This is a genomic window from Nonomuraea sp. NPDC050328 (genome assembly GCF_044459405.1).
GTDB lineage: Bacteria > Actinomycetota > Actinomycetes > Streptosporangiales > Streptosporangiaceae > Nonomuraea.
The window spans coordinates 163,860-220,033 of sequence record NZ_JBITIW010000002.1 but is presented as its reverse complement, the minus strand read 5'-3'; the positions used below and the strand labels follow the sequence as shown (position 1 = coordinate 220,033).

The window sequence follows — 56,174 nt, the reverse complement described above, 5'->3', positions numbered from 1 at the left end:
TCAGCTCGCTCCTGACCGAGTCGATGAAGGCCAGGGTCTTCTGGTCGGTGGCGGGCAGCTTGTCCTTGACGGCGGCCAGCACTTTGGCGTTGGTGGGCAGACCCCGGTCGCTGAGCACGATGGCGGCCGCGTCGGGGTCGTTGAGCATGAACTCGATGAACTTCTGCGCCTCGGCCGAGCGCTCGGTCTTGGCGGACATGGCGTAGTGCATGGCCGGCTGCAGGAACATGCCGGAGGTCGCCGCGCCCTCGGCCTTGGGCAGGCGCAGCAGGTCGAGCTCCTGGCCTGAGCCCTTGTGCAGGGCGCCGAGCTGGTTGCTCCACCACAGGCCGAAGGCTCCGGCGTTGGTGGCCAGCAGGGCCTGGTCGACCTTGGTGCCGACCTCGGCCATCTTGGCGGGGTCGGGGGCGGCCTTGGTGTCGACGAGCTGCTGGATCGTGGCCCACCAGGCCTTCACCGTCTCGGGGGTCAGGCCGATCTTGCCGTTGTCGTAGAACTTCTCGCCGCGCTGGGCGGCGAAGATCTGCAGGAAGGCGGGGTTGAAGTTGTACTCGGTGCCCCAGACCGCGCCGCCGCTCTTGGCGGTGATCTCCTTGGCCAGGCCGGCGTACTCGTCCCAGGTCCAGGCCTTGTCGTCGGGCAGCTTCTGGCCCTGCTTCTCGACGGCGGCCTTGTTGACGACCAGGGCGAAGGTGTTGACGCCGGTCGGGATGGCGTACTGCTTGCCGTCCACCTGGCCGGCGGTGAGCACCTGCTGGTCGAGGTCGGCGGTGTTCACCTTGCCGGTGAGGTCGGCGAGCGCGCCGCGGCCGGCGTACTCGGCCAGGCCGCGGATCTCGATGGTCATCACGTCGGGCGCGTCGCTCGCGGCCACCTTGGTGGCGAGCTTCTCGTAGTAGCTGTCCCAGTCGGAGAAGTCGCCCTCGACGTCGATGGTGGGGTTCTTCTCCTCGAACTTGGCGATGGCCTGCTCGGTCAGCTTCTGCCGGGCGTCGCTGCCCCAGTAGGAGAAGGTGAGCTTCGTCTTGCCGTCGCCGCCGGCCGCCGAGCCGCCGTCGCCGCCGCCGCACGCGGTGGCCAGGACCGCGGTGGCGACCAGGGCGAGCGTTAACCTGCTGCGCTTCATGGGGGGTACCTCCTTGGGAAGGGTTATTTGAGGCCGGTGGTCGCCATACCGCGGATGAGGTACTTCTGGCCGGCCAGGAAGAAGCCGAAGATGGGGCCGAGGGAGACGATCGACATGGCGAACATCGGCCCCCACGAGGACTCGCCGCTGGCGTCGAGGAACTGGCGCAGCGCCACCGTCGCGGTGAGGTTGTCGGACTTGGTGAGGTAGAGGTTCTGGCTGAAGAAGTCGTTCCAGGTCCAGATGAAGGTGAAGATCCCGGTGGTGGCGAGGGCGGGCATGCTGAGCGGGATGATCACCCGGAAGAAGGTGCGCCAGTAGCCCGCGCCGTCGATCGCGGCCGCCTCGTCCAGCTCCCTGGGCAGGGTGCGGATGAACTGCACCATCAGGAAGATGAAGAAGGCGTCGGTGGCCAGGAGCTTGGGCACGATGAGCGGCCAGATCGTGTTGATCCACTCGGCCTTGGCGAACATGATGTACTGCGGCACGACCGTCACGTGGTGCGGGAGCATGATCGAGCCGAGCATGATCGCGAACCACAGCTTCTTGAGCGGGAACTCCAGCCGCGCGAAGGCGTAGGCGGCCATCGAGCAGGCGACCAGGTTGGCCACCACCGACAGCCCGGTGATCACCGCGGAGTTCCACAGGTAGTAGCCGAAGGAGTGCTTGAGCGCGCTCCAGCCCTCGGTGTAGTTGTCCAGCGTCACCGACGACGGCACCAGCCCCGGCTCCCGGAAGATCAGCTCCTCGGGCTTGAAGGAGCTGGAGATCATCCACAGCAGCGGGTAGAGCATGACCAGGCCGAAGCCGATGAGCAGCAGGTGCTTGGCGCCCCGGCCGACCCGCCGCCGGTAGAGCAGGGGCACCCGGTCGCCGCGGTTACTTGGTGTCGCCATAGAAGACCCAATACTTCGACATGAGGAAGTTGACGCCGGTGAGCCCGGCGATGATCAGCAGCAGGACCCACGCCATGGCGGCCGCGTAGCCCATCTCGAAACTCTTGAAGCCCTTGAGGTAGAGGTAGAGCGTGTAGAAGAGGGTCGAGTCGACCGGCCCGCCCGTGCCGTTGCTGACGATGAACGACTGGGTGAAGGACTGGAAGGACTTGATCACCTCCAGCACCAGGTTGAAAAAGATGATCGGGGTCAGCAGCGGCAGCGTGATCGAGCGGAACTGGGTGAGCCTGGAGGCCCCGTCCACCGCCGCCGCCTCGTAGTAGCTCTGCGGGATCTGCCGCAGGCCGGCCAGGAAGATGACCATCGGCGCGCCGAAGGTCCACACGTGCAGCAGGATCAGCGTGCCCAGCGCGGTGTCGGGGTCGGTGACCCAGCCGGGGCCCTGGATGCCGAAGAGCGCCAGGATCGAGTTGACCAGGCCGTCCGTGCCGAAGATCTTCCGCCACAGGATGGAGATGGCCACGCTCCCGCCCAGCAGCGAGGGCAGGTAGTAGATGGAGCGGTAGATCGGCAGGCCGCGCAGGCCCCGGTCCAGCAGGAGGGCCAGGGCCAGCGCGAAGGCCAGTTGCAGGGGCACCGAGACGACCACGTAGACCGTCGTCACCTGCAGTGAGGTGAGGAAGCGGTCGTCCTCGGCGAACATCTTGGCGTAGTTGTCCCAGCCGACCCAGCTCGCCTCCTCCAGGAGGCTGTAGTCGGTGAAGGACAGGTACAGCGAGGCGAGGATCGGGCCGATCGTGATGACGGCCAGCCCGAGGAACCACGGGGCGAGGAAGACGTAGGCCGTGCGGGCCTCGCGGCGCTTCCACGCCTGCCTCTTTTCCCGGCGGTGCGCCGGGGCGGGGGCGCGACCGGGCTCGGGGGGCGCGATCACGGCGACTGAGTCGGACATAGCGGTGCTCATCCCTCTGGCTGCGCCTCGCGGCGGCACGGGATTGGATGGCGCTTTCCTATAGCGCCCGGGAAAGTTACGTCAACCCTTTGCAGGTGTTACCTTGCTGTTACCGATATATCGTCACCACTGTTTATGCAGATCAGATCGTTAACCGCAGGTTTCGACGAACCGAGGAATCTTCCAAATGTGGCGTGGTTGCTACAAGCGGTTGCAGTCCTCGAAGGCATAGGTCGTGGCCGAGACGTGCTCCTCGCCGGGCCGCAGCACCGCCGAGGGGTAGTCCGGGCGGTTGGGCGAGTCGGGGAAGCGCTGGGTCTCCAGGCACAGGCCGGCCTGCCTGCCGTACGGCGTGGCGATCCCGTCGAGCAGGTGGCCGGTGTAGAACTGCACGCCGGGCTCGGTGGTCGTCACGGTCATCGCCCGGCCCGACACCGGCTCGGCCACCCGCATCCGGCCGCCGGGGCGCAGCACGTAGCAGTGGTCGTAGGCGCCGTCCAGGCGCGCGGCCACCGTGGTCGGCTCGGTGAAGTCGAACGGGGTCCCGGCCACCGGCGCCGGCGGCCCGGCCAGCGGGATCTTGCCCTCGTCGACCGGGAGGTAGTGGTCGGCGTCGATGGTGACGACGTGGCCGCGCACGTCGCCGCCACCGGCCAGGTTGAAGTACGAGTGGTTGGTCAGGTTCAGGACCGTCGGCGCGTCGGTGGTGGCGTGGTAGCCGATGCCCAGCGCGGCGCCGTCGAGGCGGTAGGTGACCGTGACGGCCAGCGTGCCCGGGTAGCCCTCCTCGCCGTCCTTGCTCAGGTAGCTCAGCCGCAGCGCCCGCTCGCCGTCCGGCTCCGCGCGCCAGACGCGCTTGTCGAAGCCGCGCTCGCCGCCGTGCAGGCTGTGCCCGTTGTTGTTCCTGGCCAGCCGGTACGGCACGCCGTCCAGGGTGAAGCGGCCGTGCGCGATGCGGTTGCCGTAGCGGCCGACCACGGCGCCGAAGTAGCGGCTGCGTTCGAGGTAGTCCTCGACGGTGGGCAGCCCCAGCACCACCTCGGTCCCGTCGGCCAGCCGGATCGACTGCACGACGGCGCCGAGGGTCAGGATCGCCACCTGCAGCCGGCCGCTGGTCAGCACGTGCCGGTGGACCGCCTCGCCGGCGGGGGTCTCGCCAAGTCTCACGGGGTTCTCGCTCTCATTGGGGGTGCGTTCGGATCGCAGGGTAACGCAATCGGTTGCAGAGCTTCCTAGGCGATCTGGCGACCGGTTGCCGTCTTGCAGCGTGGACGGTTCCTGCATTTATCCAGCTCAGTCCGGTCAGCCAAATTGCCCTCTTGACGATTCCGGAAGTTGCCGACACTGTTTCGTGCAACTGGTTGCAGTCTCAGAGGCCGCTCGTGACTGCCGGCTCGTGACTGCCGGAAGGAAAGACCACCCGTGAGTAGAACGCTTGTCACCGGGAGCGCCGGGCGCCTCGGCCGCAGCGTCGTGACCGCCTTCGCCGCGGCCGGGCACGAGGTGATCGGCGTGGACAGCGCGCCGGGCACCCCGCCGGAGGCGGCCGGCCACCTGCCCGCCGACCTGACCGACCTCGGCGAGACCTACCAGGTGCTGGCCCGCTACCGCCCGGACGCGATCGTGCACCTGGCCGCCATCGCCACCCCGTTCAGCCGCAGCGACGCGGTGACGTTCCGCACCAACACCCAGCTCGCCTACAACCTCTGCGACGCCGCGACCGCGCTCGGCGTGCCGAAGCTGATCGTGGCCAGCAGCCCCACGGTGATCGGGTACGGCTCGCCCGGCGGCTGGAGCCCCGCCTACCTGCCGATCGACGAGGAGCACCCGCTCCAGCCGTGGAACGCCTACAGCCTGTCCAAGGCGGTGGCCGAGCAGACGATGCGCACCTTCGCACGCACCAGCCCGACCCGGATGGCGGCCGTGCGGCCCTGCTTCGTGATCGCGCCGGAGGAGTGGGAGGGCGCGCCCACCCAGTCCGGGCACACCGTGCGCGAGCGGCTCGACCGGCCGGAGATCGCCGGGGTGTCGCTGTTCAACTACGTGGACGCCCGCGACGCCGCCGACCTGCTGATCACCCTGCTCGACCGGTTACCGGAGCTGCCCAACGGCGAGGTGTTCTTCGCCGGGGCGGCCGACGCGCTGGCCCGCGACCCGCTCGGCGAGGTGCTGCCACGCGTCATCCCCTCGACCGCGGGGTTCGCCGCCGGGCTCACCGGCTCGGCCCCCGCCTTCTCCTCCGCCAAGGCCGAGCGTCTGCTCGGCTGGCACGCCAAGCGAAGCTGGCGTACCGAACTGTCCCAGGAGTGTGTGTGATGGACCTCAGCGGCGTGTTGTTCTTCCCGGTCACCCCCTTCACCGCCGAAGGCGCGCCGGCCGAGGGGGTGCTGGCCGAGCACCTCGAGCGTGGCGTGGCGCACGGGCCTGGCGCGGTCTTCGCCGCCTGCGGCACCGGCGAGTTCTCCGCGTTGTCGCAGGCCGAGCACGCGCTGGTCACCCGGGTCGCGGTGGCCGCGACCGCGGGCCGGGCGCCGGTGTTCTCCGGGGCCGGGGGTCCGCTGGGCGCCGCGCTCGCCCAGGCGCGGGCGGCCCGCGAGGCCGGGGCGGACGGCCTGTTGCTGATGCCGCCCTACCTCGCCCAGGGCAGCAAGGCCGGGTTCCTGGCGTACGTGACGGCGGTCGCCGCCGAGCTGCCGGTGATCGTCTACCAGCGCGGCTCGGTCGTGCTCGACCCGGCCGACGTGGTGGAGCTGGCCCGCGTCCCCGGCGTCGTCGGCCTCAAGGACGGGTTGGGCGACATCGACCGCTTCCAGCGCACCGTCCTGGCCGTGCGCCGCGAGATCGGGACCGGCTTCACCTTCTTCAACGGGCTGCCGACCGCCGAGCTGACCATGCCCGCCTACCGCGGCCTGGGCGTCTCGCTCTACTCCTCGGCCGTCTTCGCCTTCGCCCCCGAGATCGCGCTGGCCTACTACGCCGGGGACGAGCGGCTGCTCACCGAGTTCTACGCGCCTCTGGTCGAGCTGCGCAGCAAGGCGCCCGGGTATGCGGTGGCGCTGGTCAAGGCCGGGCTGCGGCTGCGCGGCCTGGACGCCGGGCCGGTGCGCGCGCCGCTGACCGACCTCACGCCCGAGCACGAGGCCGAGCTCGACGCCCTGCTCAAGCACGGGCTGTCGCTGGTCCAGGCATGATCACCGATCTCAGGACCACCCTGCGGTCGGTGCCGCTGACCCGGCCGTGGGGCGCCGACGTGCCCGCCAACCACGTCGTCCGCGTCGAGGTCGAGCTGGCCGACGGCCGGATCGGCACCGGCGCGGCATGGACCCCGCAGATCGGCGCCCACGCGGTGCGGGCACTGCTCGACCACGACATCCGCGACGCCGCCCTCGGCCTGCCCGCCCATCCCGAGCTGGTCTGGGACCGGCTGTCGGCCCACCTCAGCGAGGCCGGGCGGGGCGGCCTGGCGACCATCGCGCTGGCCGGGCTCGACCTGGCGCTCTGGGACCTGCGCGGCCCGCTCACCGAGGTGCTGGGCGAGCGGCGGCCCGAGATCCCCGTGTACGGCAGCGGCGTCAACCTGCACTACTCGCTGGACGAGCTGGTCGCCCAGGCCGAGCGGTGGAAGGGGCTGCCCGCGGTCAAGATCAAGGTGGGCCGGCCCACGCTGGCCGAGGACGTCGAGCGGGTCGCGGCGGTGCGGTCGGTGATCGGACCGGACACCGCGCTCATGGTCGACGCCAACCAGCGCTGGGACCGCTTCCGCGCCCGGCGGGCGATCGAGGCGCTGGCCGAGTTCGACCTGTTCTGGGTGGAGGAGCCGCTGCCCGCCGACGACGTGGCCGGGCTGGCCGAGCTGCGGCGGCGGACCGGCGTGCCGCTCGCCTGCGGGGAGAACGTCTACTCGGTGCACGGCTTCCGTGACCTGCTGGCCGCGGGGGCGTGTGACGTGGTCCAGCCGAATGTGGTGCGGGTTGGCGGGATCACCCCCTTCCTTCGGATCTGCACGGTGGCCGATGCTTTTGGGGTGCCGGTCTATCCACACCTGCTGACCGAAATTTCGGGACAACTGGCGTTGACCTTGCGGCAGCCCGCCATGGTCGAGCACGTCGAGGACGCCGCCCTCGCCGACCTGGGCCTGCTGGCCGAGCCGTACCCGGTGGAGATCTCCGGCGGCCGGCTCCGCGCCACCGGCCACCCGACGAGGTGGGCGCGGTGAAGGTCGTCGTCGCCGGCGCGCACGGGTACGGCCGCCACCACCTGGACACCGTCGACCGGCTGCCCGGCGTCGAGCTGGCCGGCATCTGCGACCTGCGGCCCGCCGAGGGCTTCGCGGTGCCGCAGTCGCCCGATCTGGCCGGGCTGGTCCGGAGCACCGGCGCGGACATCGCGATCATCGCCACCCCCATCCACACCCACGCCGACCTCGCCGTCGCCGCCCTGCGCGCCGGGGCGCACGTGCTGCTGGAGAAGCCGCCCGCGCCCTCGGTGGCCGAGTTCGAGCGCATCGCCGAAGCCGTGCGGGCGACCGGGCTGGCCTGCCAGGTGGGCTTCCAGTCCCTCGGCTCGGCGGCGATCCCCGCCGCGCGCACCGCCGTGGGCGACATCCGCGCCATCGGCGTCGCCGGGGCCTGGGAGCGGGTGAAGGGCTACTACACCCGCGCGCGCTGGGCCGGCAAGCGCCGCCTCGACGGCGTCGACGTGATGGACGGGGCGCTCACCAACCCGTTCGCGCACGCCACCGCCACCGCCCTGGCGCTGGCCGGCGGCTCCCCCGTCGACCGGGTCGAGGTCGAGCTCTACCGGGCCAACGCCATCGAGGCCGACGACACCTCCAGCGCGCGGCTCCACCTGCGCGACGGCACCCTCGTCACGGTCACCGTCTCCCTCTGCTCCAACCGGCGGCACGAGCCCTACCTGCTCGTCCACGGCTCGGCGGGCACCGCGCGGCTGTTCTACACCACCGACGAGCTGGAGCTGGCCGACGGCACCCGGCTCGGCTTCGACCGCACCGGCCTGCTGGCCAACCTCGTCGCGCACGTCAGCGACGGTGCCGACCTGCTCGTCCCGCTCGCCGCCACCGAGGGCTTCACCCGTTTCCTCGACGCCGTACGGCTGGCGCCCGACCCGGTGCCGATCCCCAGCCGGACGCTCGACGGGCGGCGGATCGTCCCCGGCGTGGCAGACCTGGCCATGCGGAGCGCGCAGGAGCTCAAGACGCTCTCCGAACTCGGCTTCCCGGCCGCGCCCGCCGTCGAGACGGACCGCTGGCCCGAGGTCCGGGTGGGGGAAGCGGTCTACGCGCTGCGTGGCGATCTGCCCGCCGAGGCGGCCCCGCGGCCCTTCCTCCACCCGGTCAAGACCCTCGGCGGCGTCGTGGTCACCGAGGTCCAGCCCGCCGACCACGTCCACCACCTGGGCGCCTCGGTCGCGGTGTCGGACGTGGCCGGGATCAACTTCTGGGGCGGCAGCACCTTCGTCCCCGGCCAGGGGCCCACGCTCCTGCCCAACCACGGCCGCCAGCAGCGCCGGGCCCTGCGCCCGGTCGAGGACGGCTGGCACGACCGCCTCGACTGGCTCGGCCCGGACGGCACGCTCCTGCTCACCGAGGAGCGCACGCTGCTGGCCCGGCGGGACTCGCCGTCCGCCTCGGCGTGGGTGCTCGACCTCGGCTTCACCCTGCGCGGCGGGCCGCTGGAGATCCAGAGCTCGGCGACCAAGGGCCGGCCCGGTGCCGGGTACGGCGGCTTCTTCTGGCGGGCGCCGCGCGAGTCGCCGGGCCTCGACGCCTTCACCGCCACCGAACGCGGTGAGGCGGCGGTGCACGGGAGCACCGAACCGTGGCTGGCGCTGGCGTCCGACGCGTGGAGCCTGCTGTTCGTCCAGCGCGGCGAGATCGACCCGTGGTTCGTGCGCGTGGCCGAGTACCCCGGCGTGGGACCGGCGCTGGCCTGGGACAAGCCGCGCACGCTGGACGGGGAGCTGACCCGCTCCCTCACGGTCGTCATCGCCGACGGCCGGCTTTCGCCGAGCGTGGCCCGCGACCTGGCGGCGGCCCTGGACGCCTGACGACGCGCCCGGTCCCGTCCGGGCGCGTTACCCTCGCTGCCATGGTGAAGTCAGCCGAGCGCACGATCCGCATCCTGGAGGCGCTGTCGTCGAGCCCCGACCGGCTGACCCTCGGCGACCTGCAACGGCTCACCGGGTTCCCGCGCAGCAGCCTGCACGCGCTGCTGCGCACGCTGGCGGAGCTGGGGTGGATCGAGAGCGACGGCTCGGCCTTCGGGATCGGGCCGCACGCGCTGCTGACCGGGACCGCCTACCTGGACAGGGATCCGGCTCTGCCGTACGCGCAGGGGGTGCTGGAGGATCTGCGCGAGGAGACCGGGCACACCGCGCACTTCGCCCGGCTGGCCGGGGGGCACGTGCTCTACCTGGCCACCCGCGAGTCCCGTACGGCGCAGCGGGTCATCCCGCGGGTCGGCCGGCGGCTGCCCGCGCACGCCACCGCGCTCGGGCAGGCCGTGCTGGCGCAGCTCACCGACGGTGAGGTGCTCGGGGTGCTGCCCGCGCCGCTGCCGGCGCTCACCGCGCACACCCTCACCGAGCCGGCCGCGTTGCTGGCCGAGCTCGGCCGGGTGCGGAGCCGGGGGTGGGCCTACGAGCGGGAGCAGGGAACCTTGGGCGTGGCCTGCGTCGCGGTGGCGGTGGACTACCGCATCCCCGCCACCGACGCGCTCAGCCTTTCGATGCCCGCCGACGTCTCTGACCTGGAAAAGGCCGCGGAGGCGGTGGCCCGGCACGCTCGTGCCCTCGCCGCGACGCTGCGCCGCGAGGGCATCCGCTGAGCGGCTAGCGCTCCAGTCGGCCGTCCACCCGGCGCGGGACGCCGAGCGGGTTGGCCTCGCGCAGTTCCTCGGGCAGGAGCTCCTCCGGCCAGTCCTGGTAGGAGGCCGGCACCAGCCAGCGGTCGATCGCGCTCGCCCCGACCGAGGTGTGCGCGGGCGAGGTCGACGCCGGCCAGGGGCCGCCGTGGTGCATGGCCCAGCTCACCGCGACCCCGGTCGGCCAGCCGTTCCAGATGAGCCGCCCCGCCGTACGCCCGAGCACCTCGGCCACCGGGCCCGCCTCTGCGGGGTCTCCGGCGTGCACGGTCGCGGTGAGCGAGCCGTCCAGCCGGGCCAGTACGGCAGGCAGCTCGTCCACCGCGCGGTAGGTGACGATCACCGACGAGGGACCGAAGCACTCCTCGGCCACCTCCGGCAGCCGCGCGGCGAACCCGTCGAGGTCGACGGTGTGCACCCGCGGCGCGACCGCCCACGCCCCCTCACCCTGCTGCCCCTCGGCCAGAACGGGCAGCTCGGAGCGGCCCTTGAGGTAGCCGTCGCGGATGCGCTCGGACAACATCGGCGTCCCCGTGGAGCCGGCGACCGCGTCGGCGATCTCCTCGACCAGCCCCGAGCCCTCCGGCACGAACACGAGCCCGGGGTTGGTGCAGAACTGGCCGGTGCCCAGGGTGAGCGAGCCCGCGAAGCCCTGCGCGAGCCCGTCACGCCGGGCGGAGGGCAGGATGACGACCGGGTTGACGCTGCCCAGCTCGCCGAAGAACGGCACCGGCGTCTCGCGCTCGGCGATCAGGGCCTGGATCGCCTTGCCGCCGGGGATCGAACCGGTGAAGCCGACCGCGGCCACCCGCTCGTCCTGGACCAGCCACCTGCCCTCCTCCAGCCCGTGCACCAGCCCGAGCAGGGCGGGGTCCGGCAGCGCGGTCCGGATGATCTCCGCGCTGAGCTCGGAGGTGAGCGGGTGGGCGGGGTGCGCCTTCACCACGACCGGGCAGCCGGCGGCCAGCGCGGAGGCGGTGTCGCCCCCGGCCACGGAGAAGGCGAACGGGAAGTTGGAGGCGGCGAAGACGGCCGCCACGCCCGGCAGGGGGCGGAGCATGCGGCGCAGGTCGGGCTTGGGACCGTCGGCGTGCTCGATCGTCGCCTGGAGGTAGGCGCCGTCGCGCAGCACCTCGGCGAAGAAGCGGAACTGCCCGGCGGCGCGGGCGATCTCGCCGCGCAGCCGGGTCTCGCCGAGGGCCGTCTCCTGGTCGGCGAGCGGCCACAGGTCCTCAGCCCGGTCGGTCAGGGCGGCGCCGATGGCGTCCAGGACCTCGGCGCGCCGGCTCGCGGGGGTGGCGCGCCAGCGCGCACCCGCCTCGGCCGCCGCGGCGAGGGCCGCGTCCACGCCTTCCCGGCCGCTTTCTGGCACGGGGTCGCCGAAGCGCTCGCCGGTGCGGGGGTTGTACGCGTAGATCATCGTTCGTCGCCCTTCCGGTGCAATATCACACCGCACAATCTATCGGCCTGCCGTTGATTCTCCCACTTCATTCACACTCATGACCAGATCCACATATGTGAACGCCTCAGAGCACCTGGGCCAGCCAGGCTTCGTGAGCGCCGCCGAACGGGCCCTTGCGGGCGGACACCGCCTCCATCAGCCAGGCCGCACTGCGCTCGGCCGCCTCGATCACCTCGGGCGGGTAGCCGAAGGTGACCTGGTGCTCGGCGAACTCGTCGGCGTCGTCCAGGAACACCTCGCCCGTCGCCCGGCGGATCACGTCGAGGTCGAGGTCGACCATGGTCACCATGTCCTCCGACCAGACCGGCACCGTGCTCACGTCCACGTACACCTCGGTGCTGTGGCCGGGCTCGTTGAACAACGCCACCCAGCCCTCCTCGCGCGGCAGGAGCATGACGAACGCCTTGTCCCACGTCACCGGCGGGCCGTCGCCCTTCGCGCCCAGCGTGCCCGCCTCGCAGCCGACCCACACCCCATGCTCGTCCTCGCCCAGGAGGCGGGCGGGGTGATGCCAGTGCAGGGAACCGTCGTATTTGGTGAAGACCACTCTCATGAGCCATGACGCTAGCGCCTCCCCACCGGCGATTCCCCCGGCATTCCCACCGGCAGTCCTCCCGCTGCTTCCGGGTCAGGAAGGCCGCAGGGGACGGCCTCCCGTCTCCACCAGGCCGCTCTCGTAGGCGGCGATCACGAGCTGCGCCCGGTCGCGCGCCTCCAGCTTGGCCAGCAGGCGGCCGATGTGCGTCTTGACCGTCGCCAGGCTCACGTGCAGGAACCCGGCGATCTCGGTGTTGGACAGGCCCCGGCCCACCAGCACCAGCACCTCCCGTTCCCGCTCGGTCACCCCCGCCAGCACCCGCCGCCCGCCGCCGCCGCGGACGAACTCCTCGATCAGCCGCCGCGTCACCGTGGGAGCCAGCAACGCCTCCCCCGCCGCGACCACCTTGATCGCGGCGAGCAGGTCGGCGGGCGGGGTGTCCTTCAGTAGGAACCCCGAAGCCCCGGCCCGCAACGCGGCGTAGACGTAGTCGTCGAGGTCGAACATGGTCACGACGAGCACCCTGGCCCGCCCGCCGATCCGCCGGGTGGCCTCGATGCCGTCCATCTCCGGCATCCGGACATCCATCAGCACCACATCGGGGCGCGTCCGCTCGACCACCTCGATCGCCTCGGCCCCCGTGCCCGCCTCGCCGACCACCTCCAGCCCGGGCTCGGAGTCGACCAGCACCCGGAAGCTGCCCCGCAGCAGGGCCTGGTCGTCGGCCACCACCACCCGGATCACGCGCACCCACCGAAGCCGTTGAACAGGAAGGTCGCCCGGGTCATGCCGGCTCCGGGAAGGTGGCAAGAACCTGGAAGCCGCCCTCGGGCCGCGGCCCGGCGGTGAAGACCCCGCCGTAGGTGAGGGTCCGCTCGCGCATCCCGATCAATCCGTGCCCCTCCCGGAAACCGTCCATTTCGACCACTCCGTGCCCCTCACGGAAACCGTCCATCCCGACCACTCCGTGCCCCTCCCGGAAGGCGTCCCCATCCAGCGAGCCGTCGTCGGTCACCTCGACCCGCACCACCCCGGCCGACGCCGAGACCGTCACCCGGCACGAGCAGGGCCCCGCATGCTTGATCACGTTCGTCAGCGACTCCTGGACGATCCGGTAGACCGCCAGCTCCATCCCCTCCGGCAGCCGTAACCCCTCCCCCACCGCCAGCTCGACCGGCACCCCCGCCAGCCGGGCCCGTTCGGCGAGCTGCGGCAGGCCGGTCAGCCCGGGCAGCGGATCACGGTCGGCCTCCACCCGGAGCACCCCCACCAGCCGCCGCATCTCCCCCAACGCCCCGCGCGAGGCGGTCTCGATGACCCGCAACGCGTCCCGCGCCTCCTCCGGCCGCGAGTCGACGACGTGGTTGGCCACCCCGGCCTTGACCGTGATCAGCCCCAGCGTGTGCGTCACCACGTCGTGCAGCTCGCGGGCCAGCCGCAGCCGCTCCTCGGCCACCGCCACCGCCGCGAGGTTCTCGGCGTCGCGCGCCGCGTACCCGCGCCGCTCGTGCACCGCCCGCCCGACACTCCAGGTGCCGGCCAGCAACGCCAGCCCGAGCAGCGCCTCCCCGACCACCCCGGAGCCGCCCAGCACCTGCCCCAGCTCGACCTGCCCCGGCTCCACCGCTGCGGAGGGCGGCGCCGGAGCGCCCATGGCGGCCAGCACGAACAACAACAACGCCGCCGTCGCGCCCATCGCGACGGTGGACCGCCAGCGCGCCCGAGGCCCGGAGACCGCCACCGCGTACAGCGCGTAGGCCGGCGGGAGATAGGCCCCTTGGACCCCCAGGAGCATCACCGGCACCGCCACGGCCAGCACGAGCAGGAAGACGACCCGGGGCCAGACCCGGCGTACGGCCAGCGGCAGCCCGAGCGCGACGACGAGCGCGAGCGCGGCCCACCGGTCGAGGCCGGTCGACAGCGCCTGAGGGGTCAACGCCAGCGTCAGCCCGGCCGCGACCAGCACGTCGAACCACAGGAGCTGGGTGGGGCCGAGACGGCGGGTGTACAGGGGGCGGCTCACGGTGACCAAGGTAGCCACCCCCTCCGACAGTTCGCGTCCACCCCAGGTCTGACCCCGGGGGCCGGAATCGGCTCACGGTCCGACGCGCCGTGACCGGCCGGGACGCCACGCTGGCAGGCATGATCGAAGTCAACGGGCTCACCAAGATCCGCGGCAGGACCGCGGTCGTCGACGGCCTCACCTTCCAGGTACGGCCCGGCCTGGTCACCGGCTTCCTGGGGCCGAACGGCGCGGGCAAGACCACGACGATGCGGCTCATCCTCGGCCTCGACCGGCCCTCCGCGGGGCAGGCGCTCGTCGGCGGCCTGCCGTACCGCGGCCTGCGCGAGCCGCTCCGGGCGGCGGGCGCCTCGCTGGACGCGACCGCGGTGCACCCCGGACGGAGCGCGCGGGCGCACCTGCTGGCACTCGCGGCCACGCACGGGATCGGCGCGAAGCGCGTGGCCGAGGTGCTCGCCCTGGCGGGACTCGCGCAGGTCGCGGGCAAGCGGGTGGGAACCTATTCGCTGGGCATGAAGCAGCGGCTGGGCATCGCGGCGGCGCTGCTGGGCGATCCGGCGGCGCTGCTGTTCGACGAGCCGGTCAACGGGCTCGACCCCGAGGGCGTGCGCTGGATCCGCGGGCTGCTGCGGTCGCTGGCCGCCGAGGGGCGCACGGTGCTGCTGTCCAGCCATCTGATGAGCGAGATGGCGCTCACCGCCGACCACCTGATCGTGATCGGGCGCGGCCGGCTGCTGGCCGACGCGCCGCTGGCGGAGCTGACCGCCGCGCACGCCTCGCTGGAGGAGGCGTATGTCGAGCTGACCTCTGCGGCGGTGGAGTACCGATGACCACTCTCCTGCGGCCACTGCACGCCGAATGGATCAAACTGCGCTCGCTGCGGTCCACCTGGACCGTGCTGGGCGTGGCGGCCGGCACGGTCGGCGCCGCCGCGCTGATGGCCTACTCGGCGGTGCAGATGTGGAACGCCGCCTCCCCCGAGCAGCGCGCGACGGCCAGGATGACCGGGCCGGAAGACGTCGTGATCATGATTCCGCAGCTCTGCCTGGGCATCCTCGGCGTGCTCGCGATGACCGGCGAGACCCCGGCGACCTTCCTGGCGACGCCGCGCCGGCCGCGGGTGCTGGCGGCCAAGGCGGGAGTGCTCGCGCTGACCGGGCTCGTGACCGGGCTCGGCACCATCTTCGCCTCGGCGTGGGTGGCGCGGCCGATGGTGGCCGGGCGCTTCGCGCTCGAACCGCTCGCCGAGAAGGTGCCGCTGCTGCTGGCCTACGGGACGTCGGTGATGGTCTTCGGCCTGCTCGGGCTGGGCCTGGCGGCCCTGCTGCGCAGCACCGCGGGGGCGGTGGCCGTGCTGGTGGGACTGGTGTACGTGGTCCCGATGATCGTGGGGAACCTGCCCGAGCCGTGGAGCGAGAGCCTGGGCTCGGTGATGATCGGCGCGCTCCCGGGGCAGCTCACCGGGGACGACCTGACCAACTCGGTGTACGGCTCCGCGCTCTCCCCGCCGCTGGCGTTGCTCGCGCTGGCCGGGTACGCGCTGGTGCCGCTGGCCGTGGGCGGCTGGGCGCTGGCCCGCCGCGACGTGTGAGCACCCTCCAGGGGTACGGCACGCCTGCCGTACCCCTGGAAAGAAGGTCAGACCTCGACCACCACAGGGATGATCATCGGGCGGCGGCGGTAGGTGTCGCTCACCCAGCGGCCGACCGTGCGGCGGACCACCCGGCGGATCTGCTGCATGTCGACGACGCCGTCGGCGGCGTTCTCCTGCAGCGCCTTCTCGATCTGCGGGATGATCCCCTCGAACTGCGAAGGGTCTATGCCCGACCCGCGCGCGTGGATCTCCGGCCCGGCGGTGACCTTGCCGGTGTTGGAGTCGACGACCACGACGACGGAGATGAAGCCCTCGTCGCCCAGGATGCGCCGGTCCTTCAGCGACACGTCGGTGATCTCGCCGACGCTGGTGCCGTCCACGTAGACGTACCCGGCCTGGACCGCGCCGACGATCTTGGCCTGGCCGTCGACCAGGTCCACCACGACGCCGTCCTCGGCGATCACGATGTTCTCGTCCGGCACGCCGGTCAGCTCGGCGAGCTTGGCGTGCGCCCGCAGGTGCCGCCACTCGCCGTGCACCGGCATGAAGTTCGAGGGCTTGGTCAGGTTGAGCACGTAGAGCAGCTCGCCCGCGGCGGCGTGGCCGGAGACGTGCACCTTGGCGTTGCCCTTGTGCACGACGCGGGCGCCCCAGCGGGTCAGGCCGTTGATGACCTTGTTGACCGCGCTCTCGTTGCCCGGCACCAGGCTGGAGGCCAGCAGGACGGTGTCGCCCTCGGCGATGCGGATCGGGTGGTCGCGGTTGGCCATCCGAGACAGCGCCGCCATCGGCTCGCCCTGCGAACCGGTGCAGATGAGGACGACGTCCTCCGGCGGCCACTCCTCGATCTCGCGGCCGTCCACGATCAGGCCCGCCGGGATGTGCAGGTAGCCCAGGTCGCGGGCGACGCCCATGTTGCGCACCATCGAACGGCCGACCAGGGCGACCTTGCGCCCGTACTTGGCCGCGGCGTCGATGACCTGCTGCACGCGGTGCACGTGCGAGGCGAAGCTGGCGACGATGACGCGCTTGCTGGAGGTGCGGACGACCTCGTCGATGACCGGGCCGATCTCCCGCTCGCTGGTGACGAACCCGCCCACCTCGGCGTTGGTGGAGTCGGACATCAGCAGGTCGACGCCCTCGCTGCCGAGCCGGGCGAAACCGCCCAGGTCGGTCAGCCGGCCGTCGCTCGGCAACTGGTCCATCTTGAAGTCGCCGGTGTGCAGCACCAGCCCGGCCGGCGTGCGGATCGCGACCGCGAGCGCGTCGGGAATAGAGTGGTTGACCGCCAGGAACTCCACGTCGAACGGGCCGAACCGGACCCGCTCCCCCTCGACGACCTGCTTCTTCACCGGCTGGATGCGGTGCTCGGTGAGCTTCGCCTCGATGAAGGCGAGCGTCAGCTTCGACCCGACGAGCGGGATGTCGCGCCGCTCACGCAGGAGGTACGGCACGGCGCCGATGTGGTCCTCGTGGCCGTGCGTCAGGATGACGGCCTCGATGTCGTCGAGGCGGTTCCTGATGTAATCGAAGTCGGGCAGGATCAGGTCCACGCCGGGCTGCTCGGGATCGGGGAACAACACCCCGCAGTCGACGATCAGCAACTTGCCGTCGTACTCGAAGACGGCCATGTTCCGGCCGATCTCCCCCAGGCCGCCCAACGCGACGATTCTCAGACCACCCTGCGGCAGCGGCGGCGGTGCGCCCAGCTCAGGATGCGGGTGACTCATGCAGGTCCTTTCGTTATGACTGATCGTTCACTTTTACTCCGCCGGCCACCAGGCACGTCCTGAGCTCGGCGATCTGCTCTTCGTTGGCGTAGACCAGCGGGAGCCGCAGCGGCCCCACGGGCTGGCCGGTGAGGGCGAGCGCGGCCTTCACCATGATCGCGCCGCCCGCGCGGTTCATGATCCCGTCGATCACGGGGACAAGCTGCTGGTAGATGTTCCCGGCCTCGGCGACCTCACCCTTGCGGTAATTGGCCAGCATCCTGGCCAGCTCCGCGCCGGCCACGTGACCGATCACGCTGACGAAGCCCGCGGCCCCGTGCGCCAGCCAGGCCAGGTTGAGCGCGTCGTCGCCGGAGTAGAAGGCCAGGTCGGTCGCCATCCGCACCTGGGCGGCGGCGAACAGGTCGCCCTTGGCGTCCTTCACCGCGACGATGCGCTCGTGCTGCGCCAGCCGGATGAGCGTCGTCGGGTGGATCGGCACGCCGCTGCGGCCGGGGATGTCGTAGAGCATCACCGGCAGGCCGGTGGCGTCGGCGACGGTCTTGAAGTGCTGGTAGAGCCCTTCCTGCGGCGGCTTGTTGTAGTACGGCGTGACGACCAGCAGGCCGTGCGCGCCCGCCCGCTCGGCGGTCCTCGCCAGCTCCACGCTGTGGTGCGTGTCGTTCGTCCCCGCCCCCGCGACGACCGTCGCCCGGTCGCCCACGGCCTCCAGCACCGCTTTCAGCAGACGCTCCTTCTCGGCGTCGCTGGTGGTCGGCGACTCACCGGTGGTGCCGCTCACGACCAGGCCGTCGTTGCGCTGCGTGTCCACCAGGTACGCGGCCAGGCTCTGCGCGCGGGCGTAGTCGACCGCGCCGTCGGCGGTGAACGGGGTCACCATCGCGGTCAGCGTGCGGCCGAAAGGGGCGTCCGAGGTTGAGGTGGGCGATGCCATAGTGCGAACGGTACCCGGATTCGCAAAACGCTTGGACCCCGGCACCCCGTTGCCCATGGAAAGAGGCCGTCGATATGTGCTCGGGGGTACACACATCGACGACCTCTACCGAACAATCGCCGGGCCTTACGCGGTCGTTACAGAGTTTCGCGGAGAATTTTCCTCCGGTCCAAAGTTGGCACTCCATCTTCCGTCGATGACGGTAGGTTACCTGCCGAATACGGCAACATGGGGCCCAATGCCCTAACAGGGTCTCACTACAAGGACGGTCTCGTGGCCACCTCGGATCCGGTCTACCTGCGCGTCGTCGAAGACATTCGACGGCAGATCACTGACGGCACACTCCTCCCGGGCGCGCCCATCCCCTCGCGGGCGCAGCTGACCCGTAAATACCAAGTCGGCGAGACAGCGGCCCGGCACGCCCTGCGCGTCCTCGCCACCGAAGGCCTCATCTTCGGGCGTGTCGGCTCGGGGCACTACGTACGCGAACGCCCCGATCTCACCCCGCTGCACCGCTGGCGGCACCTCGAACACCCCTCCCCCTTCGTCGCCGACCTGCAGAGCCAGGGGCGCCGCGTCACCCTCGACCGGCACCTCGACCACACCGAAGCCGGGCCCGCCCTCGCCCAGCGGCTCCGTATCGAGGAGAGCGCCCAGGTCGCCCGCGTCCGGTCGGTCTACCGGGACGACGGCAAGACCCTCCAGCTCAGCACCTCCTACGAACCCGCCGAACTCGCCTCGTCCGCCCCTGCTTCCTCGGGGGACGACGATCGGCGTGGGGTCATCGCGCGGATGCATTCGCTCGGCATCAAGATCACCGAGATCGTCGAGCGGGTGCACACCCGGGTTCCGCGGCCCGGGGAGAGCGACGCCCTCGACCTGCCCGCCGGCGTGCACGTCCTGCACGTCGAACGGACCCACTGGGCGGGCGAACGGCCTGTCGAGACCAGCGACATCGTCATCCCGGGCGACCGCTTCCAGGTCGTCTACAGCCTCCCCGTCTGACCCCCTCCATCCTCTCGATCCCCTTAGACCCCCTTCAACGCCCTTGATCCCCTTCGACTCCTTATGACTCCGGCAGGCCCGGTCCCCCCTTCCCCGGACCTGCCGGTGCAAGAACCCTGCCCGGACACCATGCCGCGGTGTCCAGGCAGGGGCCGCCGGCCGGCCGGGGAGCTCACCCTCCCGCAGCCGCCCGGGTCACCGGTCCGGGAGCTCACCCTCCCGAACCGGTCAGTACGGCGGCCGGAGAGCTCACCCTCTCCGGCCGCCCAACCCGGCGGCCCGAGAGCTCACCCTCTCGGGCCGTCCAGTCCGGCGGGCGGAAGCTCACCCGTCCGCCCCCCGGGCCCCCCCCCCCCCCCCCCCCGGGGGGGCCCCCCCCCCCCCCCCCCCGCCCCCCGGTCCGCACCCCCTCGGGGGCGGCCCTGCCCGGGGGGGGGACGCACCCCCTACCGCCCCCCGGACCCCCTCCCTCCCACCCCTGGGGAGCCCACCCTCCGAGACCCGCTGGACCCCCATGGGTGCCCGAAAGCGGCCCGGAAGTGGTCCCGGACCCGACCCTCCGGGGCCCAGCCGGACCGTCGCCCCAGAGGTGCCCGCCTATAGACGCGGGAGCCCCTACGGGCGCGCCCCTCACCATCCCCCGCATCGCAGATGACCGGCAGGAACGAGGGCCCACCCCGGAGTCGTCAGCCAGAGCTGTAGATCGAAGTTGTCAGCCGAAGTTCTCGCCCCGACTTGTCAGTCACGCCTGATACCAACAAGCGCATGCGAGTCAAAGACCTGCCCACCGGCGAGCGCCCTCGCGAACGACTCCTCTCCCACGGCCCCACCGCCCTCGCCGACCGCGAACTCCTCGCCGTCCTCATCGGCTCCGGATTCCGCGGCACCAGCGCGGTAGACCTCGCCGCCCAGGTCATCGCCCACTGCGGCGACCTCACCTCGCTCTCCCGCACCGACCCCCACCACCTCCTCGCCGTCCCTGGCATCGGCCCCGCCAAGGCCGCCCGGGTCGCCGCCGCCTTCACCCTGGTACGGCGAGCCGCCGCCGAGCCCGAACGCACCCGCATCCGGTCCACCTCCGACCTCGCCGCCGTCGCCGCCCCCTTGCTCCGCGGCCACACCCGTGAGCGCCTGGCCCTCGTCGTCTGCGACCCCCGTGGCGCCGTGCTGCGCCGTACCACCCTCACCGAGGGCGCCTCCGACCACACCCTCGTCCCGGTCCGCGAACTCGTCACCACCGTCCTGCGCTCGGGCGGCTCCTCCTTCGGCATCGCCCACAACCACCCCGGCGGCTCCCTCACCCCCAGCCCCGCCGACCTCACCGCCACCCTCCGCCTGGTCACCGCAGCCGAAACCGTCGGCCTGCACTTCCTCGACCACTTGATCGTCACCGACACCGGCTGGCGCCGCGTGGCCTGGGAAAAGGAGCAGTGACCCACGCCGTACCCGAGGTGGAGCTCGACCTCCTCCAGCACCACAAGCGAGACGTCAACTCCAACCGGCGGCGGCCAGCGGGATCAACACCACCATCACCAGCACCGATCGCACCGCCAGCAGGACCAGCACCGCACGACAAGCGGCCCAATGGCCGACCTTGCCGGGAGCGAGCGCTTGGGCGAGCCGGGTCACGGGGCTCGCGCAGTGCCCCCACCGAGCATCGCGCTCCAGGTAGGGGCCGGCGCCCGGCAGGCGGGTCGGATGAGGCCTGCCGGGCGGTGCAGAGCCCGTGAATGCAAGGGGGCAAGGGCTCTGCGGGTGGGCCGCCCTTCAGAGTGCCATGCGGCTAGAGGTCCCTGAAGGGCGTGAGGTGTCCGGCCATGGCGTGACCGGACGGTTCGGAAGGCTAGGCTCCTCCTCCCGAAGGGGGAGGCGCGGACGGAGGGTGATCCGCGCCTCGATCTTGGGCCCCGTCCAAAATGAGCTGCCAGAGCTCCTGCGCCTCCCGTGTCTGAGTCCACGTCGACTCGTGCACGATCGTGCGGTCACCGCGCCGGATGAACCGGCGGATGAACATGAGTCCGCCTGCGGCACAGAGCTCGTACCAGACGTCTCCAGGGCCATTTGTGAACGCACGGACCCGGATACGCTCCGCGCGAGGAGGGGGGTCATCCCACTCGATGTCGAGACCTGCGGCCTCTTCCTTGCCCGCGCTATCCACACTTCAACTATAGGTCAGGCGTATCCATAGGTCTAGCACTCGTATCCATACGATCAAGTGAGTGTCTGCTTTGTAGCCACATGTCCTTTTCGGTCTACAATTCGAGCATGCTTGACCGAGACGGACCCGTACCTATCTACAAGCAGGTCGCTGAGGTGATCCTCGGCCGCATCGAGCGAGGCGAGCTCCAGCCAGGGGACCCGGTGCCCAGCGAGGCCCAACTCGAGGCCGAGTTCCAGATCGCACGCACCACCGCGCGACGGGCCGCTCAAGAACTACGGGAACAGGGCTCGGCCTACACCATCCAGGGCGAAGGCACCTTCGTGGGCCAGCCCGGCGTCCCCCGGACCAGGCGAAAGACCCCGACCTACCGCCGCATCGCCGAGGAGATCGCGGGACGCATCGAGCGAGGCGACTTCCCGCCGCACCGCCGCATCCCCGGCGAGAAGGCGATGATGCAGGAGTTCGGCGTGGCCAAGGTGACCGTACGGCAGGCGGTGGCCTACCTGCGGGAGCTCGGCTGGGCCTACACGGTTCCCTACCGCGGCACCTACGTCGCCGATCCCGGGAAGTGGCCGAAGGGGTAAGGGTCTAGTTGAACCTCTTGCCTTGTCCCATTGCCCGTATACCCTTGGGTCATGGTCGATCGCGAGGGTGACGTTCACCTGTACCTGCAGATCGTCGCGGAGCTGCGTGAGCGGGTCCGCGAGCTGGCGCCCGGCTGCCCTGTCGCCAGCGAGGCGGAGATCCGGCGCGAGTTCGGCGTGGCGCGCGCGACCGCCCGCAAGGCGATCCACGTCCTGCGCGCCGAAGGGCTGGTCCACACCGTCCGGGGCAAGGGGGCGTTCGCCGGGCATCCCGGTCAGGCCCCGCTGCAGCACCGCCGGGTCCTTCTCTACCAGCGCATCGCCGCCGACATCGCCGACCAGATCAGGGCCGGTGCGCTCCCGCCGCGCCGTCCTATCCCCAGCGAAAGCGCGCTGACCCGTCAGTACGGCACGGCCCGCGAGACGGTACGGCGAGCGATGGCTGTGCTTCGCGGGAGCGGGTGGATCTACACGGTGGCCGCGCGCGGCAGCTACGTCGCCCCGAGTGCCTTCTGGCCCCCTGATGTGGAGCTGGACACTGCTTGCGACGCGTGGACCGGCCGTCGGGTCGAGGCACTGCGCGATTCGGCGGCGGCCAGCCACGGCCTCGCCGGGGCGGGGCGAGAGCGGGAGGTCTGGAACGTTCCTGCGGAGGAAGGGCAGGGTGCGGGCGAAGGCGGGGACCAGGCTGGTGGCGCCCAGCACGGCTCTACCGCGGCACGGAGCCACATGGCCGACGGACGGATCCACACGGCCGACGGGCGGATCCACACGGCCGACGGGCGGATCCACACGGCCGAGGGAGGGATGCAGTCTGCCGACGGGCGGATGCACTCTGCCGACGCACGGGTGCACTCTGCTGAAGGACGGAGTGCACCGCAGGGCGCGAGGAGCGGTGCGGCTGGGGTGCCGAGGGTGGCTGGTATTTGCGTGGACGGCGGAGTTCACGAGCGGCCAGGATCGGATCAAGAGACGCCGGCTGAGCCGCCAGACCCGGTACGCGCTCGGTTGGCGGCGGCTCTGAAGGCCAGGAAGCGCCGCCGGGCGCAGTGGGAGACGTTGTCGTGAGTGAAGAGTTCGACCGGTTGGTGGCCGAGGGGCTGAGCACGCCGTTCGAGGGGTGGGACTTCGGGGTGTTCGAGGGGCGGTACCAGGAGGGGGACGAGCCGTGGAGTTATGCGGCGATCGTCCGGGAGCGGATGGCGTCGGCGGGGGCGATGCTGGACATGGGGACGGGGGGTGGGGAGTTCCTGGCCTCGCTGGGGGCCTTGCCGGAGTGGACGGTGGCGACCGAGGGGTATGCGCCGAACGTGCCGGTGGCTCGGGCTCGGCTGGCGCCGCTGGGGGTGGAGGTGGTCGAGGTCGGGGAGGACGATGTGCTGAAGTTTCCCGACTCGGTGTTCGACCTGGTGATCAATCGGCATGAGTCGTTCGATCCGGGTGAGGTGGGGCGGGTGCTCAAGCCTGGTGGGGTGTTCGTCACGCAGCAGGTCGGTGGGCGGGATGTCGAGGAGGTCAACGCGGCGCTGGGTGGGCCGGAGCACGCCTACCGGGGGTGGGACTTGGCCGAAGCTGTGACAGAGGTGTCGGGGGCCGGGCTGGAGGTCGAGTGGTCGGAGGAGGCTCGGGTTCCGGGGCGGTTCCTGGATGTGGGGGCGTTGGTGTTGTTTCTGCGGATCACTGAGTGGCAGGTTCCGGGGTTCTCGGTCGAGGGGTATCGGGAGCGGTTGCGGGGGGTGCGGATGCCGCTTGAGGTGCACGCGCATCGGTTCGCTCTGGTGGCTCGGCGTCCGGCCTGAACGGTTCGTCCTTGGCAGGCCCCGGGGTGGCACTCGCCGACGAGGGGGCACCCGCCGCACAGGGACCTGTGGCAAAGCGGGGGAGGCGAGCGGCCTGCCGTGCGGCGGTGGAAAGGGCTGGGCGGCCTGCCGTACAGCAGTGCAGGGGGCTGGCGGCCTGCCGTACAGGAGTGGAGGAAGTGGGTGGCCTGCCATACCGCGGAGGTGGGACGGGCCAGCGCGGTCCGGGGAAGGGAACGGGGCGCTCCCGTGGAAGGGAGCGCCCCGTCGAAGCCGGCAGGCGAGCGGGTCAGTAGTACAGGCGGGTCTTGGTGCGGCCGAGGCGGTCGCCCACCTGGGAGATGTAGTCCGCAGCGCTGCCGCCGAACTCGGCGCCGCCCCAGTAGTGGTCGGCGATGACGCTGGAGACGCGCTTGGGCCACACCTTGAACTGCATGGAGAACCGCTTCCACTTCTCCGGCCGCGTCACGATGCAGTAGACGTTGTAGTCCGTCGACTCGCGGCGCACGCCGCAGGTGGCGTTGGGCGCCTTACGGGTGAAGCGGATCTTGGAGACGTTCGACCGGTGGATGTCGGTGTACAGGACCAGCGCTTCGCCCTCGAAGACGTAGGAACGCCACACGGTCCAGGTGTAGGTGATGGGCGCGTAGGCCCGGCTGCCCTTGGGGTAGCTCACCTTGGCTCGGGCGGTGTCGAGCTTCGAGGCGGTGGTGAGGGGGCCGGCGGCGAGCCCGGTGGTCTTCGCGGTGAGCACCGGGGCCGCCTGCACGGCCGAGGCCGGGGCGGTCTTGACCACGGGTGCGGCCGACGCGGACAGCGGGGTGAGGCCGGCGAGCGCGAGGGCGGCGACGCCGGTCAGGGCGGCCAGGCGCGCGGGACGAAAAGTCATTGAGGGACTCCATATTCGTGCGGAATATCGCCTTATCCATCCACACCTGACTTGCAGTCCGGTTGCACAGCCGTATCACCGGGCCCAGGGGGAAGGCGACCCCCAAGGGTTGCATATCACCACAGGAGTACGCAGATCACCCGTCAACTTCGGCTGCGCTGGGTCACGGCGACGCAGGTCAGGACGGCGAGCGCGCCCAGGACGGTGGCCCAGCCGAAGCGCTCGTCCAGGAGCAGCCACGCCCAGACGAGGGTGAGGAGCGGCTGGGTGAGCTGGGTCTGTCCGGCGCGGGCGATGCCGCCCATGGCGAGTCCGGCGTACCAGGGCACGAAGCCCAGGAACATGGAGATGAGTCCGACGTAGGCGAAGCCGCCGACCGCTGCCCAGGAGAGGTTGATCTCGGTCACCGCGGCCAGGACGGCGGTGACGGGGGCGGTGATGGGGAGGGAGATGACGAGCGCGTAGGAGATGACGCGCCAGCCGGCCTCGTCCCGGGTCAGGCGTGCGCCCTCGGTGTAGCCGAGTGCCGCGGACAGCAGGGCGGCGAGCAGGAGCAGGTCGGGCCAGGTGAGCGCGCCGCCGCCCTGGCTGAAGGTGAAGACGGTGATGGACAGGGCGCCGGCGGCGCTGGCGATCCAGAACAGGGGCCGGGGTCGCTCGCCGGCTCGCAGTACGGCGCAGCAGGCGGTGGCGGCCGGGAGCAGGCCGACCACGACGGCGGCGTGCGAGGTGCTCGCGCCGAGGTGCAGGGCGAGGCTGCTGAAGACGGGGAAGCCGAAGATGACGCCGCCGGAGATGAGGGCGTAGGAGCCCCACAGCCGGCGGGGCGGGAGGATCGGCAGTCTGGCGACCTTCAGGCAGGCGAGGGCGACGACGCCGGCGAGCAGGGCCCGGCCGATGGCGACCAGCCACGGGTCGAAGCCCTGCAGGGCGAAGACGGTGCCGGGGAAGGAGCCGGAGAAGGAGACCACGCCGAGGAAGGCCAGCAAAGTGCCCCGGCGGGCGTCCAGGCGCAGCGGCGGCAGCTCGTCACTCCGGATGGCCACCGGAACCGAGGCTCCGCCCCGACCAGAAGCCCGAGCGACCGGCACGGAGGCCGGCGACCCGAAAAGGCCCTTCCGGCCGGGAACCGCTACTCCGTCACGACCGATAGCGCTATTCTCATCCCTCATGAACGACGATAGCAGTATCGCCCAGCTAGCCGCGATACTGCGCAAGGAGGCCGATCGCCTCAAGCCGGGCGACCGCCTCCCCTCCAGCCGCGAGATCATGCGCCGCCACAACGTCAGCCCCGTGACCGTCTCCCGCGCCCTGGGCCAGCTCACCGCCGAAGGCCGAGTGATCACCAAGCCGGGCAGCGGCGCCTTCGTGACGCACCGCCCCGAGCCGGCGGGCGAGAGCGCCGACCTGTCGTGGCAGACGGTCGCCCTGGGCGACCGCGTGGTGGACGACTCGGGCGTAGCCGCCCTGCTCACTCCCCCGGCCGACGGCGTCATCCCGCTTACCGGCGGCTACCTCAACGCCCAGATCCGCCCCGATCGCCAGCTCTCCCAGGCGGCGGCGCGTGCCGTACGCAGGGCGGGTTCGTGGGAGATGCCGCCGCTGGCCGGGCTGGCGGAGCTGCGCCGGTGGTTCGCCACGCAGGCGGGCGGCGACGTCACGGCGGCGGACGCGCTGATCGTGAGCGGCGGGCAGGCGGCGCTGACCCACGCCTTCAAGGCGCTCGCCGCGCCCGGCACGCCGATCCTGGTGGAGACGCCCACCTACCCCGGCGCGCTGGCCGCGGCCAAGGCGGCCGGGCTGCGCGCCACGGCGGTGCCGACCGACACCCAGGGCGTACGGCCGGAACTGCTGGCCGAGGCGTTCGCGGTGAGCGGCGCGCGGGTGTTCTACTGCCAGCCCACCCTGCACAACCCGACGGGCGCGACGCTGCCGGCGGAGCGGCGGCGGCAGGTACTGGACATCGCGCGCGCCAACGGCGCGTTCATCATCGAGGACGACTTCGCCCGCTATCTCACCCCGGCCCCGCCGACCTCGATGGTCGCCATGGACCGGCACGGCACGGTCGTCTCGATCAACTCGCTGACCAAGGTGTTGTCGCCGAGCCTCCGGATCGCGGCCGTCGTGGCGCGGGGCCCGGCGGCGGCGCGGCTGCGGGCGGCGCAGCTCGTGGAGTCGTTCTTCGTGGCGCGGGTGCTGCAGGAGACCGCGCTGGAGTTCGTGACCTCGCCCGCCTGGCGGCGCCACCTCACTGCCCTGCACGCCGACCTGATCGGGCGGCGCGACGCCCTGGCCGCGGCCGTCGCCGCCGGGCTGCCCGCCGCCGAGCTGCACCTGCTGCCGATCGGCGGCCACCACCTGTGGGTACGGCTGCCGCCGGAGACCGACGAGCAGGCCCTGGTCGAGGCGGCGCAGCGGGAGGGCGTGCTGGTGAGCCCCGGTCGCATCTACTACCCGGCCGAGCCGCCGGGCCCGCGGTTGCGGCTGAGCCACAACCAGGCCACGCACGCGGCCGAACTCACCGAGGGCGTCCGCCGGCTCGCCGGCGCCCTGGCCTCGCTCTGATCAACGGTGCAAGTGGGCCGAAACCCCCGCCTACCGGGCGAGCAAGGCCGGTTCGCGTCAACGGGAGGGCCCAAGGACCGATACGGTGTAACACGTGCGCGCGAGATCCTCCGGTCGCACGCACGACAGCAGGCGAAGGAGCGGGCCGAGATGGCAGACGTAGGCGTTCGGGCGGCCCGGCGCGAAGATGTGCTCCAGGTGGCGAACACCCAGATTCGCGCCTGGCGATACGGCTACCGGGAGTTTTTGCCCGAGGGTCCCTTGGAGCAGATGACCGGTCCGGCCGCGGAGAAGATGTGGCTGCGGCAGTGGGACGACGCGATCGCCTCGCCCCCCAGTTCCCGGCACCGGGTGCTGGTCGCGGTCGAGACCATCCTGGACACCGAGGGTTTCCCGGCGCTCGGACTGGGCGGCGCGCAGGCGCCCGCCACCCCGCGCGGCGGCGAGAAGGTGGTGGGCCTGGCGTCGCATTCGCCGGCCGAAGATCCCGACCTCGACCCGACGTACGTGGCCGAGATGCTGACGCTCCTGGTCGACCCCGACTTCATCCGGCGCGGCCACGGCAGCCGGCTGCTCAACGCGACGGTCGACTACCTTCGCGAGGACGGCTACCAGCAGATCGTGACCTGGGTGTTCGCCGAGAACTACGCGGTGCTGGGCTTCCTGGAGTCGGCCGGCTGGGGCGAGGACATGGCCGAGCGCGTGCTCGACATGGGCCGCCCGGTCCGCATGGTCAGGCTCACGACCGACATCAGTTGATGGCCACGCTCAGCCAGTGGGTCGCCGGCGCGCGCCCACGTACTCTCCCCAGCGCCGTCGTCCCCGTCGTCGTCGGCACCGGCGTCGCCTTCTCCGAGGGCGGCGCGGTCTGGTGGCGCGCGATCGTCGCGCTCCTGGTCGCGCTGCTGCTGCAGGTCGGCGTCAACTACGCCAACGACTACAGCGACGGCGTGCGCGGCACCGACGACGAGCGGGTCGGGCCCATGCGCCTGGTCGGCTCCAAGGTCGCCGCGCCGCGCCAGGTGCTCGCCGCCGCCCTCGGCTGCTTCCTGGCCGCCGCGCTCGCCGGGCTCTCCCTGGTCGTGGCCACTCAGGCGTGGTGGGTGCTGCTGGTCGGCGCCGCCTGCATCGCCGCCGCGTGGTTCTACACCGGAGGCAAGCGCCCGTACGGCTACCGCGGCTTCGGCGAGGTGGCGGTCTTCCTCTTCTTCGGCGTCGTCCCGGTGCTGGGCACGGCCTTCGTGCAGACCGAGCGATTGTCGTGGCTGGCGTTGCTGGCCTCGATCCCGGTCGGCCTGCTGTCGTGCGCGATGCTCGTGGTCAACAACCTGCGCGACATCCCGACCGACACCGCCAGCGGCAAGCGCACGCTCGCCGTGCTGCTGGGCGACTGGCGCACCCGCATCCTCTACACCGGCTGCATGGCGGGCGCCTTCCTGGTGGCGCTCGGCCTCGGCTTCGTCCGCCCGCTGTCGCTGCTGACCGTCGCCGCGCTGCCGCTGGCCATCCCGGCCATGCACACCGTGCTGCACGGCGCCAAGGGCCCGGCGCTCATCGCCGTGCTCCAGCAGACCGGCAAGATCCAGCTCCTGTTCGGCGCGTTGTTCACCGCCGGGCTGGCGATCACCTTGTAGCCGGATACAAACGCCCGAGTCAGGCTCGTATGTCCGGATAACAGGTCCGGTGCGTGACGCCTGGTTCACTGTGCGCATGGAACAGCGCGGAATCGAGCCGGTACCGGCCGGAGAGAGGTACGGCAGGCCGCGAGACCTGTTCTTCCTCTGGACCGGCACGACCATGGGCATCTTCACCCTGGTCTACGGCACGGTCATCATCGCCTTCGGGCTCACCTTTCCCCAGGCCCTCGCGGCCATCGTCATCGGCAACCTGCTGGCCTTCCCGCTGGTCGGGCTGACCAGCCTGCAGGGCCCGGCCACCGGCACCGCCACCATGGCGGTCTCCCGGGCCGCCTACGGCCCGAAGGGCGCCCGCGGGCTCAGCTTCTTCGGCTGGCTCAACATGGTCGGCTTCGAGGCCGGCGGCATGGTGCTCATCACCTTCGCCGCGCTGAACCTGCTGGAGCGGGCGGGGGTGGAGTCCTCCACCGGGGTCAAGGTCGTGGTGATCCTCGTCGCCGCCCTGATCCAGCTCGTCCTGCCGCTGATCGGCCACTCCGCGGTCATGAAGGCGCAGAAGTACTTCACCTGGGTCTTCGTCCTGCTCTTCGGCCTCATGGCCGTGCTGATCACGCCCAAGGTCTCGCTGGGCGGCGGCGGTGAGGGCGCCGACTTCGCCACCTTCACCATGGCCGTCGCGATGGTCATGTCCGCGGGCGGCCTGAGCTGGGGTCCGCTCGGCGGCGACTACTCGCGCTACCTGCCGGCGAACTCCTCCAAGAAGGCGGTCTTCGGCTTCGCCTTCCTCGGCGGCTTCCTGCCCTACGTGCTGCTCATGACGCTCGGCGCCGCCGCGGCGACCGTGGTGGCCGAGGCGGGCGACCCGATCGCCGGGCTGACCGGCGCGTTGCCGGGCTGGTTCGTCGTGCCGTACCTGCTGCTGATCATCGTCACGCTCTTCGCGGTCAACACCACCGACCTGTACTCCTCCGGCCTCAACCTGCAGGCCGCCGGGATCAACGTCAAGCGCTGGGTGGCGGTGGTGGCAGACCTGGTGATCTGCGTCATCATCACGTATGTGGCGGTGATGTCGGACTCGTTCAACACCATGCTCAACACCTTCCTCGGCCTGCTGATCATCTGGCTGGCGCCGTGGGCGGGCGTGTACGTGACCGACTGGCTGCGCCGCAAGGGCCGCTACGACGTCGAGGGCATGTTCTCCGACCGCGAGCCGTACCGCTGGCCCGCGCTGATCGCGCAGGTCGTGGGCATGGCCGCGGCCGCGCTCTGGATCAACTCCACCGCCTTCGTGGGCTGGGTCTCCCAGGCCACCGGCGGCACCGACTTCAGCATCTTCGCGGGCTTCCTGGTCGCCGCGGGCGTCTACGCCGCCCTCGACCGCCGTCCCGTCCCGGCCCTGGAGGTGGCCGTATGACCCTTCTCGACACCGCGTACGGCAGGCGTCCCGCCGACACCGTCATCACGAACGGCACCCTGGTCAACGTCCTGACCGGCGAGCTCTACGCCGCCGAGATCGGCATCGCCGGCGACCGGATCGCCTACGTCGGCGAGCCCCGCGAGCACGGCCCCGAGACCAAGGTCATCGACGCCAGGGGCGGCTACCTGGTCCCCGGCCTGATCGACGGCCACCTGCACATCGAGTGCAGCAAGCTCAGCGTCACCAGCTTCGCCGACCTGGTCGTGCCGATGGGCACCACCAGCGTCGTCTCCGGCCTCGACCAGATCCTCGTCGTCGAGGGCCTGCCCGGCGTCCGCCGCTTCCTCGACGAGTCGAAGAACACCGGCATGCGCATCTGGTGGGGCGCCCCCGCCAAGGCCCCCTACACCGTGCCGCAGTCGAACGTCGGCCACACCTTCGGCCCCGACGAGCACCGCGAGGCGCACACCTGGCCCGAGTGCGTGGGCATCTGGGAGACCGTCCAGGAGATGGTCGAGCACGACGACCCCGCCGTGCACCAGGCGCTGGAGCTGGCGCGGCGGAACCGCCTGCCGGTCTTCGGCTGCGCCCCGCTGAGCGACGCGCGCCGCATCGGCGGCCTGGCCGCGGCGGGCATCCGCCTCGACCACGAGTCCTACGACCACGAGGAAATGCTGGAGAAGCTCCGCCAGGGCATCTTCGGCATCATCCGCGAGTCGTCGGTCGCCTTCTTCCTGGAGGAGAACATCAAGGCCGCGCTGAAGGTGGGCGCGCGCCGCATCGCCTTCTGCACCGACGACGTGCACGCCGCCGACGTGCTGGCCGGCGGCCACCTGGACAAGATGGTCCGGATGGCGATCAAGGCCGGCGTGGACCCGGTGACCGCGATCCAGATGGCCACGGTCAACTGCGCGGAGATGTACCGGATCGACCACCTGGTCGGCAGCATCGCCCCCGGCCGCCTGGCCGACGTGCTGATCGTCGACTCCCTGGAGGACTTCCGCGTCCGCGAGGTCGTCGCCGGCGGCGAGCTCGTCGCCCGCGACGGCCGGATGCTCACCCCCACCGCCCCGCCCGCGCGCGGCGAGGTCGTGCCCTTCCCGGTCGCGCCGGTCGCCGCCGACGACTTCGCGCTGCGCAGCGACGCCGCCGAGGTCGACGTGCTGGCCATCGGCTTCACCGAGCAGGTCTTCGTCCGCAAGCGCCGGGACGTGCGCCTGCCGGTCGTGGACGGCGTCGTCGAGCCCAGCGTCGAGCAGGACGCCCTCCTGGTCACCGTCGTCGAGCGGTACGGCAAGACGACCAACAAGCCGGTCGCCGTGGTCAGCGGCATGGGCCTGCGCCAGGGCGCCATCGCCACCAGCGCCGCCCCGGACGACAACAACATCATCTGCGTCGGCGCCTCCCGCGCCGACATGGCCGTCGCCGTCAACGAGGTCATCCGCCTGGGCGGCGGCCAGGTCATCGTCGTCGACGGCGAGGTCCGCGCCGCTCTGCCGCTGCCCATCGGCGGCATCGTCGCCGACCTGCCGGCCGCCGACATGGCCGCCGCCGAGACCCGCCTCGACGACCTGGCCCGCGAGCTCGGCTGCCCGCTGCCCGCGCCGCTGATGTACCTGTTCTTCCTGTCCATCACCGCCATTCCCGACTACGCCGTCACCGACCTCGGTCTGGTGGACTGTGTGAACCTGGACGTTGTGGAGGTCATCCAGTGAACGACTTCATCGCCGGCCTGCCGAAGGCCGAGCTGCATCTGCACATCGAGGGCACCCTGGAGCCGGAGCTCAAGTTCGAGCTGGCCCGGCGCAACGGGATCGCCCTGCCGTACGAGACGATCGACGAGCTGCGCAAGGCGTACGACTTCGACGACCTGCCGAGCTTCCTCAAGGTCTACTACGAGGGCATGGGCGTGCTGCGCACCGAGCCGGACTTCTACGACCTGGCCCTGGCCTACCTGCGCAAGGCGGCCTCGCAGAACGTGCGGTACGCGGAGATCTTCTTCGACCCGCAGGCGCACACCTCGCGCGGGGTGCCGTTCGACGTGGTGATCCGCGGGTTGCGGCGGGCGATCCTCGACGCCGAGCAGCAGCTCGGGATCCGGGCGCAGCTCATCATGTGCTTCCTGCGGGACTTCCAGGCCGAGTACGCGATGGCGACGCTGCTGGAGAGCCTGCCGTACAAGGAGTGGATCGTCGGCGTCGGCCTCGACTCCGACGAGAAGGGCAACCCGCCGGCGAAGTTCGCCGCGGTCTACGAGCGGGCGCGGCAGGAGGGCTACCTGCTGACCATGCACTGCGACGTGGACCAGGAGAACTCGGTCGAGCACATCCGCCAGGTCATCCAGGACATCCAGGTCAACCGGATCGACCACGGCGTGAACATCCTGGAGAACCCGAAGCTGGTCGAGGAGATCGTCGCTAAGGGCATCGGGCTGACCTGCTGCCCGATCTCCAACGGCATCGTGACCCGCTCGACCAAGGCCGTGGAGATCAAGCAGTTGCTCGCCCGGGGTGTGCGGGTGACGATCAACTCCGACGACCCGGCCTACTTCCCGGGTTACGTGGCCGAGAACCTCGCGGCCATGGACTTCACCCGCGAGGAGCTGGTGCAGGTCGTCCGGAACGCCTTCGAGATCACCTGGCTGCCCCGCCACGTGAAGGACGCCTACCTCGCCGAGGTGGAGGCGTACGCGCTCAGCGCATCCTGAGCGCCAGCACGAAGTCGACGCGTTCGTCCCAGGAGCTCAGCGACCGCCCGGTGAGCTCCTCGACGCGCTTGATCCGGTAGCGCAGCGTGTTGACGTGCACGTGCAGCCGTTCGGCCATCGCCGCCCAGTTCCCCGACTCCTCCAGGTAGGCCTCCAGGGTCTCCACGAGGTCGGTGTGCTGGGCGGCGTCGTAGTCCTCCAGGGGCCCGAGCAGCCGGGCGCGGAAGGAGCGGCGCAGGTCGGGCGGGATGGCCGCGACCAGCGCGCGGTGGGAGGCGACCTCGTCGCCGGAGACCAGGCTGACCCGGTCGCCGCCGAGTTCGGCCAGGGAGCGGGCCTGGCGGGCCTCCTCGATCATGCCGCTGAGCGCGGCCGGGCCCTTGGCGACGCTGCTGAGGCCGAGCGTGAGGCGGTCCTCGCCGAGCCCCGCCTCCAGCACCCGCGCGCCGCGCAGCAGGTGCTCGGCCAGGTCTTCGGCGCTGTTGCCGGCCAGCGGCACCAGCGCGATCGCCTGCCCGCCGGAGGCGGTGACCACGCCGGGCGCGAGCGGGCGCAGCAGCTCGTCCAGTACGGCGACGCCCACCTCGGGCGGCCCGGCGGTGAGCGCGACGGCCAGCAGCCCGTCGCCGGTCTCCACGTGCAGGGTGTGCAGCCGGGAGACGACGCTGGGCAGGGAGGCGTCGCCCGACTCCAGCATGTCCAGGAGCTGGTCGAGGATGCGCCGCTCGATGCGGTGGGCGGCCTCCAGCCGCGAGCGCTCCAGCGCCACCAGGGCGGCGAGCTCCACCAGGAGGTCCTCGTGCTCGCCCGGTGAGCCCTCGTAGGCCAGGAACCAGGTGGCGATGCGGTGCGGGGCGCCCTTGCCGATCGGGAAGACCGACCAGCCCTCGGCCATGCTGGGCAGGAAGCGCGAGGTCAGGAAGGTGCCGGCCAGCCGTACCCCGGCCTCGGGGGCCAGCGGGCGGGAGCCGACGATGACGCGGCCGGTCGGCGAGAGCACCCAGCAGCCCAGGTCGAGCTCGTCGGCGACGGCGGTGACCAGCTTGGTGAGGCTGCCGCCGTCGACCAGCGTGCTGGCCAGGCGGCGGCGGGAGCCGTACCGGCGGGCGGGCGGGGCGCCGAGCTCGGCGATCAGGGCGCGCAGGACGTGCTCGGTGACCTGGCTGAAGGGCACGTCGACGGGGAGGGTGAGCAGCGGCAGCCCGGCTTCGGCGCAGGCCTCGACCAGGTCGAGGGGCACGCCTTTGAGCGCGGTGCCGGAGACCAGGGCGGCGACGTCGCCGAGCCCGGCCACGAAGGCGCGCGCCGAGTCGGGCCCGGTGTGCCAGGTCAGCTCGGTCAGCACCAGCTCGCCGGGTTTGACGAAGCGGCCGGGCTCGATCAGGTCGGTGGTCGACACGCCGCGCACCGGCCGGTCGAGCAGGTCGTGCCCGGTCAGCACCTTGAGCGCGAGGTGGTCGGCCTGGACGAGGTCTCTCAGCCGCATGGCCAGCTCTCCTGGCGCCAGGCGGCGTCCCAGTACATCCACTCGAAGCGGGCCGTGGTCAGGGCGCGCTCCAGGAGCCGTTCGCGCTCGGCGGGGCTGAGGGTGAGCGAGTCGAGCAGGCCGAGCACCCCGGCCACGGTGTCCTGGTACTCCTCGCCGCCGTAGGTCTCGATCCACCAGGCGTACAGCGGGTCGGGCGAGGACTTGGCCAGCAGCGACTCCCCCACCCGCGCGTAGATCCAGTAGCACGGCACGATCGCGCCGAGCGCCTCGGGGAAGGTGCCGAGCGAGCAGGTGCGCACCAGGTGCGAGGTGTAGCCGACGGTCGTGGGCCCGGCGCCGTGCTCGCGGGCGCCGGCCTCGTCGAGCCCGAAGGCGGCCAGCAGCTCGACGACCAGGCTGTGCTCCATCTCGACCGTGCGGGCCGCGTCACCGGCGAAGCGGTGCACCCCGGCCGGGTCGGGCGAGCGCGCGGCGGTGGCGGCCAGCGCGCGGGCGTAGTCGGGCAGGAAGTGCGCCTCCTGCACCACGTAGTGGCGGAAGGCCTGCCGGGGCAGCGAGCCGTCGGTCAGCCCGGTCAGGAAGGGGTGCGCGAGGATCTCCTGGTAGACCCCGTCGATCGCCCGCCACAACTCCGCACGAATCACGTGCAGATGCTATGCCCTCATCACGACCCGGGGCGCCAGCTCCAGGCCCAGCTCGCGTTCGTGCTCGACCAGCGCGCGCAGCTCCGGCCCCCACGCGGCCTCGGGCAGCACGGCGAACCCGAACCGTTCGTACCAGGGGGCGTTCCACGGCACGTCGCGGAAGGTGGTCAGCGTGACGCCGGGCGCGCCGAGGGCCGCGGCGTGGTCGAGGACCGCTCGCACCAGCGCGCCTCCGTGCCCCTGCCGCATGTGATCGGGATGCACCGCGAGCTGGTCGAGGTGCACGTGCCCGTCCACCCAGCCGATCATCGCGAAGCCCGCCGGCGGCTCGCCCGCCACCAGCACGCGGGCCGGGTCGTCGGCCTCCTCCACCATCGTCGTCCCCTCCGGGAAGACGATGCCCACCTCGGCGAACAGCCCGTCCGCCGCCTGCTCTATCGCGACGAGGGCGGGCAGCTCGCCCGCCTCCGCCCAACGCACGTTCGACACTTTCGACACGGCCTCATGTTTCCCTTGCTCGGCCTCGCGGGCTGTACTCTGATCAACGTGAGCCTGGCCGTGCGGGGCCGGGCAACCCCCTTCGAGGACCTGTGCCCACGGCGTGATCGCCGTGGGCACAAGTCTGCTCAGAGGTCGAGGAGGGGCTCCAGCCCCACCGTCAGGCCGTTCAGCCCGCCGACCCGCCGCACGCCGAGCAGCACGCCCGGGGTGAAGCTGGCGCGGTTCATCGTGTCGTGCCGGATGGTGAGGATCTCGCCGTCACCGCCGAGGATGACCTCCTGGTGGGCGATCAGCCCGGCCAGCCGTACCGCGTGCACCCGCACGCCCTGCACGTCGGCGCCGCGGGCGCCGTCGAGCTCGGAGCTGGTCGCGTCGGGCATCGCGTCCAGGCCGGCCTTGGCACGGGCCTCGGCCACCAGCTCCGCGGTACGGCGAGCGGTCCCGGAGGGCGCGTCGGCCTTGTTCGGGTGGTGCAGCTCGACGATCTCGGCCGACTCGAAGTACTTGGCCGCCTGCTGGGCGAAGTGCATCATCAGCACGGCGGCGATGCCGAAGTTGGGCGCGATCAGCGCGTTGACCCCCGGGTTGGCGGCCAGCCAGCCGCGCACCCGCTCCAGCCGCCCGGCGTCGAAGCCGGTGGTGCCGACCACCGGGTGGATGCCGTTGGAGATCATCCACTCCAGGTTGCCCATGACGACGTCGGGGTGCGTGAAGTCGACCACGACCTCCGCGCCGCGCAGATCCTCGATGGGATCGTCCTTGTCGATCGCGGCCACCAGCTCCATGTCCGGAGCCGCCTCGACGGCCTTGCACACCTCGGAACCAACGCGCCCTCGGGCGCCGAGCACTCCAACCCTGATCACAGGGCCAGCCTACTGTGACCGGCCGGGTCCGGCCCGTCCGGTCTTACCGGTGCGGGTCCCCGGATTCCGCGGGGACCCGCACCGCCCGGCTCGCCTAGGCGATGGCCGAGGAGAAGTCCTTGTCGCCGTAGGGCCCGATGACGGCCAGGGCGAGCGGCCGGCTGAGCACGTCGCGGGCCACCTCGGAGATCTCGTCGGGGGTCACCGCCTCGATGCGGGCCAGGACCTCGTCCACAGAGAGCAGCTCGTCGTAGACGAGCTCGTTCTTCCCGATCCTGGACATGCGCGAGCCGGTGTCCTCCAGCCCGAGCACCAGCCCGCCGCGCATCTGGCCCTTGCCGCGAGCCACCTCGTCGGCGTCGAGACCCTGGTCGACCACGCGGGCGACCTCGTCACGGCAGATCTTGAGCACTTCGTCGATCTTGGACGGCAGGCAGCCGGCGTAGATCCCGAACTGCCCGGTGTCGGCGTAGGCCGAGGTGTAACTGTAGGTGGAGTAGGCCAGGCCGCGCTTCTCCCGGATCTCCTGGAACAGCCGCGAGGACATCCCGCCGCCGAGCGCGGCGTTGAGCACGCCGAGCGCGAAGCGGCGGTCGTCGGTGCGAGGCATCGCGGTGGTGCCGAGGACCAGGTTGGCCTGCTCGGTCGGCCGGTCGAGCACCCGCACGCCGGACCGGGCCGGCGCGCCCGGACCGCTGGTGCGGGGGGCGACGAACTCGGCGGGACCGGTGAGGGTGCCGGCCCGCTCGTAGGCCCGCATGACCAGCTCGACGACCTCTTCGTGCCGGACGTTGCCGGCCACGGAGACGACGGTACGGCTGGGCAGGTAGTACTGGCGGTAGTACTCCAGGATGCGCTCGCGCCCCAGCTCGTTGATCGACTCGACGGTGCCCAGGATGGGCCGCCCGATCGGCGAGTCGCCGTAGAGCTGCGCGGAGAACTGCTCGTGCACGACGTCGGAGGGATCGTCGTCGTGCATGGCGATCTCCTCCAGGATCACGCCACGCTCGGACTCGACGTCGTCCGGGTCGATCAGCGAGCTGGTGACCACGTCGGCCAGCACGTCCACCGCCACCCGCAGGTCCTCGTCGAGGACGCGGGCGTAGTAGCAGGTGTACTCCTTGGCGGTGAAGGCGTTGATCTCGCCGCCGATGCCTTCGATGGAGGCGGAGATCTCCATGGCGTCCCGGGTGGGGGTGCCCTTGAAGAGCAGGTGCTCCAGGAAGTGGGTGGCGCCCATGTGCTCGGGCGCCTCGTCGCGCGAACCGATGCCGACCCACATGCCGACGGCCACACTGCGGACCGCGGGCATGGACTCGGTCACCACGCGCAGCCCGCCCGGTAGGACGGTGCGCTTCACCACGCCGGCGCCTTCCCGGCCCGGGTGGAGCATGGTTTCGATCACGGAGCGTCCTCCTCGATGGTCGGCCCCGTGCTCGGAGTCAAGCGGCACGTTGCGAGGGGTCTCCGTGCATCGCGCGCCCGGCACCGCATCAGGGGGCCGCGCGGGACCGCCCGGAGGGGCGATCCCGCGCGTGCGGTGCTTGGTCAGGAGTTGCGGTCGTCCCCGTCGTCGGCGGGCCGGCGCGAGCGCACGCGGGTGCGGCTGCGACGCGGCTTGTCGTCGTCGGCGGGAGCGCCGGAGTCGTCGGCTGCGGACTCGGCCGGAGCCGCCGCGGCGTCGTCGCCCCGGGCCTCCTTCTCGGCCGCTTCCTTCTCGATGACCTCGACCGGGACCAGGGAGAGCTTGCCACGCGAGTCGATCTCGGCGATCTCCACCTGGACCTTCTCGCCGACGTTCATGACGTCTTCCACGTTCTCGATGCGCTTGCCCCCGTGGAGCTTGCGGATCTGGGAGACGTGCAGCAGGCCGTCCTTGCCGGGCATGAGCGAGACGAAGGCGCCGAAGGAGGCGATCTTCACCACGGTGCCCAGGTAGCGCTCGCCGACCTCGGGCATGTGCGGGTTGGCGATCGCGTTGATCGCGCTCCGCGCGGCCTCGGCCGACGGGCCGTCGGTGGCGCCGATGTAGATGGTGCCGTCGTCCTCGATGGTGATCTCGGCGCCGGTGTCGTCCTGGATCTGGTTGATCATCTTGCCCTTCGGCCCGATGACCTCGCCGATCTTGTCGACCGGGACCTTGATGGTGATGATCCGCGGCGCGGTGGCGTTCATCTCCGCCGGGGAGTCGATCGCCTCCTGCATCACGTCGAGGATCGCCAGGCGGGCGCCCTTGGCCTGCTTCAGCGCGGCGGCCAGGACCGAGGCGGGGATGCCGTCGAGCTTGGTGTCGAGCTGGAGCGCGGTGATGACGTCCTTGGTGCCGGCGACCTTGAAGTCCATGTCGCCCATCGCGTCCTCGGCGCCGAGGATGTCGGTCAGGGTGATGTAGGTGTCGCCGTCGCCGATGAGGCCCATGGCGATGCCGGCCACCATCTCCTTGAGCGGCACGCCCGCGTCGAGCAGCGACATCGTGGAGGCGCAGACCGAGCCCATCGAGGTCGAGCCGTTGGAGCCGAGCGCCTCGGAGACCTGGCGGATCGCGTAGGGGAACTCCTCGCGGGCCGGCAGGACCGGGATCAGCGCCCGCTCGGCCAGCGCGCCGTGGCCGATCTCGCGGCGCTTGGGCGAGCCCACGCGGCCGGTCTCACCGGTGGAGTAGGGCGGGAAGTTGTAGTTGTGCATGTAGCGCTTGGTCCGCTCGGGGTTGAGCGTGTCGACCATCTGCTCCATGCGCAGCATGTTGAGGGTGGTGACGCCCAGGATCTGGGTCTCGCCACGCTCGAACAGGGCCGAGCCGTGCACGCGCGGGATCACGTGGACCTCGGCGCTGAGCGCGCGGATGTCCTTCGGGCCACGGCCGTCGATGCGGACGCCGTCGCTGATGACCCGCTCGCGCATGAGCTTCTTGGTCAGGCTGCGGAAGGCGGCCGAGACCTCCTTCTCGCGGCCCTCGAAGTCGGGCAGCACCTTCTCGGCGAGCAGGCCCTTGACCCGGTCGAGCTCGCCCTCGCGCTCCTGCTTGCCGGCGATGGTCAGCGCCTGGGCGAGCTCGCCCTTGACGGCCTGCTCGACGGCGTTGAAGGCGTCCTCCTGGTAGTCCAGGAAGATCGGGAACTCGGCGGTCTCCTTGGCGGCGACCTTGGCCACCTTGTTCTGGGCCTCGCACAGCACCTTGATGAAGGGCTTGGCGGCCTCGAGACCCTGGGCGACGGTCTCCTCGGTCGGCGCCACCGCGCCGCCGGCGACCAGCTTGAGGGTGTCGCGGGTGGACTCGGCCTCGACCATCATGATCGCGACGTCGCCGTCGGCCAGGACGCGGCCGGCGACCACCATGTCGAAGGTGGCGCGCTCCAGCTCGGGGTGGGTCGGGAAGGCGACCCACTGGCCGTCGATCAGCGCGACGCGCACGCCGCCGATCGGGCCCGAGAAGGGCAGCCCGGCGAGCTGGGTGGACAGCGAGGCGGCGTTGATCGCGACCACGTCGTACAGGTGGTCGGGGTGCAGCGCCATGATCGTGGCGACGACCTGGACCTCGTTGCGCAGGCCCTTGACGAAGGACGGGCGCAGCGGGCGGTCGATCAGCCGGCAGGTGAGGATGGCGTCCTCGGAGGGACGGCCCTCGCGGCGGAAGAAGGAGCCGGGGATGCGGCCGGCGGCGTACATGCGCTCCTCGACGTCCACCGTCAGGGGGAAGAAGTCGAGGCTTTCCTTGGGGTTCTTCGAGGCGGTGGTCGCACTGAGGACCATCGTCTCGTTGTCGAGATAGGCGACGGCGGAACCCGCCGCCTGACGCGCGAGCCGGCCGGTCTCGAACCGGATCGTGCGCGTGCCGAATGCGCCGTTGTCGATGACGGCTTCAGCGGTGTGGACACCCTCCACGGGGGACCTCCTTGGTCGGTCGGTCTCCCGCGCCCTCTTTACACCGGCACCCGTCTGGTAGGTGCAGCACCGGTCTTCGATCGAAGCGCCCGGTCACGTCTTGACCGGAAGCCACTACCGAGGACCGGCCCGCAGGCGTCGCGGGTCGCATGGTGCTTGTGCGGACGCGGGGGCTTTAGTGTCTCTTGTCTTCAGTTGTCAGAGGCTGATACGAGAAGGGAGCGGCGAAGCGCCGCTCCCTTCTCATACTAGCTATCGGCGCAGGCCGAGCCGCTCGATGAGCGAACGGTAGCGCTCGATGTCCTTGTTCTGCAGGTACTTCAGCAGCCGGCGACGGCGGCCGACCAGCAGCAGCAGACCACGACGGCTGTGGTGGTCGTGCTTGTGGGACTTCAGGTGCTCGGTCAGCTCGCTGATGCGCTTGCTGAGCAGCGCGATCTGCACCTCGGGCGAACCAGTGTCGCTGTCGCCCTTGGCGTACTCAGCGATGATGGTCTTCTTGGCAGTGGTGTCGAGGGACACGACTCTCCTTGAATCAACGGGCACGCGCGATCGATGGCGAACGACCGTGCGTGCCTACAGTCGCCGCGTGTAGGACCTGAGGGCAGCGCTGAGCGCAGCCGTTACAGAGCCGACATGCAAGGTTACCATCCCGGTTCGGGCGGTCGCACATCGTTCACCCGGCGGTGATCCGCCGCGCCTCGTCCACGTCGGCGTTGATCTGCGCGACCAGGGCCTCGATGGAGTCGAACCGGGTGTTGCCGCGCAGCCGGGCGGCGAACTCGACGGCGACGTGCGTGCCGTACAGCTCCAGGTCGTCGCGGTCGAGGGCGTAGGCCTCGACGGTGCGGGGCACGCCCTCGAAGGTCGGGTTGGTGCCGACGGAGATCGCCGCGGGCCAGCGCACCCCGTCGTAGGCGGCGGGCAGGTTGCCGACCGGGATGCAGCGCAGCCAGCCGGCGTAGACGCCGTCGGCGGGGATGGCGGTGTGCGGGGGCGTCTCGACGTTGGCGGTCGGGAAGCCGAGCTGGCGGCCGCGCTGGTAGCCGCGCACGACCACGCCCTCCACCCGGTGCGGCCGGCCGAGCGCGGCGGTCGCGGCCTCGATGTCGCCGGCCACCAGGGCCTCCCGCACCGCGGTGGAGGAGATTTCCGCCACCGCCGGTACGGCTACCGCCGCGAAGTCGTGCTTGTCGCCGAGCATGCGCAGCACGGCCAGGTCGCCGGCCGCCCCGTGGCCGAAGCGGAAGCCCTCCCCCACCACGACCGCGGCCGCCCGCAGCCGGTCGACCAGCACCGTCTCCACGAACTCCTCCGGCGCGGTGCGCGACAGGTCGAGGGTGAAGGGCAGCACGATCACCTCGTCGACGCCCAGCCCGGCCAGCAGCTCGGCGCGGTGTGCGGGGGTGGTGAGCCGGGCGGGGTGCGAGCCGGGGCGCACCACCTCGTCGGGATGCGGCTCGAAGGTCAGCGCCACGCTGCGCAGGCCGCGCTCGCGGGCCAGCTCGACGGCGCGCTCGACCACGGCCCGGTGCCCGCGGTGCACGCCGTCGAAGACGCCGACCGTGACCACCGATCTGCCAGAATCCTGCACGTTCGACCCCATTCACCCTCGGCCGCGGTTCCGTCAGGTCAAGCCTGCCACGCGCTCCCGCATTCCCCGCAATCGAGGGCGGCCGCCCGGGAGTCCGGCATTGTGTAACGTGCGCGGTGTGCAGGATGGTGTGCAGGATGACGTGTCGCGCATGCTCGGCCAGCTGCTGGACGGCGGCGACCCGGCCACGCCGCTGGGCCCGGTGAAGGTGCAGTCCGTGGCCACCGAGGTGGCCGACCGGCTGATGACCGCGGTGGCCGTCGGCGAGTACCTGCCGGGCGAGCGCCTGCCCGGCGAGCGGGAGCTGGCCGTCCTCCTCGGCGTCAGCCGCGCCACCGTGCGCGAGGCGATCGGGCGGCTGCAGGCGGCGGGCATGGTCGAGATCCGGCGCGGCCGCACCGGCGGCGCCTACGTGCGCGCCTCCTGGACCGAGGCCACGGCCTCGGCCGTCCGCCGCACGCTTGTGCCGCGCTGGGCCGAGCTGGAGCAGCTCTTCGACCTGTACGCGCTGGTCGAGGGCATGGTCGCGGCCACCGCGGCGGAGCGGCGCACCGACGCCGACCTCGACGCCATGGCGAGCGCGCTGGAGGCGTACGCGAGTGCTCCCACACTGCGCGACGAGCAGCGGGCCGACCGGGCCTTCCACGCCGCCGTGGTCGCCGCGACCCAGAACCCGAAGATCCGCGCGCTCAGCCAGGAGGTGCTGACCCGGGTCAGCCTCGGCTTCCCGGTCGAGCCCTACGGCGACGACGACCGCGAGGGCCACGCCCGGGCGCTGGCCGAGCATCGCGAGCTGTACGCCGCCATCGCCGGCCGCGAGCCGGGGCGAGCCCGGGCTCTCGCCGAGCGGCACTTCACGCTGACCTCGGACGTCATGCGGACCATGCTCGAACGGAGCCTCGCTGCAGGTAGCTGATCAGCGTGCGGACCATCGTGCCGGTCGCCCCGGCCGGGCCCAGGTCGGTGGGCCGGTTCAGGTAGGCGGTGGTGGCGAAGTCGAGATGGGCCCACGGGATTCCCGCGGTGAACGGCTCCAGGAACAGGCCGGCGATGATCGCGTCGGCGTGCTCGCCGCCGTCGTTGCGCGCGTCGGCCACGTCCGACCGCAGCTTCCTGGTGTACGGCCGCCACAACGGCAGCTCCCACAGCGGCTCGTCGTTGGCCGCGCCCACCTCGATCAGGCTCCTGACCAGTTCGGGTGAGCTGCCCAGCACGCCGGTGAGCTCCTCGCCCAGCGCGTGCATCACCGAGTAGGTCAGCGTCGCGGCGTCGATCATGACCTCGGGGCGCTTCTCGCTCAGGTAGGCCAGCGCGTCGGCCAGCACCAGGCGGCCCTCGCAGTCGGTGTCGGTCACCTCGGTCGTGCGGCCGTTGCGGTGCCGCAGCACGTCGCCCGGCCGGGTGGCGTGCCCGCCGACCATGTTCTCGGCCGCCGGGATCACCGTGCTCACCGTCACCGGCAGCCCGAGCCGCGCCGCGGCCTGCGTCACCGCGAGCATGGTCGCGCCGCCGGCCATGTCGCTCTTCATGTCGGCCATCGCCTTGAGGCTCTTGATGTCCAGGCCGCCGGAGTCGAAGGTGATGCCCTTGCCGGCCAGGCCGATGTGCCGGTCGCCGCCGCGGTAGGTGACCTCGATCAGGCAGGGCGGGTTCGCGCTGCCCGCGCCGACGCCCAGGATGCCGCCGAAGCCGCCCCGCTCCAGGTCGTCGGTGCCCAGCACGCTGACCTCCAGGCCGGTCGCCTTGGCGCGTTCGGCCAGCAGCATCGGGGTGAGGTCGCCGCCCGGCGTGTTGACCAGGTCACGCGCGAACAACACGGCGTCGGCGATGATCCCGGCCCGCTGCGCGTCGCCCTCGCCGAACACCACCAGTTCCTTGATCGCGCGCCCGTCCGGCCGGCTCTTGTAGCCGTCGAACAGGTAACCGCCCAGGCGCACCCCCTCGATGACCTCCTCCGCGTACGGCAGGCCGACCGCCACCCGGGCGAAGTCCTTGAGCCGCGGCGCGAGCCGCCCCATCAGCCGGCGCACCTCGTGCTCGTCACCCGGGTCGCCGACCACCAGCAGGGCCCGCGCCTCGAACGGGTCGCCCTCCCGCCGGGGCAGCAGCGCCTCGCCACCGAACCGCACGCTGTCCAGCGCCGCGCCCAGACCGAGTTCGCGGGCGCGCGAGACGGGCAGCACCAGCAGGTCGGCCGGGACTTGGACGGGCTGGAGCGGGGAGAAGGACACGTCCACGAGGCGACTCCTCAGATCAAATGGTCTGCATAGCAAACCATAAAGGCTCAACCGGTAGCATCCGCTGCATGCCTCGTTACGCTTTGCTGATCCTTCCGGCCTTCAACCGGGTCTACGGCGAGAGCGCCATCCGACTGACCCGCAGTGAGCTGGGAGTCTTCGGCGACCGGGCGCTGGAGGCGCCGATCTCCGCCGTCGAGGAGAGCTCGATCGGCGGCGTGCCGTACGTGACCTTCGAGACCGGTGCGGAGCTCGGCGAGCGCGACATCGCGCTGCTGTCGAACCTCTCCTCGGTCTACGCGCTGTTCGGGATGGAGGGGGAGCTGCTGCGGCCCCTGCGGATGGAGCCGCTCGACCGGCTGAGCAGCGACCTGCTCACGATCCAGAAGTACGCCGGGAAGACGAACGAGCACTTCACCAAGCTACTGCTGAACGTGACAGTTCTTGCCTCCGATTTCACTTTTGAAAGGCATTTGTCAGTATTCGACCCGATGTGTGGGCGAGGCACCACGCTGAACCAGGCCCTCATGTACGGCTACGACGCCTACGGCCTGGACGTCGACACCAAGGACTTCGAGGCCTACGGCCTGTTCCTGCGGCGCTGGCTCAAGGACAAGCGGCTCAAGCACACCGCCGAGACCGTGCCGGTCCGGCGCGAGCGCGCGCTGGCCGGCAAGCGGTTCAACGCGAGCTTCGCCCTGTCCAAGGAGGCGCAGAAGGCCGGGGACGTGCAGCACGTCGGCGTGGTCAACGCCGACACCCTGCGCTCGCGCGACTTCTTCAAGCCGCGCTCGTTCGACCTGATCGTCACCGACGCCCCGTACGGCGTGCAGCACGGCAGCCGGGGTGGCGGCGGCGGGCTCTCCCGCAGCCCGCTGGAGCTCATCGCCAAGGCCGTGCCCGGATGGGCCGAGCTGCTGCGGCCCGGCGGGGCGATCGGGATCTCCTGGAACACCTACGGCGGCAACCGGGACGAACTGGCCTCGATCCTCGGCGGGCAGGGGCTGCAGGTGCTGGAGCTGCCCGGCTTCGAGCACTGGGTGGACCAGGCGATCGTGCGCGACCTCATGGTCGCCCGCAAGCCCGCCTGATCCGGCCAAGCCCCTCGGGTCAGGGGCTCAGGCGAAGACGGCGAGGGGCTTGGCCAGCCGGCCCTGCTCCTCGACCAGCGCCAGCAGCTCCCCCTCCGGCCCGAACACGCCGATCGGCCCCTTGCCCAGCCCCGCCGACGGGAGCCGGCCGCCGTGCCGTACCACCCGGGCCTCGTCCTCGGTCACGTCCCGGCGCGGGAAGGCGGCCGTGACGGCCTCCCCGATCGGCAGGATGACGCAGTCCTCGGCCAGTTGCTCGATGCCGCGCGCCAGCGACAGGTCGTACGGGCCCACGCGGGTGCGGCGCAGCGCGGTGAGGTGGCCGCCGGTGCCGAGGAACTCGCCCAGGTCGCGTGCGAGCGAGCGGATGTAGGTGCCGCTGGAGCAGCGGATGGTGGCGTGCACGTCCTCGCCGTCGAGCTTGGTGACCTCGAACTCGTGGATGGTCACCGGCCGGGCCTTGAGCTCGACCTCCTCGCCGGCGCGCGCCCGCTTGTAAGCCCGCTCGCCGTTCACCTTGATCGCGCTCACCTGCGGCGGGACCTGCATGATCTCGCCGGTCAGCGTGGCGATCCCGGCGTGGACTCGCTCCTCTGCCACCTCGACCGGCCGCCTCGACAGCACCTCGCCCTCGGCGTCGTCGGTGTTGGTCGTCACGCCGAGCCGGATGACCGCCTCGTACACCTTCTCGGTCAGCGCCAGATGCCCGAGCAGCCTGGTGGCCTTCTCCACGCCGACGACCAGCACGCCGGTCGCCATCGGGTCGAGGGTGCCGGCGTGCCCCACCCGCCTGGTGCCCGCGATGCGCCGCAACTTGCCGACGACGTCGTGCGACGTCCACCCGGCCGGCTTGTCCACCACGATCAGGCCGCTCTCGGTCATCTGCTCTTTCCCAACAGCTCTCGGAATCGGGCCATGGTCTCCTCGACCGGCAGGTGCGAGGTGTAGCCGGCGGCGCGGGCGTGCCCGCCGCCGCCCAGCGCGGTGCAGATCGCGCCGACGTCCACGGCCCCCTTGGACCTGGTCGACACCTGCCACGCGCCCTCGTCGTCCTGCTTCATCACCAGCGCGACCTCGGCCTCCTCGGCCCGGCGCACGACGTCGATGATCCCTTCCACCTCGTCGTACGGCAGGCCGAAGGCCGCCCGGTCGTCGCTGGTGACGTACGTCCACACCAGGTCGTCCTCCAGCGCCACCCGGCCCAGCGCCGCCGCCAGCACCCGCAGGTAGCCGAACGGCGCGCGGTCCCACAGCGTGCGCGCGATCTCCTCCGGGTCGAGCCCGGTCGCCAGCAGCCGCGCGGCCAGCTCGTGCACCGCGGGCGTGGTGGAGGCGTAGCGGAAGGATCCGGTGTCGGTCACCAGGCCGACGTACAGGCAGGTCGCCATCTCCCGGTCGAGCGGCACGCCGAGCCGCCGGATCAGCTCCTCGGCCAGCACCGCGGTCGCGGCGGCGCCGGGGTCGATCAGGCTGTGCGTGCCGAAGCCCGGGTTGGACGGGTGGTGGTCGATCACCACCAGTTCGGTGGCCCGCTCGGCGTTCTCCGCCAGCAGGCCCAGCCGGGCCAGCGTCGAGGAGTCGAACGTGATCATCAGTTCGGGGGTGTGCGGGTAGTCCTGCGGCGGCGACAGCCACTCCAGGTCCGGCAGGAAACGCAGCAACCGGGGCACCGCGAAGTTGCGGTCCCCGAAGGAGCACACGACCTGCTTGCCCGTCTGCCGCAGTGCCCTGGCGGCGGCCAGCATCGAGCCGAGCGCGTCGCCGTCGGGCGAGATGTGGCAGGCCAGCGCCACCTCGCCCGCCTCGGCGATCAGCTCCAGCGTCCGCTCCCAGGCGTACTCGGCGATCGCCGGGCCCGGCACGCCGAGCCCGCTGGTGAGATCCGCCCCGGTTACCCCGTCGGCACGGCCGTCACCCCGATGGTCGGGGGTGGCGTCCAGGTGCCCGGGGACAGCCGGGGGACGGCTGCCGGGCGGAGGCACGTCCGAGCCGGCCGCGGGCGTGGGGAACGCCGTGCGGCCGGCCGGGTCACGCGCTTCGCGGGTCACTTCGCAGGGTGTTCCGCTACGTCGTCGGAGTCCTCGTCATCGAAGTCCTCCGTCTCCGGCTTCTTGTACGGGTCCGCCTCGCCAGCGTACTCCGCGCTCTGCGCCTTCAGGGCCACCTCGGCGTCCCTGGCCTTGGCCGCGGCGAACAGCTCCTCCATCGCCCGGGCGTTCTCCGGGATCGGGTCGTGCTTGAACGCGATCGTCGGCGTGTGCCGGACCCCGGTCTGCCGTCCCACCTCGGAGCGGATGATGCCCTTGGCGCTCTCCAGCGCCGCGGCGCTGTCGGCCCGCTCGGCCTCGGAGCCGAAGACGGTGTAGAAAACGGTCGCCTCACGCAGGTCGGCGGTGATCCGCGTGTCGGTCACGGTCACGAAGCCCAGCCGCGGGTCCTTGATCCGGCGCTCCAGCATCTCAGCGACGATCTGCTGGATGCGGTCGGCGAGCTTGCGCGCGCGAGCGGCGTCAACCATGGTCAGTCCCCCTAAAGCTTCAGTCTTCGTCGGTGAAGAGCCGCTGCCTGGCAGACAGCAACTCTATGTCGGGGCGGTAGGCCACCAGGCGCTCGCAGGCCTCCAGGACCTCCACGCAGGTGCCTGCGGAGGCCGAGACGACCGCTACCCCCAGCTCCGCCCTGCGATGCAGGTCGAGGTGACCAGTTTCGGCCACGGCCACGCCGGGGTAGCGCCGCAGCAGCTCTGCGACGATGGGACGCACGACGGACCGTTTCTGCTTCAGCGACCGGACGTCGCCGAGCAGCAGGTCCAGGGTCAGGGCACCTACGTACATGGATAACCACCGCTGTGCTGGTTCGTCGGTGCCCGGCGGGACCGCGGTGGAAAGACCCGTGGCCGGACACACCCACAGAGAACAACAGCCCGCCAGGCCTCCGGCTTCCCGCACCTCGTACGGCGAGCCGCCCTGCCGGCGGGCCAAAAGCAGCCAAACCCCCGGAAGCGAGCCCGGCGAGGCAACCCTCGGAACCCGTTTCGGAAACGAGCCCGGCGAGGCAACCCTCGAGACCCGTTCCGGAGACGAGTCCGGCAGGAGAACCGCCGGGACCCGTCCGACGGACGAGCCCAGCGGGAGAACCCGCCGGGCCCGGCCGGGAACGGGTCCGGCGGTGGATCCCGCCGGACTCGTCCGGGCACCTGCTAGTCGCGCGGCTTCTCCCGCATCTCGAAGGTCTCGATGGTGTCCCCTTCGCGCACGTCGTTGTAGCCGATGCCGATACCGCACTCGAAGCCCTCGCGGACCTCGGTGACGTCGTCCTTCTCCCTGCGGAGCGAACTGACGGTGAGGTTGTCGGACACGACCACACCCTCGCGGATGAGGCGAGCCTTGCTGTTGCGGACGATCTTGCCCGAGCGGACGATCGAACCGGCGATGTTGCCGATCTTCGGCACCTTGAAGACCGCACGGATCTCCGCGGAACCGAGCTGAACCTCTTCGAACTCGGGCTTGAGCATGCCCTTGAGCGCCGCTTCGATTTCCTCGATCGCCTGGTAGATGACCGAGTAGTAGCGGATGTCGACGCCCTCGCGCTCGGCCAGGTCGCGCGCACGCGGCTCGGGCCGGACGTTGAAGCCCAGGATGACCGCGTTCTCGTCGGCCATGGCCAGGTTGACGTCGTACTCGGTGATCGCACCGACGGCGCGGTGCAGGACACGGAGCCTGACCTCGTCGCCGACATCGATCTTGAGCAGCGCGTCTTCCAGGGCCTCGACCGAACCGGACACGTCACCCTTGATGATGAGCTTGAGCTCGTCGACGCGGCCCTTCTCGAGGTCGCTGAAGAGCTCCTCGAGGGTGCGACGCCGCGAGGACTTCGCCATGTCCGCGCTGCGCTTGCGCGCGGCCCGCTGCTGGGCGATCTGCCGGGCCATGCGGTCGTCGGTGACGACGATGAAGTTGTCACCGGCGCCCGGGACCGCGGTCAGACCCATGACCAGCACCGGGAAGGACGGCGGAGCCTCTTCGACGTTGTTGCCGTTGTCGTCGAGCAGCGCACGGACGCGGCCGAAGGCCTCGCCACAGACGATCGAGTCGCCGACGCGGAGCGTGCCGCGCTGGACCAGGACGGTCGCCACGGGGCCACGGCCCTTGTCGAGGTGCGCTTCGATCGCGATGCCCTGAGCGTCCATCGTCGGGTTGGCGCGCAGGTCGAGCTCGGCGTCAGCCGTGAGCAGGACCGCCTCCAGGAGGTTCTCGATGTTGAGACCCTCGCGAGCGGAGATGTCGACGAACAGCGTCGAGCCGCCGTACTCCTCGGCCACCAGACCGTACTCGGTGAGCTGGGCGCGGACCTTGTTCGGGTCGGCACCCTCCTTGTCGATCTTGTTGACCGCGACCACGATCGGCACGTCCGCCGCCTGGGCGTGGTTGAGCGCCTCGATGGTCTGCGGCTTCACACCGTCGTCGGCCGCGACCACCAGGATGGCGATGTCGGTGGCCTTGGCACCACGGGCACGCATGGCGGTGAACGCCTCGTGACCCGGGGTGTCGATGAAGGTGATCTTCCGCTCTTCGCCCTCGTGCATCGCCGACACCTGGTAGGCGCCGATGTGCTGGGTGATGCCACCCGCCTCGCGCGCCACCACGTTGGTCTTGCGGATGGCGTCGAGCAGCTTCGTCTTACCGTGGTCGACGTGACCCATGACGGTCACGACCGGCGGACGCGCGGCGAGGTCCTCCTCGTCGCCCTCGTCCTCGCCGAACTCGATGTCGAAGGCCCCGAGCAGCTCGCGGTCCTCCTCCTCCGGGCTGACGACCTGGATGACGTAGTCGAGCTCGGCGCCCAGAAGCTGGAGCGTCTCCTCGTTGACCGCCTGGGTGGCGGTCACCATCTCGCCGAGGTGCAGCATGATCTGCACCAGCGAGGCGGGGTTGGCGCCGATGCGGTCGGCGAAGTCGGACAGGGAGGCGCCACGCGGCAGGCGCAGGGTCTGCCCGTTGCCACGCGGAACCTGCACGCCGCCGATCGACGGCGCCGACATGTTGTCGAACTCTTGACGCCGCTGGCGCTTGGACTTGCGACCACGGGTCGGCCGGCCGCCGGGACGCCCGAAGGCGCCTGCCGTACCGCCGCCACGACCACGGCCGCCGGGGCCGGGACGGCCACCGCCGCCACCGAAACCGCCGCCACCGCCGGGAGCGCCACCGGGACGGCCACCGCCGCCACCGGGACGCGCGGCGAAGCCGCCGCCACCGGGACGACCTGCGCCACCGCCGGGACCACCGGGACGGCCACCGCCGCCACCGCCACCCGGACGGCCGCCGGGACCACCGGGACGGCCGCCGCCGCCACCGCCGCCGCCGGGACCGGCGGGACGGCCCTGGGGCATCATCATCGGGTTGGGACGCGGACCACCGGGACGGGGACCGCCCGCACCGGCGCCACCGCCGGGACGAGGACCACCGGCGCCGGGGCCGGGACGCGGACCGCCCGCACCAGCGGGACCGCCCGGACGGGCGCCCTGCGGACGCGGCATGCCGCCGTCGCGGGGAGCGCCGCCCTCACGGGGACCGCCGGGACGCGGGCCACGGTCGCCACCGGGGCGAGGACCGCGGTCGTCACCCGGACGCCCGCCGGGACGCGGGCCGCGAGACTGCTGGCCCATGCCGCTGGCGTTGGACGAGAACGGGTTGTTGCCGGGGCGCGGCCCCGGACGCGGGCCGGGCTTCGGCCCGCCACCGGGACGGGGCGCACCTCCACCGGCCGGGGCGCCCGGACGACCGGCAGCGGGGCCGCCGGCGGCGGGGCCACTGTCCGGGCGCGGGGCCGGAGCCGGACGCGGACCGGGCTTGGGCGCCGCGGGACGCGGAGCCTCGAAACGGGTCTGCGGCGCCTCGGGACGCTGGGTCTCGGGACGCGGGGTCTCCGCACGCGGAGCCTCGAACCGCGGCGCCTCGGGGCGCGGAGCGGCGGGCTGCTGCTGCTGCTGGGGGCTCGGCGCCTGCGGGCGCTGAGCCGCGGGGCTCGGCGCAGGGCCGGGCCGCGGACCCGGCTTGGGCGCCGGGCGAGGGGATGACGTCTCACTGACGCCGTTGCCCGCGCGGCCCTCGGCCTGCGCGGGGGTGGACGGACGCGGACCGGACGGCTGTGCGCCGCCCCGGCCGGAGCCGCCCTTCGAGGAGCCCTTCGAGACTCCAAGAGCTTCGGTGAGCCTGCGGACGACCGGCGCCTCGATCGTGGAGGACGCCGAACGGACGAACTCCCCCATCTCCTGGAGCTTGGCCATGACGACCTTGCTCTCGACGCCGAACTCCTTAGCGAGCTCGTATACCCGGACCTTCGCCACTGCACTCCCTTACTCGGCCCGGGAGGCTGGCTGTGCCGTCCAGGCCGTCGTTACGTTGACGTCTTCATCGCCGCGTGCTCATCAGGCGCTCATAGCAATCTGACTCCGCCCCTTAATCCGGCGTCCTACATGACATTTCCTGCTCCTTCTCCAGACGCTCCCGCACCAGCGAAAGGTCCAGCGGTCCCGGCACCCGGAAGGCGCGCGGGAACGCTCGTCTACGCTCGGCGAGCTCGAGACAGCTCAGGGCGGGGTGCAGCGAGGCGCCCCTGCCCGGAAGCCGCCCTTGCAGGTCGGGGGTCACATGATCCCCGTCCAGCACCAGGCGAAGAAGCTCTGACTTGATAGCGCGAACCCTGCATCCCACGCAAGTTCTTACCGGAGATGCGGGTGGCACTACTCGGCCACCATATTCCAGCTTACCGTGTCGACGCATCTACGGAACCGGCGGCATCCTCTGCCTGGGTGTCCGGCCGGATGTCGATGCGCCAGCCGGTCAGCCTCGCCGCCAGGCGGGCGTTCTGGCCCTCCTTGCCGATGGCGAGCGACAACTGGTAGTCGGGCACCGTCACGCGAGCCACGCGGCCCGCGAGATCAAGCACCTCGACGTGGGAAACACGGGCGGGGGACAGGGCATTCCCCACGAACTCCGCCGGGTCGTCCGACCAGTCGATGATGTCGATCTTCTCGCCGTGCAGCTCGGTCATCACGTTGCGCACCCGCGAACCCATCGGCCCGATGCACGCGCCCTTGGCGTTGACGCCCGGCTTTCGTGACCGAACTGCGATCTTCGTGCGGTGCCCGGCCTCGCGCGCGATGGCGGCGATCTCGACGGTCCCGTCGAGGATCTCCGGCACCTCCAGCGCGAAGAGCTTCTTCACCAGACCCGGGTGGGTGCGCGACAGCGTGACCGACGGGCCCTTGTGGCCCTTCTTCACCTGCACGACGAAGGCCTTGACCCGCTCGCCGTGCACGTAGTCCTCGCCAGGCACCTGCTCGTTGGCCGGCAGGATCGCCTCGATCTTGCCGAGGTCGACCAGGACCGTGCGCGGGTCCTTGCCCTGCTGGATCACGCCGGAGACCAGCTCGCCCTCGCGGCTGGCGAACTCGCCGAAGTTGATCTCGTCCTCGGCGTCGCGCAGCTGCTGCAGGATGACCTGCTTGGCGGTCGTGGCCGCGATGCGGCTGAAGTTGCCCGGGGTGTCCTCGTACTCGCGCACGATCTCACCCTCGTCGTCGAGCTCCGCGGCGTAGATCGTCACGTGCCCGGTCTGGCGGTCGAGCTCCGCCCGCGCCTTCTGGGCCGCGCCGTCGGTGCGGAAGTAGGCGATCAGGAGCGCGTCCTCGATCGCCTTGACCACGAGGTCGAAGGAGATGTCCTTCTCCCGCTCGAGGCTGCGCAGGACAGCCATGTCGATGTCCACCAGGCTCCCCCTTAGCCTTCGTCGCCGTCGAAGTCGTCGAGGTCGTCAGCGTCGTCCTCGTCTTCGAACTTGCGGAACTCCACCTGCACCCGTCCACGGGTCAGGTCCGTAAAGTCGTATCTGCGGCCGTCGATGTCGACGCCGCCGTCGTCGGCGCCCATGATGCGCCCCTCCACCACGCCGCCGTCGCGCAGCTCGGCCTTCACCAGCCGCTTGACCGCGCGCCGCCAGTGGCGCGGCTCGGTGAGCGGCCGGTCGACGCCGGGCGAGGAGACTTCGAGCGTGTACGGCTGGCTGCCCATCGAGTCGTCGTCGTCGAGGAACGCGGAGACGGCGTTGCTCACCTCGGCCACGTCGTCCAGCGAGACGCCGCCGTCGCGGTCGACGATCACGCGCAGCACGCGGCGCTTGCCCGCGCTGGCCACCGTCACGTCCTCAAGATCGAGGCCCTCCGCCGCCACGACGGGCTCCAGCACCTTCATCAGGTGGTCGCGGGATGCGGCACTACCCATGTCGACCTCCCCTATTTTTTTTCGTCCGATCTGCGGGGCGGACCTCGCCCTGGCAGTTCACACCCTATCCGCACCCGGGCCGTATCATGGTCAGACCTATGAACACACTGTCCAGACGAGCCGTGCTCGCCGGTGGTGCGCTGCTGGTCCCGGGCACGGTGACGGCCACGGTGGCGGGCTGTTCGGCACGCACCCCCGAGGCCGAGCCGCCCCCGGCGCCCGACCCGGAGGACGTGCTGCTCGGGCAGCTCATCTCGGACAAGCAGCGGACGATCGCGCTCTACACCCAGATGGTGGACTCCGGCGGCTCGGCGCTGCGGCCCTTTCTCGACCGCCACCAGGTGCACCTGGCCGAGCTGCGCCGGCGCCGGCCGCTCGACCTGCCCACCGAGGCGCCCACCGCGACCCCGCCCACGCCGTCCACGCCCGCGGCCGAGCCGAAGGTGACGCTGACCCGGCTGCGCGACGTCGAGCGCAAGGCGGCGGCCCTGCGGCTGCGCCAGCTCGCCGACGCCTCGCCCTCGCTGGCCCAGTTGATCGCCAGCATCGGCGCCTGCGAGGCCGCCCACGCGCTCGCCCTGCCGAGGTCCCTGTGAGCCGCCGCCTCGCGCGCGACGGCGCGGCCGATGTCGCGCGGCTGGGGAAGGCGCTGGCGGCCGAGCACGCGGCGGTCTACGCCTACGGGCTGCTGGGCGCCCGCACCACGGGAACGCTCCGGAGCCGGGTGAGCGCGGCGTTCGACGCCCACCGCTACCGCCGCGACCAGCTCCGCTCGCTGCTGCTGGCGCGCGGCGGCAAGGCGGTGGAGACCGAGGCGTCCTACGACGTCCCGGTGACCGCCTCGGCCACCGACGCGGTCAACCTGGCCGTGCGGGTGGAGGACGGCATCACCGCGGCCTACCTGGAGCTGGCCGCGTGCGAGGAGCTGACGCTTCGCCGCTTCGCCGCCTCGGCGATGCAGGAGGCGGTCACCCGCTCCTACGGCCTGCGCCGCCAGATCAAGGCCCTGCCCGGCATGCCCGAGCAGCCGGCCACGCCCGCGCCGAGCACGAGCCCGGGCCTCGGCACCGACCCGAGCACGGGAACCGGCTGAGCCGCTCGCCCGTTGTCAGGGCATGGGCTGGCATTACCGGAAGACCATCAAAGTCGGGCCGCTGCGCTTCCATCTCACCCCGCACGGGGTCGGGCACAGCTTCGGCGGCCGCAGGTTCCACGTGACCACCACCCCCGACGGCGGCAGGCACCTGATGCTGCGGCTGCCTGGGGGTTTCCACCTCAGCAAGTCGCTCGGCGGGCGGCGCCGGCGCAGGCACTACTACTGAGCCGGCGGGGCCGACTACTACGAGGCCGATTTCTGGGCAGTTCCCGGGCCATGGGACTGAGTTATCGAAAATCGATCAAGATAGGCCCGTTCCGGATCAATCTCTCGAACAAGGGCGTCGGCCACAGTTACGGGAACCGGTTATTCCGGGTGACCCGGGGACCGGACGGTCGCAGGACCGTGGCGGTCAACCTTCCGGGGAACTTCTCCTGGCGTAAGACGACCCGCCGCTGACGCTCCGCCGTACCGGGTGCCTGCCGTACCTGACCGCGGGGCCCCACCCTGGAAGAGGCGGGCGACGGGCGGCGGACGAACGTACAGAGGCCGGGCGCGACGCGCCCGGCCTCCGGCGGTTCACGAACCGGTCAGACGAGGGCGGCGATGCGCTCGACCGCCTCGGCGATCGGGATCTCCTGCTTCTCGCCGGTGACGCGGTCGCGCAGCTCGGCGACGCCCTGGGCCAGGCCGCGGCCGATGACCAGGATGGTCGGCAGGCCGAGCAGCTCGGCGTCCTTGAACTTGACGCCGGGCGAGACGCTGGGCCGGTCGTCGACCAGGACGCGCAGGCCGCGGGCCTCGAGCTCGGTGGCGAGCTGGAGGGCGACCTCGATCTGGTTGTCCTTGCCGGTGCCGACGATGTGCACGTCGGCGGGGGCCACCTCGCGCGGCCAGACGAGGCCGAGCTCGTCGTGCCACTGCTCGGCGATCACCGCGACCGAGCGGGAGACGCCGACGCCGTAGGAGCCCATGGTGATGCGGACGGGCTTGCCGTCGGGTCCGAGCGCGTCGAGCGAGGCGGCGTCGGCGTACTTGCGGCCGAGCTGGAAGATGTGCCCGATCTCGATGCCGCGGTCGAGGGAGAGCTCGGAGCCGCAGCGGGGGCAGGTGTCGCCCGCGCGCACCTCGGCGGCCTCGATGGTGCCGTCGGGGTGGAAGTCGCGGCCGGCGACGACGTTGACCGCGTGCTTGCCGGCCTCGTTGGCGCCGGTCACCCAGGCGGTGCCGGTGACGACGCGGGGGTCGACGAGATAGCGGATGCCGAGGTCCTTGAGCACCTGGGGCCCGATGTAGCCCTTGACCAGGCCGGGCTGCTTGTGGAACTCCTCGAAGATGGCGGCCTCGCCGGGGGCCAGCGCGGCCTCCAGGCGCTTGGCGTCGACCTCGCGGTCGCCGGGCACGCCGACGACGAGGAGCTCGGCCTTGTCGGAGCCGGGGTAGGTCACCTTGAAGACGACGTTCTTGAGGGTGTCGGCGGCGGTGATGCCCAGGCCGTTGTTGGTGTTGAGGAAGTCGACCAGCGTCTCGATGGTCGGCGTGCCGGGGGTGTCGAGCACCTGCTGGGCGGGCAGCCCCTCGATCGCGCGGGCGGC

55 protein-coding genes (2 of these 55 cut by a window edge) are annotated in these 56,174 nt (G+C 71.5%); 24 read left to right on the top strand and 31 right to left on the bottom strand.

What is annotated here, in order from left to right; translation table 11 throughout:
- The 4 genes from ACIBG7_RS07180 to ACIBG7_RS07165 all read right to left on the bottom strand — a co-directional run.
- Positions 1-1,126 carry the 5' portion of an extracellular solute-binding protein gene (locus ACIBG7_RS07180; RefSeq protein ID WP_357927497.1) on the bottom strand. The gene continues 146 nt to the left of window position 1, outside the view, so only the first 1,126 of its 1,272 coding nucleotides appear in the window; its start codon is at positions 1,124-1,126; its stop codon lies beyond the left edge, outside the window.
- Between the two features lie 23 nt (positions 1,127-1,149).
- Positions 1,150-2,022: a carbohydrate ABC transporter permease gene (locus tag ACIBG7_RS07175; protein WP_397335493.1), complete on the bottom strand. Its 873-nt coding sequence runs from the start codon at positions 2,020-2,022 to the stop codon at positions 1,150-1,152.
- Positions 2,006-2,974: a carbohydrate ABC transporter permease gene (locus ACIBG7_RS07170; protein ID WP_397335492.1), complete on the bottom strand. Its 969-nt coding sequence runs from the start codon at positions 2,972-2,974 to the stop codon at positions 2,006-2,008. The genes ACIBG7_RS07175 and ACIBG7_RS07170 overlap by 17 nt, the downstream gene beginning before the upstream one ends.
- Before the next feature lie 201 nt (positions 2,975-3,175).
- Positions 3,176-4,141, bottom strand: a complete 966-nt coding sequence (locus tag ACIBG7_RS07165) for an aldose epimerase family protein (protein ID WP_397335491.1) — start codon at positions 4,139-4,141, stop codon at positions 3,176-3,178.
- Positions 4,142-4,396: 255 nt separating this feature from the next.
- Here ACIBG7_RS07165 and ACIBG7_RS07160 point away from each other — a divergent pair, with 255 nt between their 5' ends.
- Genes ACIBG7_RS07160 through ACIBG7_RS07140 form a run of 5 tightly spaced genes read left to right on the top strand, consistent with a single transcriptional unit; the run spans position 4,397 to position 9,819 of the window.
- Positions 4,397-5,290, top strand: a complete 894-nt coding sequence (locus ACIBG7_RS07160; protein ID WP_357927503.1) for an NAD(P)-dependent oxidoreductase — start codon at positions 4,397-4,399, stop codon at positions 5,288-5,290.
- Entirely contained in the window at positions 5,290-6,165 is an 876-nt protein-coding gene (locus ACIBG7_RS07155; RefSeq protein WP_397335943.1) for a 5-dehydro-4-deoxyglucarate dehydratase, read from the top strand. The genes ACIBG7_RS07160 and ACIBG7_RS07155 overlap by 1 nt, the downstream gene beginning before the upstream one ends.
- Positions 6,162-7,190 carry a mandelate racemase/muconate lactonizing enzyme family protein gene (locus ACIBG7_RS07150; RefSeq protein ID WP_397335490.1) on the top strand — a complete coding sequence of 343 codons (1,029 nt, stop codon included), beginning with the start codon at positions 6,162-6,164 and terminating at the stop codon, positions 7,188-7,190. Before ACIBG7_RS07155 ends, ACIBG7_RS07150 begins: the two co-directional genes overlap by 4 nt.
- On the top strand, positions 7,187-9,040 hold the full coding sequence (locus ACIBG7_RS07145; protein ID WP_397335489.1) for a DUF6807 family protein: 1,854 nt from the start codon (positions 7,187-7,189) through the stop codon (positions 9,038-9,040). Before ACIBG7_RS07150 ends, ACIBG7_RS07145 begins: the two co-directional genes overlap by 4 nt.
- Positions 9,041-9,081: 41 nt before the next feature.
- Entirely contained in the window at positions 9,082-9,819 is a 738-nt protein-coding gene (locus ACIBG7_RS07140; protein ID WP_357927509.1) for an IclR family transcriptional regulator, read from the top strand.
- A gap of 4 nt (positions 9,820-9,823) precedes the next feature.
- On the opposite strand, the gene ACIBG7_RS07135 is transcribed toward ACIBG7_RS07140, so the two are convergent.
- The 4 genes from ACIBG7_RS07135 to ACIBG7_RS07120 form a co-directional block, all read right to left on the bottom strand.
- On the bottom strand, positions 9,824-11,275 hold the full coding sequence (locus ACIBG7_RS07135; RefSeq protein ID WP_397335488.1) for an aldehyde dehydrogenase (NADP(+)): 1,452 nt from the start codon (positions 11,273-11,275) through the stop codon (positions 9,824-9,826).
- A gap of 106 nt (positions 11,276-11,381) precedes the next feature.
- Positions 11,382-11,870, bottom strand: coding sequence for a DUF402 domain-containing protein (locus ACIBG7_RS07130; RefSeq protein ID WP_357927513.1), 489 nt, complete (start codon positions 11,868-11,870; stop codon positions 11,382-11,384).
- A 75-nt stretch (positions 11,871-11,945) separates the two neighbouring features.
- Positions 11,946-12,599, bottom strand: coding sequence for a response regulator (locus tag ACIBG7_RS07125; protein WP_397335487.1), 654 nt, complete (start codon positions 12,597-12,599; stop codon positions 11,946-11,948).
- 40 nt (positions 12,600-12,639) lie between these two features.
- Complete coding sequence (locus tag ACIBG7_RS07120) at positions 12,640-13,878, bottom strand: histidine kinase (RefSeq protein ID WP_397335486.1); 1,239 nt, start codon at positions 13,876-13,878, stop codon at positions 12,640-12,642.
- 119 nt (positions 13,879-13,997) lie between these two features.
- On the opposite strand from ACIBG7_RS07120, the gene ACIBG7_RS07115 reads away from it, so the two are divergent.
- On the top strand, positions 13,998-14,708 hold the full coding sequence (locus tag ACIBG7_RS07115) for an ABC transporter ATP-binding protein (RefSeq protein ID WP_397335485.1): 711 nt from the start codon (positions 13,998-14,000) through the stop codon (positions 14,706-14,708).
- Entirely contained in the window at positions 14,705-15,469 is a 765-nt protein-coding gene (locus ACIBG7_RS07110; protein WP_397335484.1) for an ABC transporter permease, read from the top strand. The genes ACIBG7_RS07115 and ACIBG7_RS07110 overlap by 4 nt, the downstream gene beginning before the upstream one ends.
- 47 nt (positions 15,470-15,516) lie before the next feature.
- Here the strand turns inward: ACIBG7_RS07110 and ACIBG7_RS07105 are convergent, their stop codons facing one another.
- A complete protein-coding gene (locus ACIBG7_RS07105) occupies positions 15,517-17,202 on the bottom strand; it encodes a ribonuclease J (RefSeq protein ID WP_357927523.1) in 1,686 nt (561 codons plus the stop codon).
- A 13-nt stretch (positions 17,203-17,215) separates the two neighbouring features.
- Complete coding sequence (gene dapA / locus ACIBG7_RS07100) at positions 17,216-18,136, bottom strand: 4-hydroxy-tetrahydrodipicolinate synthase (RefSeq protein ID WP_357927524.1); 921 nt, start codon at positions 18,134-18,136, stop codon at positions 17,216-17,218.
- Between the two features lie 273 nt (positions 18,137-18,409).
- Between dapA and ACIBG7_RS07095 the strand changes: the two genes are divergently transcribed.
- Entirely contained in the window at positions 18,410-19,141 is a 732-nt protein-coding gene (locus ACIBG7_RS07095) for a GntR family transcriptional regulator (protein WP_397335483.1), read from the top strand.
- Between the two features lie 765 nt (positions 19,142-19,906).
- A complete protein-coding gene (locus ACIBG7_RS07090) occupies positions 19,907-20,575 on the top strand; it encodes a DNA repair protein RadC (RefSeq protein WP_357932589.1) in 669 nt (222 codons plus the stop codon).
- Positions 20,576-20,629: 54 nt separating this feature from the next.
- On the opposite strand, the gene ACIBG7_RS07085 is transcribed toward ACIBG7_RS07090, so the two are convergent.
- Positions 20,630-20,770: a hypothetical protein gene (locus tag ACIBG7_RS07085; protein ID WP_397335481.1), complete on the bottom strand. Its 141-nt coding sequence runs from the start codon at positions 20,768-20,770 to the stop codon at positions 20,630-20,632.
- Between the two features lie 636 nt (positions 20,771-21,406).
- On the opposite strand from ACIBG7_RS07085, the gene ACIBG7_RS07080 reads away from it, so the two are divergent.
- From ACIBG7_RS07080 to ACIBG7_RS07070, 3 genes are read left to right on the top strand one after another with little or no spacing between them, the layout of a single operon-like run.
- Positions 21,407-21,886, top strand: a complete 480-nt coding sequence (locus tag ACIBG7_RS07080) for a GntR family transcriptional regulator (RefSeq protein WP_357932595.1) — start codon at positions 21,407-21,409, stop codon at positions 21,884-21,886.
- Between the two features lie 51 nt (positions 21,887-21,937).
- A complete protein-coding gene (locus tag ACIBG7_RS07075; RefSeq protein WP_397335480.1) occupies positions 21,938-22,954 on the top strand; it encodes a GntR family transcriptional regulator in 1,017 nt (338 codons plus the stop codon).
- Positions 22,951-23,685 (top strand): class I SAM-dependent methyltransferase, encoded by a 735-nt coding sequence (locus ACIBG7_RS07070; RefSeq protein WP_397335479.1) that lies wholly within the window; start codon positions 22,951-22,953, stop codon positions 23,683-23,685. Before ACIBG7_RS07075 ends, ACIBG7_RS07070 begins: the two co-directional genes overlap by 4 nt.
- A 289-nt stretch (positions 23,686-23,974) precedes the next feature.
- Here the strand turns inward: ACIBG7_RS07070 and ACIBG7_RS07065 are convergent, their stop codons facing one another.
- On the bottom strand, positions 23,975-24,574 hold the full coding sequence (locus tag ACIBG7_RS07065; RefSeq protein ID WP_357932603.1) for a hypothetical protein: 600 nt from the start codon (positions 24,572-24,574) through the stop codon (positions 23,975-23,977).
- Positions 24,575-24,717: 143 nt separating this feature from the next.
- The gene (locus ACIBG7_RS07060) at positions 24,718-25,620 is read right to left on the bottom strand and encodes a DMT family transporter (protein ID WP_397335478.1); all 903 of its coding nucleotides are present in this window, start codon (positions 25,618-25,620) and stop codon (positions 24,718-24,720) included.
- A gap of 124 nt (positions 25,621-25,744) precedes the next feature.
- On the opposite strand from ACIBG7_RS07060, the gene ACIBG7_RS07055 reads away from it, so the two are divergent.
- From ACIBG7_RS07055 to ACIBG7_RS07030, 6 genes are all read left to right on the top strand, one after another.
- A complete protein-coding gene (locus ACIBG7_RS07055) occupies positions 25,745-27,139 on the top strand; it encodes a PLP-dependent aminotransferase family protein (protein WP_357932608.1) in 1,395 nt (464 codons plus the stop codon).
- A gap of 150 nt (positions 27,140-27,289) precedes the next feature.
- Positions 27,290-27,898, top strand: coding sequence for a GNAT family N-acetyltransferase (locus ACIBG7_RS07050; protein ID WP_357932611.1), 609 nt, complete (start codon positions 27,290-27,292; stop codon positions 27,896-27,898).
- The gene (locus ACIBG7_RS07045; RefSeq protein ID WP_357932614.1) at positions 27,898-28,773 is read left to right on the top strand and encodes a 1,4-dihydroxy-2-naphthoate polyprenyltransferase; all 876 of its coding nucleotides are present in this window, start codon (positions 27,898-27,900) and stop codon (positions 28,771-28,773) included. The genes ACIBG7_RS07050 and ACIBG7_RS07045 overlap by 1 nt, the downstream gene beginning before the upstream one ends.
- A gap of 76 nt (positions 28,774-28,849) precedes the next feature.
- On the top strand, positions 28,850-30,190 hold the full coding sequence (locus ACIBG7_RS07040; protein ID WP_397335477.1) for a purine-cytosine permease family protein: 1,341 nt from the start codon (positions 28,850-28,852) through the stop codon (positions 30,188-30,190).
- Positions 30,187-31,908, top strand: a complete 1,722-nt coding sequence (locus ACIBG7_RS07035; protein ID WP_357932619.1) for an adenine deaminase C-terminal domain-containing protein — start codon at positions 30,187-30,189, stop codon at positions 31,906-31,908. The genes ACIBG7_RS07040 and ACIBG7_RS07035 overlap by 4 nt, the downstream gene beginning before the upstream one ends.
- On the top strand, positions 31,905-32,900 hold the full coding sequence (locus ACIBG7_RS07030; protein WP_397335476.1) for an adenosine deaminase: 996 nt from the start codon (positions 31,905-31,907) through the stop codon (positions 32,898-32,900). Before ACIBG7_RS07035 ends, ACIBG7_RS07030 begins: the two co-directional genes overlap by 4 nt.
- Here ACIBG7_RS07030 and ACIBG7_RS07025 read toward each other — a convergent pair.
- The 8 genes from ACIBG7_RS07025 to ACIBG7_RS06990 all read right to left on the bottom strand — a co-directional run bounded on the left by ACIBG7_RS07025 (position 32,887) and on the right by ACIBG7_RS06990 (position 41,885).
- A complete protein-coding gene (locus tag ACIBG7_RS07025) occupies positions 32,887-34,386 on the bottom strand; it encodes a PucR family transcriptional regulator (RefSeq protein ID WP_397335475.1) in 1,500 nt (499 codons plus the stop codon). The two genes, ACIBG7_RS07030 and ACIBG7_RS07025, sit on opposite strands and share 14 nt — an antisense overlap.
- Positions 34,377-35,033 carry a TenA family protein gene (locus tag ACIBG7_RS07020; RefSeq protein ID WP_357932627.1) on the bottom strand — a complete coding sequence of 219 codons (657 nt, stop codon included), beginning with the start codon at positions 35,031-35,033 and terminating at the stop codon, positions 34,377-34,379. The genes ACIBG7_RS07025 and ACIBG7_RS07020 overlap by 10 nt, the downstream gene beginning before the upstream one ends.
- A gap of 9 nt (positions 35,034-35,042) precedes the next feature.
- Positions 35,043-35,513, bottom strand: coding sequence for a GNAT family N-acetyltransferase (locus tag ACIBG7_RS07015; protein WP_397335474.1), 471 nt, complete (start codon positions 35,511-35,513; stop codon positions 35,043-35,045).
- A gap of 146 nt (positions 35,514-35,659) precedes the next feature.
- Positions 35,660-36,397, bottom strand: coding sequence for a 4-hydroxy-tetrahydrodipicolinate reductase (gene dapB, locus ACIBG7_RS07010; RefSeq protein WP_357932632.1), 738 nt, complete (start codon positions 36,395-36,397; stop codon positions 35,660-35,662).
- Between the two features lie 94 nt (positions 36,398-36,491).
- Positions 36,492-37,799 (bottom strand): pitrilysin family protein, encoded by a 1,308-nt coding sequence (locus ACIBG7_RS07005; RefSeq protein ID WP_357932971.1) that lies wholly within the window; start codon positions 37,797-37,799, stop codon positions 36,492-36,494.
- A 146-nt stretch (positions 37,800-37,945) separates the two neighbouring features.
- Entirely contained in the window at positions 37,946-40,279 is a 2,334-nt protein-coding gene (locus ACIBG7_RS07000) for a polyribonucleotide nucleotidyltransferase (RefSeq protein ID WP_357932635.1), read from the bottom strand.
- A gap of 252 nt (positions 40,280-40,531) precedes the next feature.
- Positions 40,532-40,801, bottom strand: coding sequence for a 30S ribosomal protein S15 (gene rpsO / locus ACIBG7_RS06995; RefSeq protein WP_357932638.1), 270 nt, complete (start codon positions 40,799-40,801; stop codon positions 40,532-40,534).
- Between the two features lie 154 nt (positions 40,802-40,955).
- Positions 40,956-41,885, bottom strand: a complete 930-nt coding sequence (locus ACIBG7_RS06990; RefSeq protein ID WP_397335473.1) for a bifunctional riboflavin kinase/FAD synthetase — start codon at positions 41,883-41,885, stop codon at positions 40,956-40,958.
- A 106-nt stretch (positions 41,886-41,991) separates the two neighbouring features.
- Between ACIBG7_RS06990 and ACIBG7_RS06985 the strand changes: the two genes are divergently transcribed.
- Positions 41,992-42,789, top strand: a complete 798-nt coding sequence (locus tag ACIBG7_RS06985) for a FadR/GntR family transcriptional regulator (protein WP_397335472.1) — start codon at positions 41,992-41,994, stop codon at positions 42,787-42,789.
- Here ACIBG7_RS06985 and ACIBG7_RS06980 read toward each other — a convergent pair.
- Positions 42,746-44,110, bottom strand: coding sequence for a leucyl aminopeptidase (locus ACIBG7_RS06980; RefSeq protein WP_357932646.1), 1,365 nt, complete (start codon positions 44,108-44,110; stop codon positions 42,746-42,748). The genes ACIBG7_RS06985 and ACIBG7_RS06980 overlap by 44 nt on opposite strands.
- A 68-nt stretch (positions 44,111-44,178) precedes the next feature.
- Between ACIBG7_RS06980 and ACIBG7_RS06975 the strand changes: the two genes are divergently transcribed.
- A complete protein-coding gene (locus ACIBG7_RS06975; RefSeq protein ID WP_397335471.1) occupies positions 44,179-45,201 on the top strand; it encodes a TRM11 family SAM-dependent methyltransferase in 1,023 nt (340 codons plus the stop codon).
- A gap of 27 nt (positions 45,202-45,228) precedes the next feature.
- Here ACIBG7_RS06975 and truB read toward each other — a convergent pair whose 3' ends face one another.
- The 8 genes from truB to rimP all read right to left on the bottom strand — a co-directional run bounded on the left by truB (position 45,229) and on the right by rimP (position 53,483).
- On the bottom strand, positions 45,229-46,083 hold the full coding sequence (truB, locus tag ACIBG7_RS06970) for a tRNA pseudouridine(55) synthase TruB (RefSeq protein WP_397335470.1): 855 nt from the start codon (positions 46,081-46,083) through the stop codon (positions 45,229-45,231).
- Positions 46,080-47,249, bottom strand: coding sequence for a bifunctional oligoribonuclease/PAP phosphatase NrnA (locus ACIBG7_RS06965; protein WP_357932655.1), 1,170 nt, complete (start codon positions 47,247-47,249; stop codon positions 46,080-46,082). Before ACIBG7_RS06965 ends, truB begins: the two co-directional genes overlap by 4 nt.
- Positions 47,246-47,719 carry a 30S ribosome-binding factor RbfA gene (gene rbfA, locus ACIBG7_RS06960; RefSeq protein WP_357932658.1) on the bottom strand — a complete coding sequence of 158 codons (474 nt, stop codon included), beginning with the start codon at positions 47,717-47,719 and terminating at the stop codon, positions 47,246-47,248. Before rbfA ends, ACIBG7_RS06965 begins: the two co-directional genes overlap by 4 nt.
- 19 nt (positions 47,720-47,738) lie before the next feature.
- Positions 47,739-48,035, bottom strand: a complete 297-nt coding sequence (locus tag ACIBG7_RS06955; RefSeq protein WP_397335469.1) for a DUF503 domain-containing protein — start codon at positions 48,033-48,035, stop codon at positions 47,739-47,741.
- A 365-nt stretch (positions 48,036-48,400) separates the two neighbouring features.
- A complete protein-coding gene (infB, locus tag ACIBG7_RS06950) occupies positions 48,401-51,547 on the bottom strand; it encodes a translation initiation factor IF-2 (protein ID WP_357932664.1) in 3,147 nt (1,048 codons plus the stop codon).
- A 112-nt stretch (positions 51,548-51,659) separates the two neighbouring features.
- The gene (locus ACIBG7_RS06945) at positions 51,660-51,983 is read right to left on the bottom strand and encodes a YlxR family protein (protein ID WP_357932667.1); all 324 of its coding nucleotides are present in this window, start codon (positions 51,981-51,983) and stop codon (positions 51,660-51,662) included.
- Positions 51,967-52,971, bottom strand: coding sequence for a transcription termination factor NusA (gene nusA, locus ACIBG7_RS06940; RefSeq protein WP_357932670.1), 1,005 nt, complete (start codon positions 52,969-52,971; stop codon positions 51,967-51,969). Before nusA ends, ACIBG7_RS06945 begins: the two co-directional genes overlap by 17 nt.
- A gap of 11 nt (positions 52,972-52,982) precedes the next feature.
- Positions 52,983-53,483 (bottom strand): ribosome maturation factor RimP, encoded by a 501-nt coding sequence (gene rimP / locus ACIBG7_RS06935; RefSeq protein WP_397335468.1) that lies wholly within the window; start codon positions 53,481-53,483, stop codon positions 52,983-52,985.
- 98 nt (positions 53,484-53,581) lie between these two features.
- Here rimP and ACIBG7_RS06930 point away from each other — a divergent pair, with 98 nt between their 5' ends.
- From ACIBG7_RS06930 to ACIBG7_RS06915, 4 genes are read left to right on the top strand one after another with little or no spacing between them, the layout of a single operon-like run.
- Complete coding sequence (locus tag ACIBG7_RS06930) at positions 53,582-54,079, top strand: hypothetical protein (RefSeq protein ID WP_357932676.1); 498 nt, start codon at positions 53,582-53,584, stop codon at positions 54,077-54,079.
- Positions 54,076-54,576, top strand: coding sequence for a ferritin-like domain-containing protein (locus ACIBG7_RS06925; RefSeq protein ID WP_397335467.1), 501 nt, complete (start codon positions 54,076-54,078; stop codon positions 54,574-54,576). The genes ACIBG7_RS06930 and ACIBG7_RS06925 overlap by 4 nt, the downstream gene beginning before the upstream one ends.
- A 22-nt stretch (positions 54,577-54,598) precedes the next feature.
- Entirely contained in the window at positions 54,599-54,805 is a 207-nt protein-coding gene (locus tag ACIBG7_RS06920; RefSeq protein WP_357932682.1) for a DUF4236 domain-containing protein, read from the top strand.
- A 50-nt stretch (positions 54,806-54,855) separates the two neighbouring features.
- A complete protein-coding gene (locus ACIBG7_RS06915; protein WP_357932685.1) occupies positions 54,856-55,038 on the top strand; it encodes a DUF4236 domain-containing protein in 183 nt (60 codons plus the stop codon).
- A 131-nt stretch (positions 55,039-55,169) separates the two neighbouring features.
- On the opposite strand, the gene ACIBG7_RS06910 is transcribed toward ACIBG7_RS06915, so the two are convergent.
- A protein-coding gene (locus ACIBG7_RS06910; protein WP_397335466.1) for a proline--tRNA ligase crosses the window boundary here: on the bottom strand, positions 55,170-56,174 show its 3' portion. Its footprint extends 729 nt past the window's final position; 1,005 of the gene's 1,734 nt are visible here — the last part of the coding sequence; its start codon lies beyond the right edge, outside the window; the stop codon is at positions 55,170-55,172.

Bases quoted from the DNA above. Each gene is read 5' to 3' on its own strand.
- ACIBG7_RS07170 (WP_397335492.1), bottom strand. From the start codon at position 2,974: ATGTCCGACTCAGTCGCCGTGATCGCGCCCCCCGAGCCCGGTCGCGCC.
- ACIBG7_RS07050 (WP_357932611.1), top strand. From the start codon at position 27,290: ATGGCAGACGTAGGCGTTCGGGCGGCCCGGCGCGAAGATGTGCTCCAG.
- ACIBG7_RS07150 (WP_397335490.1), top strand. From the start codon at position 6,162: ATGATCACCGATCTCAGGACCACCCTGCGGTCGGTGCCGCTGACCCGG.
- ACIBG7_RS06915 (WP_357932685.1), top strand. From the start codon at position 54,856: ATGGGACTGAGTTATCGAAAATCGATCAAGATAGGCCCGTTCCGGATC.
- rimP (WP_397335468.1), bottom strand. From the start codon at position 53,483: ATGGGTAGTGCCGCATCCCGCGACCACCTGATGAAGGTGCTGGAGCCC.
- ACIBG7_RS07115 (WP_397335485.1), top strand. From the start codon at position 13,998: ATGATCGAAGTCAACGGGCTCACCAAGATCCGCGGCAGGACCGCGGTC.
- ACIBG7_RS06975 (WP_397335471.1), top strand. From the start codon at position 44,179: ATGCCTCGTTACGCTTTGCTGATCCTTCCGGCCTTCAACCGGGTCTAC.
- ACIBG7_RS07090 (WP_357932589.1), top strand. From the start codon at position 19,907: ATGCGAGTCAAAGACCTGCCCACCGGCGAGCGCCCTCGCGAACGACTC.
- ACIBG7_RS07175 (WP_397335493.1), bottom strand. From the start codon at position 2,022: ATGGCGACACCAAGTAACCGCGGCGACCGGGTGCCCCTGCTCTACCGG.
- ACIBG7_RS07045 (WP_357932614.1), top strand. From the start codon at position 27,898: ATGGCCACGCTCAGCCAGTGGGTCGCCGGCGCGCGCCCACGTACTCTC.
- ACIBG7_RS06990 (WP_397335473.1), bottom strand. From the start codon at position 41,885: ATGGGGTCGAACGTGCAGGATTCTGGCAGATCGGTGGTCACGGTCGGC.
- ACIBG7_RS07040 (WP_397335477.1), top strand. From the start codon at position 28,850: ATGGAACAGCGCGGAATCGAGCCGGTACCGGCCGGAGAGAGGTACGGC.
- ACIBG7_RS07140 (WP_357927509.1), top strand. From the start codon at position 9,082: ATGGTGAAGTCAGCCGAGCGCACGATCCGCATCCTGGAGGCGCTGTCG.
- ACIBG7_RS07075 (WP_397335480.1), top strand. From the start codon at position 21,938: ATGGTCGATCGCGAGGGTGACGTTCACCTGTACCTGCAGATCGTCGCG.
- dapA (WP_357927524.1), bottom strand. From the start codon at position 18,136: ATGGCATCGCCCACCTCAACCTCGGACGCCCCTTTCGGCCGCACGCTG.
- ACIBG7_RS06945 (WP_357932667.1), bottom strand. From the start codon at position 51,983: ATGCGTCGACACGGTAAGCTGGAATATGGTGGCCGAGTAGTGCCACCC.
- ACIBG7_RS07105 (WP_357927523.1), bottom strand. From the start codon at position 17,202: ATGAGTCACCCGCATCCTGAGCTGGGCGCACCGCCGCCGCTGCCGCAG.
- ACIBG7_RS06930 (WP_357932676.1), top strand. From the start codon at position 53,582: ATGAACACACTGTCCAGACGAGCCGTGCTCGCCGGTGGTGCGCTGCTG.
- ACIBG7_RS06920 (WP_357932682.1), top strand. From the start codon at position 54,599: ATGGGCTGGCATTACCGGAAGACCATCAAAGTCGGGCCGCTGCGCTTC.
- ACIBG7_RS07025 (WP_397335475.1), bottom strand. From the start codon at position 34,386: ATGCGGCTGAGAGACCTCGTCCAGGCCGACCACCTCGCGCTCAAGGTG.
- ACIBG7_RS07080 (WP_357932595.1), top strand. From the start codon at position 21,407: ATGCTTGACCGAGACGGACCCGTACCTATCTACAAGCAGGTCGCTGAG.
- ACIBG7_RS07155 (WP_397335943.1), top strand. From the start codon at position 5,290: ATGGACCTCAGCGGCGTGTTGTTCTTCCCGGTCACCCCCTTCACCGCC.
- ACIBG7_RS07055 (WP_357932608.1), top strand. From the start codon at position 25,745: ATGAACGACGATAGCAGTATCGCCCAGCTAGCCGCGATACTGCGCAAG.
- ACIBG7_RS07135 (WP_397335488.1), bottom strand. From the start codon at position 11,275: ATGATCTACGCGTACAACCCCCGCACCGGCGAGCGCTTCGGCGACCCC.
- ACIBG7_RS07035 (WP_357932619.1), top strand. From the start codon at position 30,187: ATGACCCTTCTCGACACCGCGTACGGCAGGCGTCCCGCCGACACCGTC.
- rbfA (WP_357932658.1), bottom strand. From the start codon at position 47,719: ATGGTTGACGCCGCTCGCGCGCGCAAGCTCGCCGACCGCATCCAGCAG.
- truB (WP_397335470.1), bottom strand. From the start codon at position 46,083: ATGACCGAGAGCGGCCTGATCGTGGTGGACAAGCCGGCCGGGTGGACG.
- ACIBG7_RS07130 (WP_357927513.1), bottom strand. From the start codon at position 11,870: ATGAGAGTGGTCTTCACCAAATACGACGGTTCCCTGCACTGGCATCAC.
- ACIBG7_RS06955 (WP_397335469.1), bottom strand. From the start codon at position 48,035: ATGTACGTAGGTGCCCTGACCCTGGACCTGCTGCTCGGCGACGTCCGG.
- ACIBG7_RS07065 (WP_357932603.1), bottom strand. From the start codon at position 24,574: ATGACTTTTCGTCCCGCGCGCCTGGCCGCCCTGACCGGCGTCGCCGCC.
- ACIBG7_RS07110 (WP_397335484.1), top strand. From the start codon at position 14,705: ATGACCACTCTCCTGCGGCCACTGCACGCCGAATGGATCAAACTGCGC.